This window comes from Furfurilactobacillus milii, assembly GCF_009863985.1.
Taxonomy (GTDB): domain Bacteria; phylum Bacillota; class Bacilli; order Lactobacillales; family Lactobacillaceae; genus Furfurilactobacillus; species Furfurilactobacillus milii_A.
This window is the reverse complement of the sequence record NZ_WEZT01000005.1, coordinates 452,995-504,596: the sequence shown is the minus strand read 5'-3', so window position 1 is coordinate 504,596 and position 51,602 is coordinate 452,995. Positions and strand designations below refer to the sequence as shown.

Annotated in this window: 50 protein-coding genes, 1 tRNA gene, 1 pseudogene, 1 riboswitch and 1 other annotated feature; of the genes and pseudogenes, 32 read left to right on the top strand and 20 right to left on the bottom strand. The window is 44.1% G+C overall.

Features of this window, described 5'->3' with window-relative positions:
- Positions 1-492 precede the first annotated feature (492 nt).
- Both GB992_RS05295 and GB992_RS05290 read left to right on the top strand, forming a co-directional pair.
- Positions 493-1,734, top strand: coding sequence for an aminoacyltransferase (locus GB992_RS05295; RefSeq protein ID WP_161001515.1), 1,242 nt, complete (start codon positions 493-495; stop codon positions 1,732-1,734).
- 495 nt (positions 1,735-2,229) lie between these two features.
- Positions 2,230-2,964 (top strand): N-acetylmuramoyl-L-alanine amidase family protein, encoded by a 735-nt coding sequence (locus GB992_RS05290; RefSeq protein WP_161001514.1) that lies wholly within the window; start codon positions 2,230-2,232, stop codon positions 2,962-2,964.
- 116 nt (positions 2,965-3,080) lie between these two features.
- On the opposite strand, the gene GB992_RS05285 is transcribed toward GB992_RS05290, so the two are convergent.
- The 6 genes and pseudogenes from GB992_RS05285 to GB992_RS05260 form a co-directional block, all read right to left on the bottom strand.
- Entirely contained in the window at positions 3,081-3,875 is a 795-nt protein-coding gene (locus GB992_RS05285) for an energy-coupling factor transporter transmembrane component T family protein (RefSeq protein WP_161001513.1), read from the bottom strand.
- A 39-nt stretch (positions 3,876-3,914) separates the two neighbouring features.
- Positions 3,915-4,892, bottom strand: a complete 978-nt coding sequence (locus GB992_RS05280) for a polyprenyl synthetase family protein (protein ID WP_161001512.1) — start codon at positions 4,890-4,892, stop codon at positions 3,915-3,917.
- Positions 4,889-5,449: a Gx transporter family protein gene (locus GB992_RS05275; RefSeq protein ID WP_161001511.1), complete on the bottom strand. Its 561-nt coding sequence runs from the start codon at positions 5,447-5,449 to the stop codon at positions 4,889-4,891. Before GB992_RS05275 ends, GB992_RS05280 begins: the two co-directional genes overlap by 4 nt.
- Positions 5,446-5,910, bottom strand: a complete 465-nt coding sequence (locus tag GB992_RS05270; RefSeq protein WP_017261605.1) for a NusG domain II-containing protein — start codon at positions 5,908-5,910, stop codon at positions 5,446-5,448. The genes GB992_RS05275 and GB992_RS05270 overlap by 4 nt, the downstream gene beginning before the upstream one ends.
- Before the next feature lie 420 nt (positions 5,911-6,330).
- Positions 6,331-8,250, bottom strand: a complete 1,920-nt coding sequence (locus GB992_RS05265) for an NAD(P)/FAD-dependent oxidoreductase (protein WP_161001510.1) — start codon at positions 8,248-8,250, stop codon at positions 6,331-6,333.
- A gap of 129 nt (positions 8,251-8,379) precedes the next feature.
- A pseudogene (locus GB992_RS05260) lies at positions 8,380-8,514 on the bottom strand (helix-turn-helix domain-containing protein); the annotation flags it as partial.
- Between the two features lie 559 nt (positions 8,515-9,073).
- Here GB992_RS05260 and GB992_RS05255 point away from each other — a divergent pair.
- Positions 9,074-10,072, top strand: a complete 999-nt coding sequence (locus GB992_RS05255) for a UbiA prenyltransferase family protein (RefSeq protein ID WP_161001509.1) — start codon at positions 9,074-9,076, stop codon at positions 10,070-10,072.
- The gene (locus tag GB992_RS05250) at positions 10,073-11,047 is read left to right on the top strand and encodes a UbiA family prenyltransferase (RefSeq protein WP_161001508.1); all 975 of its coding nucleotides are present in this window, start codon (positions 10,073-10,075) and stop codon (positions 11,045-11,047) included.
- Positions 11,048-11,185: 138 nt separating this feature from the next.
- Here the strand turns inward: GB992_RS05250 and GB992_RS05245 are convergent, their stop codons facing one another.
- The 4 genes from GB992_RS05245 to GB992_RS05230 form a co-directional block, all read right to left on the bottom strand.
- The gene (locus GB992_RS05245) at positions 11,186-12,088 is read right to left on the bottom strand and encodes a D-alanyl-D-alanine carboxypeptidase family protein (RefSeq protein ID WP_161001507.1); all 903 of its coding nucleotides are present in this window, start codon (positions 12,086-12,088) and stop codon (positions 11,186-11,188) included.
- Positions 12,085-12,327, bottom strand: a complete 243-nt coding sequence (locus GB992_RS05240; protein ID WP_161001506.1) for a hypothetical protein — start codon at positions 12,325-12,327, stop codon at positions 12,085-12,087. Before GB992_RS05240 ends, GB992_RS05245 begins: the two co-directional genes overlap by 4 nt.
- Before the next feature lie 7 nt (positions 12,328-12,334).
- A complete protein-coding gene (locus tag GB992_RS05235) occupies positions 12,335-12,937 on the bottom strand; it encodes a L,D-transpeptidase (RefSeq protein WP_161001505.1) in 603 nt (200 codons plus the stop codon).
- A gap of 237 nt (positions 12,938-13,174) precedes the next feature.
- The gene (locus tag GB992_RS05230) at positions 13,175-13,348 is read right to left on the bottom strand and encodes a hypothetical protein (RefSeq protein WP_161001504.1); all 174 of its coding nucleotides are present in this window, start codon (positions 13,346-13,348) and stop codon (positions 13,175-13,177) included.
- A gap of 239 nt (positions 13,349-13,587) precedes the next feature.
- Between GB992_RS05230 and GB992_RS05225 the strand changes: the two genes are divergently transcribed.
- Entirely contained in the window at positions 13,588-14,139 is a 552-nt protein-coding gene (locus GB992_RS05225) for a DNA-3-methyladenine glycosylase I (RefSeq protein ID WP_161001503.1), read from the top strand.
- Positions 14,140-14,210: 71 nt separating this feature from the next.
- Complete coding sequence (locus tag GB992_RS05220; protein WP_161001502.1) at positions 14,211-16,733, top strand: excinuclease ABC subunit UvrA; 2,523 nt, start codon at positions 14,211-14,213, stop codon at positions 16,731-16,733.
- Positions 16,734-17,162: 429 nt separating this feature from the next.
- Here GB992_RS05220 and GB992_RS05215 read toward each other — a convergent pair whose 3' ends face one another.
- Positions 17,163-17,912, bottom strand: a complete 750-nt coding sequence (locus GB992_RS05215) for a hypothetical protein (protein WP_161001501.1) — start codon at positions 17,910-17,912, stop codon at positions 17,163-17,165.
- 109 nt (positions 17,913-18,021) lie between these two features.
- Positions 18,022-18,149, top strand: a riboswitch (SMK box riboswitch).
- Between GB992_RS05215 and metK the strand changes: the two genes are divergently transcribed.
- The 3 genes from metK (at position 18,147) to GB992_RS05200 (ending at position 21,542) form a co-directional block, all read left to right on the top strand.
- Positions 18,147-19,364 carry a methionine adenosyltransferase gene (gene metK, locus GB992_RS05210; RefSeq protein WP_161001500.1) on the top strand — a complete coding sequence of 406 codons (1,218 nt, stop codon included), beginning with the start codon at positions 18,147-18,149 and terminating at the stop codon, positions 19,362-19,364. It overlaps the preceding riboswitch by 3 nt.
- A 104-nt stretch (positions 19,365-19,468) precedes the next feature.
- A complete protein-coding gene (locus GB992_RS05205) occupies positions 19,469-20,932 on the top strand; it encodes an MDR family MFS transporter (protein WP_161001499.1) in 1,464 nt (487 codons plus the stop codon).
- A 79-nt stretch (positions 20,933-21,011) separates the two neighbouring features.
- A complete protein-coding gene (locus tag GB992_RS05200) occupies positions 21,012-21,542 on the top strand; it encodes a MarR family winged helix-turn-helix transcriptional regulator (protein WP_017261616.1) in 531 nt (176 codons plus the stop codon).
- Between the two features lie 65 nt (positions 21,543-21,607).
- Here GB992_RS05200 and GB992_RS05195 read toward each other — a convergent pair whose 3' ends face one another.
- Positions 21,608-22,258, bottom strand: coding sequence for a phosphatase PAP2 family protein (locus GB992_RS05195; protein WP_161001498.1), 651 nt, complete (start codon positions 22,256-22,258; stop codon positions 21,608-21,610).
- 115 nt (positions 22,259-22,373) lie between these two features.
- Positions 22,374-22,599: a binding site (T-box leader), on the top strand.
- Between the two features lie 82 nt (positions 22,600-22,681).
- On the opposite strand from GB992_RS05195, the gene leuS reads away from it, so the two are divergent.
- The 3 genes from leuS (at position 22,682) to GB992_RS05180 (ending at position 28,507) form a co-directional block, all read left to right on the top strand.
- The gene (leuS, locus tag GB992_RS05190) at positions 22,682-25,102 is read left to right on the top strand and encodes a leucine--tRNA ligase (protein WP_161001497.1); all 2,421 of its coding nucleotides are present in this window, start codon (positions 22,682-22,684) and stop codon (positions 25,100-25,102) included.
- Between the two features lie 370 nt (positions 25,103-25,472).
- On the top strand, positions 25,473-27,734 hold the full coding sequence (locus GB992_RS05185; RefSeq protein ID WP_238331034.1) for a putative polysaccharide biosynthesis protein: 2,262 nt from the start codon (positions 25,473-25,475) through the stop codon (positions 27,732-27,734).
- Positions 27,735-27,769: 35 nt separating this feature from the next.
- Positions 27,770-28,507 carry a pseudouridine synthase gene (locus GB992_RS05180; RefSeq protein ID WP_161001539.1) on the top strand — a complete coding sequence of 246 codons (738 nt, stop codon included), beginning with the start codon at positions 27,770-27,772 and terminating at the stop codon, positions 28,505-28,507.
- 64 nt (positions 28,508-28,571) lie between these two features.
- Here the strand turns inward: GB992_RS05180 and GB992_RS05175 are convergent, their stop codons facing one another.
- Entirely contained in the window at positions 28,572-29,414 is an 843-nt protein-coding gene (locus GB992_RS05175; protein WP_161001538.1) for an NAD(P)H-hydrate dehydratase, read from the bottom strand.
- A 145-nt stretch (positions 29,415-29,559) separates the two neighbouring features.
- Here GB992_RS05175 and pepV point away from each other — a divergent pair, with 145 nt between their 5' ends.
- Positions 29,560-30,975, top strand: a complete 1,416-nt coding sequence (pepV, locus tag GB992_RS05170; RefSeq protein ID WP_161001496.1) for a dipeptidase PepV — start codon at positions 29,560-29,562, stop codon at positions 30,973-30,975.
- Between the two features lie 73 nt (positions 30,976-31,048).
- On the opposite strand, the gene GB992_RS05165 is transcribed toward pepV, so the two are convergent.
- The 3 genes from GB992_RS05165 to GB992_RS05155 all read right to left on the bottom strand — a co-directional run bounded on the left by GB992_RS05165 (position 31,049) and on the right by GB992_RS05155 (position 33,309).
- A complete protein-coding gene (locus tag GB992_RS05165) occupies positions 31,049-31,684 on the bottom strand; it encodes a deoxynucleoside kinase (protein WP_017261623.1) in 636 nt (211 codons plus the stop codon).
- Positions 31,685-31,826: 142 nt separating this feature from the next.
- On the bottom strand, positions 31,827-32,216 hold the full coding sequence (gene mscL, locus GB992_RS05160) for a large-conductance mechanosensitive channel protein MscL (protein ID WP_017261624.1): 390 nt from the start codon (positions 32,214-32,216) through the stop codon (positions 31,827-31,829).
- A gap of 130 nt (positions 32,217-32,346) precedes the next feature.
- Positions 32,347-33,309: an NAD(P)-dependent oxidoreductase gene (locus tag GB992_RS05155; RefSeq protein WP_161001495.1), complete on the bottom strand. Its 963-nt coding sequence runs from the start codon at positions 33,307-33,309 to the stop codon at positions 32,347-32,349.
- Positions 33,310-33,547: 238 nt separating this feature from the next.
- Between GB992_RS05155 and GB992_RS05150 the strand changes: the two genes are divergently transcribed.
- The 10 genes from GB992_RS05150 (at position 33,548) to GB992_RS05105 (ending at position 40,101) form a co-directional block, all read left to right on the top strand.
- Positions 33,548-34,372, top strand: coding sequence for a Cof-type HAD-IIB family hydrolase (locus GB992_RS05150; protein ID WP_161001494.1), 825 nt, complete (start codon positions 33,548-33,550; stop codon positions 34,370-34,372).
- A 5-nt stretch (positions 34,373-34,377) separates the two neighbouring features.
- Positions 34,378-34,986, top strand: coding sequence for a hypothetical protein (locus tag GB992_RS05145; protein ID WP_161001493.1), 609 nt, complete (start codon positions 34,378-34,380; stop codon positions 34,984-34,986).
- Between the two features lie 219 nt (positions 34,987-35,205).
- Positions 35,206-36,375, top strand: coding sequence for an N-acetylmuramoyl-L-alanine amidase family protein (locus GB992_RS11910; protein WP_186337563.1), 1,170 nt, complete (start codon positions 35,206-35,208; stop codon positions 36,373-36,375).
- A gap of 10 nt (positions 36,376-36,385) precedes the next feature.
- Positions 36,386-36,586, top strand: coding sequence for a hypothetical protein (locus GB992_RS05135; protein ID WP_161001492.1), 201 nt, complete (start codon positions 36,386-36,388; stop codon positions 36,584-36,586).
- Between the two features lie 118 nt (positions 36,587-36,704).
- Positions 36,705-36,788, top strand: a tRNA-Leu gene (locus GB992_RS05130).
- Between the two features lie 90 nt (positions 36,789-36,878).
- The gene (locus tag GB992_RS05125; RefSeq protein ID WP_161001491.1) at positions 36,879-37,631 is read left to right on the top strand and encodes an ion transporter; all 753 of its coding nucleotides are present in this window, start codon (positions 36,879-36,881) and stop codon (positions 37,629-37,631) included.
- Positions 37,632-37,863: 232 nt separating this feature from the next.
- A complete protein-coding gene (locus tag GB992_RS05120; RefSeq protein ID WP_017261629.1) occupies positions 37,864-38,214 on the top strand; it encodes a PadR family transcriptional regulator in 351 nt (116 codons plus the stop codon).
- The gene (locus GB992_RS05115; RefSeq protein WP_161001490.1) at positions 38,204-38,839 is read left to right on the top strand and encodes a DUF1700 domain-containing protein; all 636 of its coding nucleotides are present in this window, start codon (positions 38,204-38,206) and stop codon (positions 38,837-38,839) included. The genes GB992_RS05120 and GB992_RS05115 overlap by 11 nt, the downstream gene beginning before the upstream one ends.
- Before the next feature lie 2 nt (positions 38,840-38,841).
- A complete protein-coding gene (locus GB992_RS05110; protein ID WP_161001489.1) occupies positions 38,842-39,762 on the top strand; it encodes a DUF4097 family beta strand repeat-containing protein in 921 nt (306 codons plus the stop codon).
- A 42-nt stretch (positions 39,763-39,804) separates the two neighbouring features.
- Positions 39,805-40,101: a PspC domain-containing protein gene (locus GB992_RS05105; protein ID WP_161001488.1), complete on the top strand. Its 297-nt coding sequence runs from the start codon at positions 39,805-39,807 to the stop codon at positions 40,099-40,101.
- 79 nt (positions 40,102-40,180) lie between these two features.
- Here GB992_RS05105 and GB992_RS05100 read toward each other — a convergent pair whose 3' ends face one another.
- From GB992_RS05100 to GB992_RS05090, 3 genes are all read right to left on the bottom strand, one after another.
- On the bottom strand, positions 40,181-40,876 hold the full coding sequence (locus GB992_RS05100) for a CPBP family intramembrane glutamic endopeptidase (protein WP_017261633.1): 696 nt from the start codon (positions 40,874-40,876) through the stop codon (positions 40,181-40,183).
- A complete protein-coding gene (locus GB992_RS05095; protein WP_017261634.1) occupies positions 40,863-41,078 on the bottom strand; it encodes a hypothetical protein in 216 nt (71 codons plus the stop codon). Before GB992_RS05095 ends, GB992_RS05100 begins: the two co-directional genes overlap by 14 nt.
- 863 nt (positions 41,079-41,941) lie before the next feature.
- A complete protein-coding gene (locus GB992_RS05090) occupies positions 41,942-42,145 on the bottom strand; it encodes a hypothetical protein (RefSeq protein WP_161001487.1) in 204 nt (67 codons plus the stop codon).
- A 380-nt stretch (positions 42,146-42,525) separates the two neighbouring features.
- Here GB992_RS05090 and folB point away from each other — a divergent pair, with 380 nt between their 5' ends.
- From folB to GB992_RS05055, 7 genes are all read left to right on the top strand, one after another.
- Positions 42,526-42,891: a dihydroneopterin aldolase gene (gene folB / locus GB992_RS05085; RefSeq protein ID WP_161001486.1), complete on the top strand. Its 366-nt coding sequence runs from the start codon at positions 42,526-42,528 to the stop codon at positions 42,889-42,891.
- A gap of 2 nt (positions 42,892-42,893) precedes the next feature.
- Positions 42,894-43,367 carry a 2-amino-4-hydroxy-6-hydroxymethyldihydropteridine diphosphokinase gene (gene folK, locus GB992_RS05080; RefSeq protein ID WP_238331051.1) on the top strand — a complete coding sequence of 158 codons (474 nt, stop codon included), beginning with the start codon at positions 42,894-42,896 and terminating at the stop codon, positions 43,365-43,367.
- Between the two features lie 91 nt (positions 43,368-43,458).
- The gene (gene folE, locus GB992_RS05075) at positions 43,459-44,040 is read left to right on the top strand and encodes a GTP cyclohydrolase I FolE (RefSeq protein WP_161001484.1); all 582 of its coding nucleotides are present in this window, start codon (positions 43,459-43,461) and stop codon (positions 44,038-44,040) included.
- A complete protein-coding gene (locus GB992_RS05070; RefSeq protein ID WP_161001483.1) occupies positions 44,021-45,358 on the top strand; it encodes a bifunctional folylpolyglutamate synthase/dihydrofolate synthase in 1,338 nt (445 codons plus the stop codon). The genes folE and GB992_RS05070 overlap by 20 nt, the downstream gene beginning before the upstream one ends.
- Entirely contained in the window at positions 45,351-45,944 is a 594-nt protein-coding gene (locus GB992_RS05065; RefSeq protein ID WP_161001482.1) for a non-canonical purine NTP pyrophosphatase, read from the top strand. The genes GB992_RS05070 and GB992_RS05065 overlap by 8 nt, the downstream gene beginning before the upstream one ends.
- Positions 45,945-45,958: 14 nt before the next feature.
- Positions 45,959-47,119, top strand: coding sequence for a dihydropteroate synthase (gene folP, locus GB992_RS05060; RefSeq protein WP_161001481.1), 1,161 nt, complete (start codon positions 45,959-45,961; stop codon positions 47,117-47,119).
- Positions 47,120-47,268: 149 nt separating this feature from the next.
- On the top strand, positions 47,269-48,816 hold the full coding sequence (locus GB992_RS05055; RefSeq protein WP_161001480.1) for a UDP-N-acetylmuramoyl-L-alanyl-D-glutamate--2,6-diaminopimelate ligase: 1,548 nt from the start codon (positions 47,269-47,271) through the stop codon (positions 48,814-48,816).
- A gap of 179 nt (positions 48,817-48,995) precedes the next feature.
- Here GB992_RS05055 and GB992_RS05050 read toward each other — a convergent pair whose 3' ends face one another.
- Complete coding sequence (locus GB992_RS05050; RefSeq protein WP_161001479.1) at positions 48,996-49,349, bottom strand: DUF1516 family protein; 354 nt, start codon at positions 49,347-49,349, stop codon at positions 48,996-48,998.
- Positions 49,350-49,516: 167 nt separating this feature from the next.
- Here GB992_RS05050 and GB992_RS05045 point away from each other — a divergent pair, with 167 nt between their 5' ends.
- Positions 49,517-50,992, top strand: a complete 1,476-nt coding sequence (locus GB992_RS05045) for an MATE family efflux transporter (protein WP_161001478.1) — start codon at positions 49,517-49,519, stop codon at positions 50,990-50,992.
- Positions 50,993-51,120: 128 nt separating this feature from the next.
- Positions 51,121-51,390, top strand: coding sequence for a hypothetical protein (locus GB992_RS05040; protein WP_017261645.1), 270 nt, complete (start codon positions 51,121-51,123; stop codon positions 51,388-51,390).
- The last annotated feature ends 212 nt before the right edge of the window (positions 51,391-51,602 follow it).

The window sequence follows — 51,602 nt, the reverse complement described above, 5'->3', positions numbered from 1 at the left end:
AAGCTCAAAGTAATTCTCCTCACAATGTTAGTATTCGACCACTACCATTGTAAGCAATCACTTTGAGTTTTTTGTTCGAATTAATTATAGAATTTGCCATTTGAAATTAGGAAAAAGTTTATGGCAGTGCTTTTTTGAAAAAAGTTTTGAACTGCTCATAACAAACATATTGAAGGAAATATACTGCTGGTCTATAACATGCTCAGGAGCAGTATATAAATAATTTCATGATAATTTAATTAAAACGGTCTGGTTCCGAGTATCTAATTGTATTCGAACTCAGGCCGTTTGTGTATTCTTAATCGATTGGTATTGCGGCATTTAATCGAGTGCTACTAAATAATTGGTTTGAATAATTTTGAATAAAAGTGATAAAAATCAAAATAAGTTGCTATAATCTCTTGTTTTTATGGCTCTGAAAACATTACCATCTAGTATAGAGGGTAAATGCAATTACTAAATACTTTTTAAAGCGAGGATTCTATTTTGATTATGAACTTTAAAGAATTAGATCGGGACTCTTATTACGCTTTTGAACAACAGCATCCACAAGGCAGTTATACGCAAACGCCAGAACAAAAAGAAGTGCTGAGTCGGCGCAATGTCGACGCGGCATATGTTGGGGTAACCAACGAACACGGGCAGGTGATTGCGGCAGCCTTATTGACGTCTGAAAAATTACGGATGGGTTATTTGTTTGAAGTCAACGGCGGGCCAATGATGGATTATGGCAACGCAGAGCTGGTTAAAGTAATGACAGACGGGATGGTCAGTTATGCCAAGCAACACCATGGTTTGGTATTGCGTTGGTTGCCAAACGTGATCAGTCGTGAATTTGATGATGATGGCAAGGTTATTGCTACACCTAATAAGGATGCCATTGCAAACTTAACGGCGGCTGGCTTTAGTCACTCAGCCGTTAAACCCGGTTATTCCACGATCGAACTGGGTTATCAGTTTGTTAAAAAGATGAGTGGGATTACGGCGGATAATGTGGTGGCAAGTTATCAAAAAGATGCCCAGTATGCGTTGAAGAAAACGAAACAATTTGGCATTAAATTGCGTCAGTTGAATTATGATGAGCTGCCACAATTTAAAAAATATACCGAGGCTACGGCAGAACGGTTGAACTTTAACGATAAAACATTGGACTATTATCAGGCGACCTATAAAGCATATGGCGACAAAGTTCAGTTTATCGTGGCTGAATTGAACTTCGACACGTATATTGCTAATCAGCAGAAACAAGCCGACAAGTTACAAGAACGGGTTGACGGCTTGGATGCTAAATTAAAGGACAAGCCAAATAACAAGCATATCAAGAGCCAGCGGCGTGAATTGAGTGACCAAATTAGTCAGCATGAAAAGCGGATTAAAGAGGCTGAAGGCTTTAAACGTGAGGATGGTCAGTCGACCATTCTGTCTGGGGGAATGTTCTTTATCCAGCCGCAGGAAATTGCCTACATGTTCAGTTTCACGAATGAAGAATTTAAGAACTTCTACGCGCCTTACATGGTCCAGAATCATATGATTCATGTTGCAATTGAAAATCATGTACCTTTATATAATTTCTACGGTGTGTCTGGCATGTTTGATGGATCCGATGGTGTGCTTGGGTTCAAACAGTCATTTACTGGTGTGACACAGGAGATGCTGGGTGCGTTTACCAAACCGGTAAAACCGTTCCAATATCGACTATACGAATGGTTGAAGAAAGTCACCGGTCGAGAATAAAAATAATGACGAGCATGACTTTTTGCGAAAGCTTTCTCTTTAGTATCAGATGGTTTATTTTATTCCATTGCCGAAGAGGATGATTCTGCAATTGGTGTGCTCGTTTTTTTGTTATTTTGATATATAAATGCCAGTATTGTCATCTGTGAGTCGATTTCGAAAAGAGTTGATGTTTTTTGCATATTGATCATCTTTTGGCAAAGTGGCATTTTCTAATTGGGTACAAAATAACCAAGAAGGAGCAATAGTTATGCAGAAGTAATCAACCGGATTTCAAGTGTTCAATTTTTGAATAACATGGTTACGGAATTGATTTTGAATAATTACTGTCTAACGTCAATTTGCGGTCAAAGCGTGCGTTTCTAAATTGGTAACCGGTACTATGATAATTGGATTAATGGCTATGCGTCAAAAATTGTCTACAGTCATATTGTTGCGAATTATTTCAGAGTTTATTATTTAGAAGTATAAGAATACGTCTATGGGGGAGTATATATGAAAATCTTCAAAAAACTAGCTGTGCTTGGAGTAACGCTTGCAATGAGTGTTGGCATCGGCCTGTCGGCAACAAGTTCGGTCCATGCCTCGGCTCACGATACGGACGACTGGTATCAATATCCATCGGGGTGGTATCTGTATGGTAGGTATACACATCAGTGGCTTTACGGATGGCAAAGTGTGACGACAGAGTATAATAGTCCTAGCAATCGTGAGGTGAATGCATACAGCTATATTGATCAAAATCATGGCGCATTATTTGGATGGCAGTATATTGATTCAAACTGGTACTACTTAGGTAATAATGGCTATTTTTATTCCAATACCAATGGTTCCGGTCACTGGCAAGTTATTGATGGTGGCTGGTATTATTTCCGTGGTATAGATGACGGGAACAGGTGGTTTGGAGAATCCAATGGTGAAGGATCAATGGTTGCCGGTTGGCTTCCTCATAATGGGTCCTGGTATTTATTAAGCAGTAGTGGTGCTATGTTAACTGGTTGGCAATGGGCAAACGGAAACTGGTACTTTTTGAATGATAGCGGCTCAATGAGTACAGGCTGGATAGCTCATAATGGTTCGTGGTACTACACAAATAATAGCGGTGCGATGCAAACAGGATGGCAGTGGATCAATGGAAATTGGTATTACTTTGATGCCAGTGGTGCAATGTTGACGTCAGGGAACGTCGGCGGTTGGACAATAACTGGTTCGGGTGCAGCATTTAATTAATTTGTTTATTTGTAAATGATTGATTGTTGTTAAAGTAAAGGCAGTCCTAAAAATAAAATCGACTCGATAGCAAATACAAAGTTTGTTATCGAGTCGATTTTATTTTTTTAACACGGTTATCGTACTTTTGCTAAACAAATAGTCAAAATGACTAGAATTGCAACAATTTCACCATCTCTAATGTGTAGGTGATTTACTCGAAACTTGGTTCGGTTGGCTGTTCCAGAGTAACCACGGGCTTCCATCGCGGTGCCTAACTCGTCCGCTCGTCGAAAACTAGTCACCAATTGGGGAATTAACAGAGGGATGAGCGCCTGCATTTGTTGAAAGACATTGCCCTCGCCAAATTCGACGCCGCGTGAACGTTGAGCGGCCATTAATTGACTGGTTTCATCCATGAGGTTGGGCACAAACCTGAGTGCCAAAGCAAGCATGAGTGCCACTTCGTCTACTGGAAAATGAAACCAGCGCAAGGGGCGCAACAATGATGCTACGGCATCTGCCAGTGCTAATGGGGCAGTGGTCAGCGTCAGCAGTGTTGAGACAAACACAATAAAGACGAAACGAAGGAACACGTAAAGCCCATTTTGAAGTCCAGTTTGTGAAATGATCAGCCAGCCCCATTGCCAATAAACAGTGCCGCCATGAGTAAATAGTAGCTGCATGGCGACTGTAAAGATGATGAGCCATAACATTGGCCTCAGACCGCCGAGAAAGAAGCGCAGGCTAAGTCGGGCGCACAATACACCAATCAGAACAAAACCGTATAGCAATAAATTTGTTTGCCAATTGTCGGCCAGAAAGATGATTAAGATCAGATATAACGTTGTTAATAGTTTGACTCGTGGATCTAGTCGATGAATGATGCTGGTTCCGGGAATGAAACGACCTAACAGAAGGGCGTTACTCATGTATCGTGCGCCTCCCTTCATCAGAAAGTAACAATTCTGCTAGGATTGACGATTTAACAATGAACTGGTGAGCTGTGACAAGACGGCGCGAACGGGCATGTCCGGTAATTTCTCAATAGCAGTTAATGCAGTGTCGGTGTAATCTTTGGCGAGCTCTTGTGCCTTAACAACACCACCGTGGTCACGAACGAGTTGATCAACTGCTTTAGCATCATCGTCCGTCATTTTTAGCCGTTTGCTAAGGTACGGTGCAAAGGCCTCGGGCGCCTCACGCAAGGCGAGAATCAGGGGTGCTGAGTAAACACCTTGGCGCATGTCTTCCTGGACAGGTTTGCCAAACTGACTGCTGCTGGCAGTGTAATCGAGGATGTCGTCCAACAACTGGAAAGCAACTCCAATATTGAGACCAATCGTTTGAGCATTGCGAGCAAAGCGTAGACTGTTGCCAGATTCATACGCACCGAGAAAGGTACTGAGCGCGAATAACTGGCCTGTCTTGCCGGAAACTTGGTTCAGGTATTGGTCGATGGTGATAGCCATGTTATATCGCGTGGACATCTGTGCTAACTCACCATTTAGAATGGCTTCCATATGTTTGCCATCCTGTTGCACGCTGCGCAAATCACTGGCATAACCGGCCAGCAGTTTGAAACAGACGGTAAAAAGGTAGTCACCCGCATAGACGGCGGTGTCTTTACCAAACGTTGCTTGAATAGACGGCAGGCCACGACGCATGTCAGATTCATCGATGATATCGTCGTGAATTAACGTTGCAGTGTGTAAGGTTTCGACAGCAGCGGCCAATGCAATTATCTTGTGACGATCCGTTTGCTTAAATTGTGAAAATAAGAGGCAGTACGCCGGCCGTAACATTTTGCCGCCGGCGTTAATCATGTCTAAAATAGCGTCTCTTACCGGGACGTTATTGGTGGTAATGTTCTGATCAATTAAAGTTAGCACCTGTTCAAGTTCCGTTTGGAGAGCCGGGTACTCACGCCACATTGGGTGAATTTTCATGATTGGTTCCTCTCTGGTGAGTGTTGATGGTCGTACCGAAGTCGACTCAGTGTGTCGACGTGTTCAAACAAAAAATTTGCAGTAATGCCAATCCCAATTCCGGCAAGAATACCGATAACCGCTAGAATGGGCAGATAGAGCATAACGGTCCAGCTTTGTGCGACCAAACTGGCAACAGCTAGCTGACCGACATTAAATAAAATTCCGCCACTGGCCGAAATGCCAATCATGCTGACCCGTTTCTCACCGAGCTGTTTGATTAACAGCATTCCCAGCCAGGATAGGAGGGCACCAGCTGCACTATACATAAAGGTGGCCACGGTACCACCAAGCAAGGTCGTCAGTAACAAACGCATACTCATGAGTAAAAAGCTGTCGCCAACAGGCATTGTGAATAATGAAACCAGGGTAATAATGTTTGAAAGGCCTAATTTTGCGCCTGGTGCGAATGCAAACGGAAACGGGATCATTCGTTCAAGTAAACCGATAATCACGCCCTGAGCGCATAAGAGGGCAATGTAGATGTACTGTCGTGTTCTTGATGACTGAACATTCATGGTTTAACAAGTCCTCCCGTAGAGTTGCTGTGTGTGGCACCGTTTGAACTCTTCACTTCTACCAATACTTTGTGCGGTAGACAAACGATGGTTTGACCTGGCTTGCTGATGGCCGAGTGGTGAACACAAATTTGATCGGGACAGTTGGCATCACTGATTTGAATACGATTGTCAGTCACCAACGTGTCGTTATAGGCACCGTGACCCATTGTGAAATGATAACGTGTTTTACCTTGATGCCCAGTTAACCGGATCCGTTTAAGTACGTGACCATTGTGGGAAACCACAGCGGTATACACTTCATGACTTTTGGCCGTTGTTTGAGCGGCTGCCTGGTGATGTTGGCTAGTGGTGAAGACCATCAGGGGGATGAAAGATCCGATAATCAGTAGAGTCACGATGATGATGTCAAACGGTCGGATCATTTTCAAATACCGTTTGACTGTGGGAGAAAGCTTCACGTAATCACACTTTCTTTCATTATTAAAACCGTTACATATTTACCTATAGAGTTGGACGCCTGCCGTTACTTCGGTCAGAGATGCCGTTCCATGGGACCGGTTTGAGCCCTGAAAAGCGGTCTCGCACCTCGACTTTGAGCCGCCAAACCGGTCTCAAAGCTCGTCCAGCACCACTGAGTAGCCTAAAGCGCTACTCAGTGGTGCTATCACGGAACTCTATCTCTGACCGAATCCACTACCTTGAGGCATATCAATTAATCAGTAACATCAAACCGAAAACGGGGTTAGTGGTACCAATAAGTAGGGACATATTTTTCAAAATGCTCTCAAGTTGGGCTACGGCATCACTCTGTTCCAAAAAAGAGCCCTAGGGCAAGTCTACCCTAGAACTCTACCACTGACAATATAAGCTATGAATGATTACTTCATGACATCGCTGCCATACAAGGCTTTCGGAGTTCCATATCGCCACTTGCCGAAGACCCGTTGTAGGTAAGGCACTACCCACTTGTCGAGACCAAATGCACGACCAGAACCGTTCATGCAGGCAATTGCGACGAAGAAGATCCACATGTTAACCCAGTAAAACATCCCACTGAGACTAAAGACGACAACCATGGCTGCTGAAGCAGCTGACATCACCCAAGTGAACAAACCGAGAACCAAACAAACTCCAATAAAGATTTCAATAATGGTCATAAACTTTTGCATGAAGAAGGCAGTTTGTTGGTTTGGAACAAATACTTGAGTTACGGCTTGGAACCAGTGTGGCATCTTGGAGAAGACCATCTGTGGATCATGACCGTAATCGTAGGAAAGGGAGAACATTGTTGGATTTGCAGTAGCTGTGGTACTTGCTGCGCCACTTGCACCGCTAGCTGCACTGGTAGTGGCAGCACCGCCACCGCCAGCTCCGGCAGCACTAGCACCGCTTGTTGTTGCTGGCTTTAACCATGCGAATGGTAATCGCAGCTTAGGTAAGAACCATGAGCCTTTACCTTGAATCTTTGGCCAAATATCAACCAACCACATCATGCCTAGGAAAATCCGTGCAGGGACAGTCCATAGTACGTTACCTTGACGAGAAATGTGACCGCGGAAGAGGTTCCGGTTATGACGGGTCCGGAAGAACTCATGCATGCAGTACTGGAAGAGGTAGTAGGCTGAGTAAACTTGAATGAAGTAGAGGATATTAACCAAATGCTTCATTAAAATGGCCCAGAAATTGGATAGGTGAATCTTACCCATCAAATTAGCGACACCATATTGGGAACCCAAGGAAACCATGAATCCTGAATAGTTTGGCTTGAATTCAACTAACGGTTTGCCGTCCTCTGTGTTAATGATGTTGGAAACGGCCGCTTGAGCTGTTTCTTCAGCACCTTGGACAATTTGAGGTTGACCTTTACCGGAACCGTCTTCGTCAAGTAAGGACACGTCACCAACAACGAAGATGTTTGGATCTTCTGATTGAGTGTACTTATTAACCTTGATTCGGCCGGCACGACCTTGTTCCAAACCGAAGTTGGCGGCTTGATCGGTTGCTTTAACCCCGGCAGTCCAGATTAACGTGCAAGTTGGGAAAGTGGAGCCGTCTTTGAGGTCAACGTGATCTTCATGGACACCGACAACACCGGTGTTCTTCATGATCTTGATACCACGTTTGGTCATGTAACGTTCCGCTTTATCTGCATCGCGGCGATCCAACATGTTCATGATGGTTGGCGCCATTTCCATCAAGGTAAACTTGATTTCAGTTGGCTCAAGTTTGTTATCCTTGGCCAATTGGTCACGCCAGTCGCGCATTTCACCAATGGTTTCAGTACCGGTGAAACCAGAACCAACGACAACAAATGAAAGCAATGCTTTACGTTTGTCTGGATCTGTTTCGATAGCACCCGCCCGAACAGATTTTTCAATGTGTTCTTTAAGGGCAACGGCCTGTTCCCAAGAACCGAGGGTGAAACCGTGTTCCTTAACGCCAGGTGTGCCGAAGTCGTTAGGCTGTGAGCCAATGCCTAAAATGACATAGTCATAGTCAAACGAACCGTGTTCCGTAACGACCTTTTTATCGGTTCGGTTAATTGACTTAACCGTATCCGTCACTAACTTAACGTTCTTACGACGGCAGAACAAACGTTGTAAATCATACTGAATGGCAGTTGCATCCACCCGGTTGGCGGCAATTTCATGTAGCTCCGTCATGTAGGTGAAGTACGAGTGCTTATCGATCAGTGTGATCTTAACGTTGGAATCTTTTTTGAAATGCTTGGCCAGATGCTTGGTGGCGTAAACGCCAGCGAAGCCGGCACCGACGACAACAATATTCTTTTGGGCCATTTCCAACAACTCCTCTGAGATAATATAAAAGTTGGCAAATTACAAGTTTAATCCGAACAAGCCCGGAAACTTTCAATGGCAGTCTGTTGATGATGGATTTTTAATGGTCGTTGATTAATAAGCTCAAGTGCGATCTAATTCATAGCTAATAGTTGATTTGGCAACGCCTAAGGCGTCAGCCATATCTTGGTAAGTATGATGGCCTTCACTGACCAGTTGAGCTAGCGCATCACGTTGAAAACGTGATAAAGTAGAAGTACCCAAAGTAATCACTCCTTATAGCTGGTTGGAATTAACTACTACCATTGTAAGAGCTTGCTTTGGGCCTTTTTTTATTTTTGTTCGGATTAATTATAGAATTTGCCAGTTATAAATAAGTGCATTAACTATGAAACAATTATAGCGTTTACATTCGTCGATTGTCTAGACCTTCAGGAATATATTCACAAAAAGAAGTCATTTATTGTACACAATTATGTTGAACGCCGAAACCGTTTCCAAAATTGATAAACAAGGGGTGAAATAAAACTTATTGTTTATTATTTGTTTTAATGAATTGAGAAAGGTTGCATTTTACGTAACACGTTTCACAAACTAATTGTTTGCTGTTAAATTGTGCGAACTTTGATGAAACCAGTGTACTCGCCAAGTAACCAGTAGCTTAAGGCAGTGCATGACTAATGAATATGATTTTCAGCCGCTATTGGTAAAGCATTCAAGTTTTCGATATCATGAGAGTAAGTAGTTGTGATTGTTGCAAGAGGGTAAAATTAGATGAAAGAACGTTTTGATTATGTAACGGGGCAAAGTTGAGGGGGAAGCTATGAGATTATCATCTTTCGGTGAATTAGTGGCGCTGCGAACAAAACTCGCCAGTATTTTTCCGTTTCTAGTGGGGGTCTTTTTTGCAATTGATTTTGGATATGATGTAAATTGGGCTAATACAATTGTGTTGTTTATCGTGACATTGACGCTCGCAATGGCGACTACTGGCATCAGCAACTTAGTGGCCTACAATAAGTCACAAGGATCAGTGAACGCACAGTCACAAACGGTTATTGGCAAACGTCAGCTGCCGTTGTTATTGGTTCAACTTATGCTCGTGGTGATGCTGACGTTGGCCACCTGCCTTGGTATTTGGCTAGTTTGGCGCACCAACTTAATGCTTTTACTATTGGGAATTATTGGGTTTGGCATCGCCATCTTTTATACGATTGGTCCTGTGCCATTGTCACGTTTGCCGCTGGGCGAAGTACTCGTAGGCGGTTCATTGGGATTATTGCTACCGTTCACTGCTTTTTATGTAAACGTACCATCACAAAAACTGATCGGCATTATTTTGCACTGGCCGGGGATGCTTGTTATGGGCAATTTGTGGTCGTTAATTGCTGTTGTGTTGCTTTGTTTACCATTAATGGCGACGACCGCAAATTTAATGTTCGCGGAAAACATTATTGGGTTACGTGATCAGACGATTGATGAAGATAAACACACCTTGCCTGAGTATTTAGGGCAGCGGTGGAGTTTAATCGTTTACCGTAGTTTCCTCGTTATTGGTTTTCTCGGTATTATCATCGGTATGGCGACAGGAATGTTATCTTGGTGGTTAGCGGTCATGATGGTAGCAGTGCCAGCTGTTGTACTCAACGACCGTCATTTTAAACAAATGGTTGCGGGAAAAACAACATCGACTGCTGATGAAATAACGACATCGGCACATAGCGGTTTGTTTCAAAAAGAGTTATGGCCAGCAATCAGTAATATTCTTTGGGTCAATGGATCATTATTACTGGGATTGATCTTGGAAATGGTGGTGCAATAAATGAAAACAGATTATAAACCGTTAACGTGGCCACTGTTTTTGGAGCTTATTCGTTTGCCAGCCAAAACAGCCAGTTTGTTACCATTTTTATTGGGGACAGTGTACGCATATTACGCTTATGGTCAGTTTAACTGGCTGAATACATTGATTTATTTTATTGGCCAAATGAGTATTGCATTCTTCGTGACAGGTTTTAACAATGTTCAGGATTACTACAAAGCCAAGGATTTAGCCTACCGTGGCCGGGATAATATTTTAGGCCGGGAACATTTGAACCCGCATCACATGATGGCATTAATGTTGGTGTTTTTAATCATTGCATGTAGCATGGGAATCCTGCTGATAATCCGGACAAACTTGGTGTTGCTCTTTATCGGTGGCTTAGCCATTTTGATTGCAATCACATACACGGCAGGGCCAGTGCCGTTATCGCGAATGCCATTAGGAGAAATATTAAGTGGTTTATGTGAAGGGTTTGGTACAATCTTTATTGCAGCTTACGTGAACATGCCTAAACAACTGCCGATAGCGATGTATTTTGATGGTTGGCATTTTGTCATTACCGCTAATCTGGCCGTGATTCTGACATTATTTGTGATTGCATTGCCCATTGTGATTTTAGACGGTGGGGTTATGTATGCCGATAATATTTGTGACCTGCAACAAGATATGAAAAATCAACGTTTTACGTTACCTTATTATCTGGGAAAGCAACGGGCGGTAAAGCTTTATCCGTTTGTGCCCGGAATGGCATTTGTCTTTGTGCTTATTGGAATCTTGCTTGGCTGGTTACCATGGTTAATGATCATTGTGTTCGGTTTGATTCCAGTTGTGATTCGGAATACGAAGGCCTTTCTCGCGGTTCAGGATAAAGGTAAAACGTTTATTACTGCAATTCAGAATTTGTTAAGCGTTGCTTCTTTGGAAGCCGCTGTATTAGTAGCAATGGATATAATCAGATTATTAAAGTCCTAATCAACTAATTGGCATTGCCAAAAAAACATTTTTCAGTAAAAATGCTCTTAAAAAACACGTCCGCTTTTCAACGCTTGCAACCAAGGCTTGAAAAGCGGACGTGTTTTAATTGTATGTGTTAATTGATACTAAGCAATGTTACTGGGTGATTTTTTGAAATGATGTCGTGAATAACTGATGCGTAATTTGAAAGACCTGATCCTTGTTAGCATAATCGGCACCCAACACAACGGTGATCACTCGATGGTGGTGCTTTTTGGCTGTGTCAACAAAACAGTTCCCCGCGCCTTCCGAAGAACCAGTTTTTAATCCATCAACAGGTGTGTCGTTAAAATGATCCGGTTGCGTGGGCAACATTCGATTCTCGGTTGGAAAGGAGCCTGATAGATCGAAATTTACGCGTGGTTCACTTGCAATACTCAATAACTGATCACCATAGTAACTCAAAGTCTTTCTAGCGACTGTCGCAACGTCTTTGGCACTCATCTTATTTTCCGCATCTTCAGGTGTACCAGGGACGCGTAAGTCGCCAATCAAGTAATTGTTTAGACCGGTCACGTTAACAAGTTGGTAATGTTTCAGGTGCCACACGTGTGCCTGATGGTTAATTTGCTTAACAGCTTTTTCTTGGCTCCCAAACATTTTTTGAGCCAGTAACAATACAGAACTATTGGCCGAATGAATGAGTGATGTGTATAACAAGTCGCGAACCGAATACTTCTTGCCAGCTTGGAGTGGCACATTGGCGAGTCTTGAATCTTGGGATAGGCTGGCAATGTTTGCTGGTGCTGTAACAGTATCCGTTAGCTTAAGTTTTCCCTGGTGGATCTTTTGCAAGGCAAAATAAACGGTGAAAAGTTTAGAAATGGACGCAATTGGGCGAACAGTTGACGCATTCTCTTCTTGGTATACATGACCAGTTTTAGCATCAAGGGCCAGTTGGGATACTGGCATTGCATCTGCCTGGACTGGCGTTGTTGGAGAGACAATTACGCCGCTCAACCCCGACAGACATAGTAGTATTAGCAAACAGCGTTTCATAATTGTTGCGACCTCCATAATTGCTGATAGCGTTGAATGACTAGAATGATGAGTGTAACGATTAACATGATTAAAATAAAGGTAGGCGAGACACTAGGCCAGTGAAAAAGGGTGGCTAACAAATCATAAAATAAGTATAGCAATAACATCATCACGAGAGAAAGCAGACAGTTATACAACCACTGATACTTTTTGGAAAAACGTTTAATTTGAAAGGCTAGTTTATCAACAAAAGTCATTATTAGATTAACTCCTTACGATTTTAACGGTCGTACCTGTTGGAATTGTTTCATAAACCCATCGTGCATCGGGGATGGAGAGATGGACACAGCCATGCGAAGATGGTCGTTTTCCTAGGTCGGCTTCTGGACCAGGAAGGATATGCTTTTGTTCATCTGTAGGCGTGGAATGAAACAAATAAACACCGTGATCTTTCCAAGATACCCAGTCGTAGGCACCTTCGTTAAATTTAGGTGCGTAGAAATAGGTACCTCGTTCCGCTTCCACGTGAAATGTACCAGTTGGCGTACTATCATGCATGCCAGTAGAAGCCAACATCGTATATAGACGTTGTTTACCATTCATAATGTAAACACGTTGATGTTTTAAAGAGACGAGAATCCAAGCTTGAGGATACTGAACAAGGTTAGGATACGGTTTGTTTGTGGTCGCAACTGTCTCTGACGATGTTTTTTTATTGTTGACAGTTTTTGACTTGGCAACTTTTTCACTTTTAAGGCTTGACTGTGGTCGAGTTGAGGCAAAACTTGCCTTTGCAAAGTTGCCAACGATTGACACTGTAAAAATAATAAACACGACGACTAACATGTGTTTCAGCTTGATTGACATAATGTAATTCCCCTCAGGTTGTTTTAAAAAAACTATTCTTTAGACTAAAATTAGTTTACTCGAACCAAATCATTAGTTTTCATACAATATATTACTAATAACATATCATTTTTCAAACAGATAAAGTGGCGTAATGTAAAAACTTTGCAAATTTAAAAACCATCAACTTTTGAGGTTGGTGGTTTGATTGAAAAGCGTTAAAGAAAGGTGCCATTATTTTTGTCCATAAAATACATTTCAGTGCAATGCAGCAATAATCAAACAGACGATGACTAACCCTAGAACAGAGTAGCCACTGTAAATACGCATTAGACGAGTGGAACGGTGTGCTAGTCGAGTTGCGACGTAACGAGCTAAGTTAAGAATCGTTAAGATGATAAAAATCCAGAACAAAATCCATAAGAATGTCATGGTGATGCCCCCTCAGCGTGGTTTGTTCCACTGGCAAAGGATTACGCCCCTTACTCAAACTGACGAGAAGCGTCGCCAATTAAAGCCAGTGGGTTCTGCACGTTTGTTATTATTCATCTTTATTGTAACCGCTTTATTTACGGATTGATAGTTTTATCACCGTTCTTTACGGGGTGAAGTTTAGATTGAAAAACGTATAATGAAAGTAAACTATCTATCAATAAGTGGGAGGTGTGCGAATGACAATTCGGTGTGCGTGGGGTCAAGAACCAGGGTTAATGCAGACTTACCATGACGTGGAATGGGGCAAGCCGCATCGTGATGATCATGCCTTGTTTGAATTAATGTGTATGGAAATGTATCAAGCTGGACTATCGTGGCGCACGGTATTAAACAAGCGGGCAGCTTTTAATGAAGATTTTGATCGTTATGACATCGAAAAGGTGGCGAACATGACCGATGCAGATTGGCAGCCGTTCTTACAGGATGCTCGAATTATTCGTAATCGGGCTAAGCTGGCCGCAACGGTAAGCAATGCGCAAGCCTTCATCAAAGTTCAAAAAGAATTTGGGAGTTTTGCAACTTATTGGTGGGCATTTGTAAACAATCAGCCACTTGTAAACAACGTGGCTACTGAAAATGATGTGCCTGCGAAGACAGCACTGTCTGTCAAAATTGCTAAGGATTTAAAGCGTCGAGGCTTTAAATTTATGGGACCCGTGGCTGTCTACGCGTTTATGCAAGCCAGCGGACTTGTAAAAGATCATCTTAATGACTGTGCGTTTAAATAGCTTGGCTTCTTGTTGTAGCGTGCAAAAAGGATGACATCAAAGCTAAGAGATAATATAGGAGGAGTGATTAAATGGCAATCCAGCATAAAGAAACGATTCCAGATAATATTGAAGTGCGTGGTGCACGAGTCAATAACCTTAAAAATGTGAATGTTGATATTCCGTTAAATGCGTTTGTCGCCATTACCGGGAGATCGGGCTCTGGGAAGTCCTCGCTGGCGATGGGGGTATTATACGCTGAAGGGGCACGGCGTTATTTAAACGCACTGTCTACATATACGCGACGGCGGATTAGTCAGGTCGGCGCGGCCAATGTTGAGTCGGTTCAATACTTGCCATCTGCATTAGCGCTGCGTCAACGACCACAGGTGCCAGGTGTTCGCTCAACAGTGGGCACAATGAGTGAGAGTCTAAATGTTTTACGATTGATGTTTTCACGATTAGGGTCCACAGTCTGCCCAAACGGTCACCGTGTGCCACCGACCATTGAAGTGGCGGAAAATGATGGTTGGATTGTCTGTCCAACATGTGGCGTTCGATATCGTGGTCGTGGTGCCGAGGATTTTGCTTTTAATGCAGGCGGCGCGTGTCCAACGTGTGGTGGGGTTGGTGAAGTTCGTCAAATTGCTGCTGACCGGCTTATTGGGGATAAAAATCTCACTATCCGTGAGGGAGCCGTTGCGTCCTGGCACTTAGCTGGTCGCAACTTTATGCCGTTGGTAGCGGAAGCGGTGGGAATCCCCATCGATGTGCCTTATAAGGACCTGTCTGATGAAGCAAAGGATTTAGTATTACATGGCAAAAAGCAGCCTTACGCCATTAACATTCCGAGTTCGAAGGGCAAGATCTTCCATATGGATAATGCAATGTACGAAAATGCCTACAATGCCGTGGAAGATTCAATGGCCAACACGACTAACGAGCGGGCGATTGAACGGCTCAACAAGTTCTATGTGTTTGATACATGTCCAACGTGTCATGGCTCTCGTTTTGATCCAGCACTGTTAAATCAGCTTGTTGTAGGACACAACATCGCGGAAATTACCAAAATGGACTTGGATCAACTAATGAAGTTTGCGGATACGATTGTTCCGTGGTTACCCAAACGCGTTCAGCATTTAGGCACGGACCTGGTCAAAGAATTTAAAGACAGTTTGACGCCACTTACGGATTTGGGACTTAATTACCTGACGTTAGATCGTGCCGGTAACACATTGTCGACGGGTGAGTTGCAACGAATCCAATTAGGACGCACATTGCGCAGTGAAACCACAGGCGTTTTGTATGTTCTTGATGAACCCTCTGTCGGTTTGCACCCGGCCAACGTTACTGGACTGATTAAAGTTTTCCATCAACTAGTTGAGCAGGGTAATTCACTGGTGGTTGTAGATCATGATGTTAGTATCATTGCGGCCGCCGACTACGTTATCGAAATTGGCCCTGGAGCGGGGAAGCAAGGCGGACAGGTTGTCAATCATGGAACTGTTGCCACGATTCGTAAACATGAGTCTTCCTTAATTGCGCCATTCTTAAACGGCACGGCACCAATTCGAGAACGGCCACAATTGACTGATAAACAGCTTTTTGCAAAGGGCAAATTATCAATTGAGGTAACCAATCGTTTTAATATTAGTGATGTTAAAGCGCAATTTCCCAAGAACCGGTTGTCTGTTGTGACGGGGATGTCTGGAGCTGGGAAAACAACGCTAGTGCTAGATAGTCTAATCCCTGGGATTCTGGCGGATGTTAAACATCAGCCACTGCCAAAACAGGTCAAACAGCTAGATCGAGCTAAGATTCATAATGTGGTCATGGTTGACTCTGTGCCAGTGGGTAAAAATGTCCGTTCAACCGTTGCGACTTACACGAGTGTGTTGGACACTGTTCGAACTTTATTTGCCAATACCAAAGATTCACAAGAAAAAGGATGGACGGCCAGTCACTTTTCTTACAATTTAAATGATGGCGCCTGCCCACTATGTCATGGTACTGGCACAATAAGTATGGATGTTCAGTACTTACCAGATGTCGAGGAAATTTGTCCTCAATGCCACGGTCAACGCTATAATCAAGAAACATTAAGTGTGAAGTGGCACGATCTTTCGATTGCTGACATTCTGGCGTTATCCGTCGATGATGCACGTAACTTGTTTGTCGATGTACCAAGCGTAGCAAATACGTTGAGTGCTCTACATGACATGGGTCTAGGTTACCTTGAACTCGGTGAAAGCACTCCAACATTGTCTGGTGGTGAAGCGCAACGTTTGAAGCTGGTATCACGACTGGGTCGTCGCCAGACCGGTACGTTATTTGTTTTTGATGAACCGTCTGTGGGGCTTCATCCATTAGATATTCAGCAGTTGCTGCGGGTGTTTGATCAACTCATTAATGAGGGCGCCACAGTTATTGTGATCGAGCATGATTTGGACGTCATGGCTAACGCTGACTACATTGTGGACATGGGTCCTGAAGGTGGTACGAAGGGTGGCCAGTTGGTCGCTGCTGGTACCCCAACCGAGGTAGCCCAAACAAAGACCAGTGTCACGGGAAAGTACCTCAAGGAAAAACTGGCTGGTGGACCTGTCACGGCTTAATTATTAGCTGCCGTTTGTGGTTGTTAACATTGGTACCGTTCTGCTTATATGGTTGCAGATTCCATTTGACACGTAACAACCTTTTTTTGTAAATAGTCGGCTAAATTGTGATAGGAGTGAAGCTGACCGGAAACAGAGTTCCATGTCGGCAACACTTGGCGGCGATAATTTGGCCGCTTAGTGCGGGATGACTTATGAGACGGGCACTTCGGCTCATAATCAAGGTTAAAGACTCCGGGTTTTAGGAGGCTGAGACCGGTCCCATGGAACGGCGTTTTCGGTCAGCGTAACGGCATTAGCATGAGACTGTTTTTCTTAGTATCATTAAACAATTACGCCCGCTTAAACTTAAGAAAGCGTAAACAAAAAAAGAGGAACTTTCCGAAAAGATGGAAGGTTCCTCTTTCAATGTAATTAGCAGTCAATAAGCTAAGCAAAGACTAAGATTAAATAGGCGAGCAGTTCGAGCACAATGTAAACTACAGCCGTATATTGTGCTTTTAGATTAGGATAGTTGATACTAAACCAGAACGTTATAATCACAACCGCCATCGCCAACACACCTAGCAAAGAAAAATGGAAGAATAAAATGGCTGCGATTAACAGCACACCGGTTACCGCAGTAGCGATGACACGTCGTTTGCCTTCAGTTTCAAAAATTGGCATCATAAAAAACAATTGGCAGGCCACCAACGGAATTAGCTGGATTAAAAAGGTCATTGAAAGAAAGCGGTTTTGAAAAAAGAAAATGGCGCTACTGATGGGAAAGGTTGACAGTAAGGCGTAAATGATGAGCCCCCAAATGTTTTGTAAGTTCAACCAGCGCATTTCGACCACTAACCAAAAGCCCGAGAACATGAGTAACATAATCAAGATTTCTAAGTTACCACGAATGATGCCAGAGAAGGCCAGAATTAGACTGATCAAAATGGGGACGTGCGCCCATAACGATTTAAAGTTGGCCTGAAACATCAAAAAAGTTGTGAGACTCATGACGATTGTATAAGCCAATAACAGTAATTGATTGCCATGAAAGGCAGCCCCTGTAAGTCGGCCGTAATGGATTGGAAAGCTCCACCAGATGATGTTTTGAGCAATTGTGAAGATAAGTAGTGGTTGCCAGGGCATATTGTCTAAAAAACTTGTGGCATGACGCTGTTTGCGAGTTTGCGTGGGCATAAGGGCCTCCCTTCTCAAAATGACATAATATGTTTCTATGCTAATCAACTTTATGAGCGGGGTCAACGAAATCACGTCTTTTTAACCGGTTAGTAACGTGTTACCATAAGTAAGTTATGAGTTTCGTTCCCGATAGGATAAACAGGGAACAGTTACGTCAAATTCTGATGATGTAACGGTTCTTTTTGTTTAGAGGCCTTGTAACCGGAATTTATTAGATGGGGGAAATCTTTTATGCAAGAACGTCATTTATTTACTTCTGAATCTGTTTCAGAAGGACATCCGGATAAAATCGCTGATCAAATTAGTGATTCAATTTTGGATGCAATTTTAGCTCAGGACCCACAAGCGCGTGTGGCCTGTGAAACGTCTGTTACTACTGGGCTCGTCCTCGTGTTTGGTGAAATTTCCACCTCCGCATACGTTGATATTCAAAAAACGGTACGGGACACGATTAAAGGGATTGGCTACACCGATGCTAAGCTTGGTTTTGATGGCGACACATGTGCCGTCCTTGTCGCAGTTGATGAACAGTCACCTGATATTGCACAGGGTGTTGACGATGCCTTAGAGCGTCGCGAAGGTGATGAAGATCCACTGGACAAGATTGGTGCTGGTGACCAAGGCATGATGTTTGGCTATGCGATTGATGAAACACCTGAATTGATGCCATTGCCAATTGCTTTGAGTCATGCGTTAATGCGTAAGATTGCGCAGTTACGTAAGGACGGTGTCATTGATTACTTACGGCCAGATGCTAAGGCACAAGTGACCGTTGAATACGATGATGATGGTAAACCAGTTCGTGTTGACACAGTGGTGCTTTCCACGCAGCACAACCCCGACGTTGAGCTGGATCAAATTCGCCATGATGTGATTGAACAGGTAATCAAGGCGGTTATTCCGGTTCGTTATCTGGATGAGAACACGAAGTACTTGGTTAACCCAACTGGTCGCTTTGTTATTGGTGGCCCTCAAGGGGACGCTGGCTTGACTGGTCGGAAAGTTATCGTGGATACGTACGGTGGTTTTGCTCGTCACGGCGGTGGTGCATTCTCTGGTAAGGACGCGACTAAAGTGGATCGGTCTGCTTCATACGCTGCGCGGTACATTGCTAAAAATATTGTTGCTGCCGGCATGGCTCATCGGGTTGAAGTTCAGTTGGCATATGCAATTGGTGTAGCGCAACCAGTTTCTATCTCTGTCGATACGTTTGGAACCGGCAATGTGTCTGAACAAACGTTGACTGCGGCAATTCGGAAAGTCTTTGACTTACGCCCTGCTGGTATCATCAAGATGCTGGATCTCCAACGGCCAATTTACAAACAAACGGCTGTTTATGGTCACTTTGGTCGTCCTGATTTGGATTTGCCATGGGAAAAGACCGATAAGATCGATGCATTGAAGCAAGCTGTTGCTGACGCAGGTGTTGTTGTCAACGAAAGCAAGTAGTTATTTAATTAACACAATAGCAAGACTCCCGGTGGACTGGATTACGATCACACAGACACCAGGAGTCTTTTTTTGTAAAAAACATAGCTAAAAAGGAATACACAATGAAAAATAATAAAACCAATGTTGTGTTGGTAACCATTGCACTGTTTGTGGCGACGTTTATGTCGGCAGTTGAGGGGACGATTGTGTCTACGGCGATGCCGACCATCGTTGGAGAACTGCACGGCGTGACCTTAATGAACTGGATTTTTTCAATTTATCTACTAACGAATTCGTTGTCTACGCCGATTTATGGCAAACTGTCTGATCGGATCGGCCGTAAACCGGTATTTTTGTTCGGGCTGGCTGTGTTTACGTTTGGTTCAATGATGAGCGGTCTTTCCAACTCTATGCTGACACTGATTTTATGGCGTGCTGTGCAAGGCATTGGGGCCGGAACGATTATGCCGGTTTCCTTTACGATCATTGCCGATATTTATCCATTTGAGAAACGGGCACAAATCATGGGACTGAATGGTTCGGCATGGGGCATTGCTTCGGTCGTCGCGCCGTTACTGGGTGGTTTTATCGTAGATCAGTTAAGTTGGCATTGGGTTTTCTTCATTAATATTCCGATTGGGCTCATTACGATGCTACTAATCGCACTGTATTTGCACGAGCCTAAACAAGCGGCAGCTTCCAGTCCGTTAGATGTTGCAGGTAGTGTCTGGCTGTCGGTTGCCTTATTGGGGCTAATGTATGGTTTTCAAGTGGTGGGCGAGCGACACAGCAACCTGTTGATTGTTGCTGGCTGTTTTATTATTGCAGCAGTTGGGTTATGGCTATTCATCCGCCAAGAACGTCGTGCCAGTGATCCGATTATCGATCTCAGTTTATTTAGCAACCGGACGTTTGTGATTCAAAATGGTGTAGCTGCACTCATTTCTGGTTTTCTGATTTGTTTTAACGTTTATATTCCAACGTGGACCCAGGGATTATTAGGACTGCAGGCCGCTCAAGCGGGGTTTGCGGTTACGCCAAGTTCAGTGATGTGGATCGTCGGTTCATTTATCGCAGGTCGGGTCATCGGCAAGTTACGGCCACAAAAAATTTTGTTTGCCAGTATTACAACCGTGTTAATTGGCGCAATTATCTTGGTTCTACTGCCAGGGCAAACACCATTCTGGGGATTTTTACTGATTTCAGCGGAACTCGGCGTTGGTTTTGGGTTAACCATCACTAGTACCACGGTGACAACACAACACTTAGTTGATCCAGCGATTATTGGGATGGCGACATCCTTCAATACCCTGGCCCGGAGCTTGGCACAAACAATTATGTTAGCCGTTTACGGTATTGTCATGAATGCAACGTTGGCTCATGGTGTGGCACAACATCACGACATCAATTTACGCATGCTTAACGCATTGATTAATCCGCACACGGCGAAAAATTTACCAGTTGCATTATTACCAACTTTGCGGCGTGTATTGGCTAATGGTGTTCATAACGTATTCTTAGTGGCATTATTGCTAGTCATTGTTGCACTACTGGTCAACGCCCTGGATCACCGAAAAATAAGATAAAAATGTTTAACAATTAAGTGTATCGATATTTATTTCTTGAAATTGCTTTTTTTTGATTACTCTATGGGAACAATATGTTATGCTTTCAACAGTTAAACGGATTGTTGAATTGGGTGGAAACATGACAGAAAAAAAGCAAGACTTAGAGTTAATGCAAGGCTACATTGAAGAATACTTGTTTGTGGGCAAGTATTTAAACGAATTTGCCTCCGGACCAGCGAGTGATTTTGGAATGTCGTTTGATCAATGGTTGATTTTGACTGAAATTGCGCAGGCAGAAACACTGTTAAGCGTAATGGATCTGGCCGACATGCACCGTGTTACTCGGAGTGCAATTTCCCGTCAAGTTGCGGGATTACTTAAACAAGACTATGTCTACGAGGAAGATGACATGGCTGACCGTCGTCACAAGACACTTCACTTAACGCCTAAGGGTAGTGAAGTTGAGACTAAATTATGGGATGTTGCACAGGACCGTTTCAAGGGTTGGCTGGACGTTTTTGGTCGCGGTAAATTCCAAGAGACACTTGATTTCATTCGTGATTTCGAAGAAAAAATCGTGCAACGTGATCGTTGGGGGTCACGAATCAAGAAGTCTCACGAAGGTTGATTGCTAAGCATTAAAATAAGGTCGTTGATGGTAACTAATGGATTAGTTATCGTCAACGACCTTATTTATCGTTTTGCATGAATCGAAGTTGTTTTGAAAAAGAGGTATCGTGACATGAGTAATTCGGACCAGGCGAGGGCGCTTCCGGCCAAAACATCACTAGGAAAATGAACACCGAGGTACACGCGACTGAGACAAATAGTAATAATGAGTAATGTTAGGAGTGTGTTAAAAGCGGCCCGTAAATGCAACCGGTCAACATACAGATTACACAGAATAATCAGTGAGCCATACATCAACGTGACATTCATTGAGTGACCACTAGGAAAACTAAATCCTCCAGCGGCCACTAAATGCGTAATGATTGGTCGTGGTCGTTCAACCAAGCTTTTAAGAATCGTATTTACAGCAAGTGCAAATACGCCAACGTTAACAAAGAAGAAAACAGCGCCTTGATATTTCTTTCGCCACCAGAGGCCGAGTGAAAAGATGACCATCACGATCATAGTAAATTTTACATTGCCGAGCCTTGTTATATTGCGAAAGAACCACGTTCGTTCCTCAGTCACTGGGTGGCGGACAATATGGGTGCCGAATTGATCGAGTTGATGCAGCCAGCTTGCATCCGTTACGACACCGGCTAATAGGATTAGAAAAATAATAAAACAAATAATGGCAACGAGATTTCTGACGCGTTGCCAGTGTGTTTGTGACAAAACAAAGATAGTGATGGCCTCCGAAGTTGTTTTAAAGCCAGTATAGCATTCTCAAGCGGATGCTGACTTGTAATGTCACGCGTATTTTGCTATGCTATGAACAATATTTTAACAAGTAAAAGTGACGGATTAGTAGTTGTGTCGTGATCTTAAGCGAGCTGACAGGTGGTGCGAGTCAGTGTTGACGACAGAATGAACTCACCGATAATCACTAAGATGGTGAACGGCGTTATCATAACGCCAGTAGCTATTTTCGTTTGTCAGCGTTACCGACCTTAAGTGTTTACCATAATTGTTGTGGTAAGAAGATAGGTGGTACCGCGATCCGCATCGTCCTATCGGTTGTCGTTATTGATGTAACAGTGACGATAATCGACAGGGCGTTTTTTATTTGTTAATTAATTTTTTCTGGGAGGGCAAAACATGCCATACGATCATACAAAAATTGAAAAAAAGTGGCAAAAATTTTGGTCAAAGAACGATACGTTTAAAACGCCAGACTTTTCCGATAAGCCAAAATATTACGCATTAGATATGTTCCCTTATCCATCCGGTCAGGGACTGCATGTTGGTCATCCAGAAGGTTACACTGCAACGGATGCCATGAGCCGAATGAAGCGGATGCAGGGATACAATGTGTTACATCCAATGGGTTGGGATGCTTTTGGACTGCCAGCGGAACAGTATGCACTGAAAACCGGTCATAATCCCAAAGGCTTTACTGACCAAAATATCGACGTCTTCCGTAAGCAGGTTAAATCGCTGGGCTTTTCTTATGACTGGGATCGCGAAGTCAACACGACAGATCCTTCGTACTACAAGTGGACACAGTGGATTTTTGAACAGCTGTACAAGCGTGGTTTAGCCTACGAAGACGAAATCATGGTTAACTGGGCCCCTGACTTTATGGGTGGCACTGTTGTTGCCAATGAGGAAGTCGTTGATGGTAAAACAGAACGTGGTGGTTATCCCGTTTACCGTGTCCCAATGCGGCAGTGGGTGTTGAAGATTACAGCTTACGCTGACCGCTTGCTGGATGACCTAGATGATCTTGACTGGCCTGAAAGCATCAAAGAACAACAGCGAAATTGGATCGGTCGTTCAGAAGGTGCCAGTGTTCAGTTTGCTGTTGACGGTCACAAGGATACAAAGATTGAAGTGTTCACTACCCGTCCTGATACGATGTTTGGTGTTTCTTACCTTGTGCTGGCACCGGAATACGACCTTGTTGATCAGATTACAACGCCTGACCAAAAAGCAGCCGTTGATGCTTATCGCAAGCAAATCGAGTCCAAGTCAGATTTGGAACGGACGGATTTGAACAAAGATAAAACTGGTGTCTTCACCGGCGCTTATGGGATTAACCCAGTTAACGGTGAACAGGTACCAATTTGGATTGCTGACTACGTGTTGGCTTCGTATGGTACTGGTGCCGTAATGGCTGTGCCAGCGCATGACCCACGTGACTACGAGTTTGCTACCAAATTCAGTTTGCCAATCAAACCTGTTATTGAAGGTGGCGACTTGGATAAGGAAGCCTTTACCGGCGATGGTACGCACATCAACTCTGGCTTCTTGAACGGGATGGATAAGAAAACGGCCATCTCAGCAGCGATTGACTGGCTAACTGAGCATGATGCCGGTGCCAAAAAGGTCAACTACCGTTTGCGGGATTGGATTTTCAGTCGCCAACGTTACTGGGGTGAACCAATTCCAGTGATTCACTGGGATGATGGTGAAACAACCTTAGTTCCAGAAGATCAGTTACCACTAACACTGCCTGACACGGACCAGCTGGAACCATCTGGAACTGGTGAAAGTCCACTTGCTAACATTGACGATTGGGTCAACGTTACGGATGAAAATGGCCGGCATGGTAAACGTGACACGAACACGATGCCACAGTGGGCCGGTTCATCATGGTATTTCTTGCGTTATATCGATCCACATAATGACAAGGCTTTGGCAGACCCTGAAAAATTGAAGTACTGGTTGCCTGTTGATTTGTACATCGGCGGTGCGGAACATGCCGTGCTTCACTTGCTGTATGCCCGTTTCTGGCACAAGGTTCTTTATGATCTCGGTGTTGTGCCAACAAAGGAACCATTCCATAAGTTGGTTAACCAGGGGATGATTCTTGGTGACAATCACGAAAAAATGTCGAAATCTAAAGGGAACGTTATTAATCCTGATGAAATCGTTGAAAAATACGGTGCTGATACGCTTCGTTTGTACGAAATGTTCATGGGACCTTTGGAAGAATCCAAGCCATGGAGTGAAGACGGCATCAATGGTTCATACAAGTGGATTCAACGCGTTTGGCGTTTGCTGATTGATGAAAACAATCATCTGCGTGATCGTGTAACAACGATCAATGATGGCAAACTGGACAAGGTGTACAACGAAACGGTCAAGAAGGTCACGGAAGACTACAGCCGGATGCACTTTAACACAGCCATTTCTCAAATGATGGTCTTTGTTAATGAAGCCCACAAGGTTGATGATCTACCAGTTGAGTACATGGAAGGCTTCATCAAGATGTTGTCGCCATTGGTTCCTCACGTTGCTGAAGAATTGTGGAGCTACTTCCATGAATCTGACACCATCAGTTACCAGCCTTGGCCAACTTATGATGCTAGCAAACTAGTAGAGGCCACGATTGAAGTGGTTCTGCAGGTTAATGGTAAAGTTAAGAGTCATGCCACAGTTGATAAAGATATCAGCAAGGATGATTTGGAAAAGATCGCGATGGCTGACGAGCACATGCAAAAGGCCATTGATGGCAAAACGGTTCGTAAAACGATCGTTGTGCCAGGCAAGTTGGTTAACGTGGTTGCTAATTAGCGTCGTCTTAATGTAAATAATGTGTCACTAATTGTTTTTTGGTGTTAAGCCAACAATTAGTGACATTTTTTGTTGAATTAGATGCGACAATCTCGGTATAATCAATGGTATTACTGCGTTTTACGTGGCTTTAGTGTTGGCCTCGAAGTAACAAGTATCAGGCAATTCAGTTACTGAGTGGCACTAGTCAATAGTATGTCGGCATGTTAGGTTTTCAATTTTCGACCATTAACTAAGGTTCATTAAAGCTTGGTTTAATAATGGCATTTAAGGTGTTTGAAATTGCTACAACGCGGTACACTAATAGTTTAAGAAAACAATTTACGCATGTTGGAAACTATCCAAATCGAAAAAAGAATTGAGAGTTTTTATGTCAAAGGAAGATCCACAAAACGAAAATAGTCAGGCAATTCCGACCAGAAAGCAGTATCGGCGGCGCCAACGTCGTGAAGCATTACTAAGCAAACTGCATTTGCAGGGGGGCCAATCGGAAGTTTCTTCAATGGCCGATTCAACAGCAACAGTTAGCCCTCAGAATGAATCAGTTACTGCATCCACGAGTCACATTTCCGACAGTGATATGGTTGCTGATTCGACTGCTGCAGTATCGAATCTTACACAGTTGAAGTCGAGCGCACAGGACAAACATGTTGCTGACAGTGCTCAATCTGAAATTGTTGAAGAAAACACAAGTGCAGCATCTGATGTGAAAGCCGAATTGCAATCAAAGGCTCAATCAGAGACTGAACTCGAACGTGAGGTTGAGAAAGAAGAAAAGCCACTTCACTTAGTTTCGAGTCGTTGGACGGCTTATCCTGATTCATCAGCAGAGTCGGCGATGGCTAATACTGATGGGGATACGCGTAATGCTGAGGGTTCCCAAGCGGTTCCTTTAGAACGGACCATTCCTGTTGTCCATGAAGAAACAACATCTGCTCAAACGAAAGACGATAGTAGCGACAGCGAAGATCTCGGTGAGATTGTTGAACGACCGGGATTTGAATCGGGAGCCGTATCTGACCAAGAGCAGATTCTGCGTGGTACAGGATGGATGACGGCAGCCAGTATCACATCGCGAGTATTAGGCGCGCTGTACATTATTCCGTGGGTTGCTTGGTTTGGCACATTTTACAATCAGGCCAACGCGCTGTTTTCAAAGGGATATAACGTATACTCCATTGTCTTAATGATTTCTACTGCTGGGATTCCAGCAGCCATTTCTAAGTTGATTGCCCACTATAATGCTTTGAATGAGTATGGGGTCGGCTACCGTTTGTTCAAACGTGGCTTATTACTATCACTGGTTACGGGATTAGTGGCTGCTGCGTTGCTGTGGTTTATGGCACCAACGCAATCACTAACTACTGGTGATCCAAACGTCATCCCAGTATTACGGTCATTGACCCTTGCGGTGTTTGTTTTCCCAACATTATCGATGATGCGGGGGATGTTCCAGGGATATCACATGATGGCACCGAGCGCGATTTCTCAGTTTGTGGAACAAGTCGTGCGAGTCATTTATATGTTATTAACGGCCTATCTGATTATGCAGGTTGGGTCGGCACCAGCACACAATTGGCCACGTGCTGTTGTCCAGTCGACATTTGCGGCAGGGCTGGGGGCTGTTGCTGGTATTGCCGTATTAATTTATGAAATGTGGCGTCATCGTCAGTATTTCCATAAAAAGATTGAAAACGCCAAGGGCGGCTTGGTCATTACAACTGGTCAACTGCTAAAACAGATTATCTGGCAGGCAATTCCGTTTACCATTGTGCCAAGTGCCATTGCTATTTATCAGTTATTTGATCAGGGCACGTTCTTTAGAATCATGCACGTGACTTCAAACTTAAGCTATGCCGTTCAAAACACGCTGTATGCTTACTTTGATTTCAATGCCAACAAAATCATTATGATTACAGTATCGTTAGCCTCCGCGTTAGCGGCCACTGCAATCCCGATGTTAACTGAAGCGCATACGCTAAAGGATAGTGCTTCGACTAGTCGGCAGATCAACTTTACGTTAGAACTATTCAGCTTCATCATGATCCCATCTGCCTTGGGGATGGCTGCTATTTCTGTGCCACTCTACACATTCTTTTACCATTACTCACTGGCCGGTTCATTAATTCTTGAATTTTCATCGTATTTATCTGTTTTGTTTGGTTTATTTACAGTGTTGTCGACAATTATGCAAGGCGTTGATCAAAATAAGGCAGTTATCTGGTATATGGTGGTTGGTTTGATTGTCAAAATGGTACTTCAATTTCCAATGGTGGCATTGGCACAACCATTAGGACCGTTGGCTGCAACGTTGATTGGTTTCACTGTTTCCAGTGTACTAATCTTACGTAATTTGAACCGGCATTTTGATATCGACTGGGATGGTCTTTTACATCGACTCAATCAAATTATTGTGTTCTCGTTAGTTACGTATATTGTGGCCCGATTATCTGTTTGGGGTATCGATCACGTTATGAACACGCAGTTCAAAGTAACGGCGTTCATTGAATTGTTGATTTCTGTTGTTCTCGGTGGTGGTGCATATGCTTACCTTAGTTTGCGGTTTAGACTGGCAGATAAAATGCTTGGTAGCCGGGTGGAACGGATTCGCACACGTCTTCACATTAAATAATTGATAGTTTCGGAGGTAACATTGTGTCCAAAGGCATTCGCTTAGATAAATACTTGAAAGAAATGCGGGTGGCAACGCGTAGTGAAGCGCACACGCTTATCCGTGATGGACACGTTGAAGTTAATGGCAATGTTGCTAAACAAGCACGTCAATCGATTGATCCGAATCATGATACTGTTTTAGTCGGTGGTCAACGTGTTGTCTACCAACGTTATTTTTACTTTTTGTTGAATAAACCTGTCGCAGTGGTGACGGCGACTACAGATAAGGCAGCACAAACAGTAATGGATCTGTTTAATAAAGCTGACTATCGTGATGATTTGTTCCCGGTCGGACGTTTGGATAAAGATACAACTGGGGCATTGTTGATTACGAATAATGGTGAGTTAGGGCATCGGTTGACCAATCCTAAACATCACGTGACGAAAGTTTATCAGGCCATTGTGACTGGAACGCTGACTGAAGATGATGTTGCCCAAGTTGCAGCAGGCGTTACGTTAAAAGACGGTACAGTGCTGAAACCGGCTGATATGAAATTGGGCGCATATGACTCAGTATTGGATCAAACAACGATTCAGCTTACCTTGACAGAAGGTAAGTACCATCAGGTCAAACGGATGATTGGTAGCTTTGGACAACGGGTCGTGCGGCTGGAACGCTTATCATTTGGGCCGCTTAAACTGTCCACGGGATTGTTGCCGGGTCATTATCGGGCACTATCAGAGGATGAAGTTAACGCGCTTAAGGCAGCGGCTGACCTCACTCAGGATTAAATCAATAAAAAAATGAGCATCACTTTGACCTGCCAAGAATTGGCGGTTGAGTGATGCTCATTTTTTATATTTTAGTAGATTGGGGTAACGAGTATTGTTTCATATACCAAGGAATTTCTTCGCTGATTTGTGTCGGTAGAACAACGTAGGCATTGTGCGCCAAGTCGTCAGCAATCTGGCTATGAATATAAACGGCTGACAAGACGGCATTGAGTTGGTCCGCAAATTGAGCAGCGAAGCCACCAACCATGCCAGCCAGAGTGTCACCCATTCCGCCAGTGGCCATTGCAGGTGTGCCACCAGGATTCTCAAAAATTTGGTGGCCTGCGTAGACTTGAGTATGATGTTTTTTAAGGACAACAATGCCACCAAGTTTTGCGACAGCTTGTTGATTATTGTCTGGGGTTTGATCCTTGATTGTGATGCCGGATAACCGTTGCCATTCCATTTCGTGAGGTGTGAACACAAGTTTAGCGTTTGGCAATGGCAGATCGTGTTTGGCCACTAAATCGATGGCAGAACCGTCAATTGTGAGTGATTGTTGTGGTTGAACGGTCGCAAACACGCGTCTAAGGGCAGTTAACCCCGCTTCATCTGAACCGAGTCCAGGGCCGACAACGATACTGTTGGCGTTACTGATCAATTCGGTTAGGGTTGTCTCATCGTGAAAATCGGTCACCATTGCTTCCGGCATACGGGCGTGTAACGCTGTGATATTAACGGGATCGGTCAGTGTTGTGGTCAAGCCAGCGCCGGAATAGATGCCAGCAGTTGTTGCCATGATGATGGCGCCGCCAAATTGAGCATTACCGCCGACTAAAGTTAACCTGCCGTATGTGCCCTTATGGCTATTTTCAGGACGTGGCTGAATTGTTTGACGTAAAATTGTTTCTGTTATTGGTTGAATGGACATAAGCAACCTCCTTGGTCCGCTTTCATAAAGTATAGCATGTCCTGGCAAAACAGCGGGCTAAAACAGGAGCCGTGAGAGGGTGGATATGCTAGACTATAACTAGTGCTTCAACCTTAATGAAGAAACGGAGAGACGATGCATGACTGATTGGAAAGCAGAAGTTGATAAACGAAAAGCGGATCTAATGACGGATCTGCAAACGATGTTGGAGGTGCCCAGTGTTCGTGATGACAGCAAAGCCACCGATGATGCACCTTTAGGCCCTGGTCCTAAGGCTGGCTTGGAAACGTTCTTGGGCATTGCTAAACGTGACGGCTTCCGCGTTAAAAATATTGATAACGTTGTTGGTTACGTTGAACTAGGTGATCCTGATGCAAAAGAAACATTGGCCGTTTTAGCACACGTGGACGAAATGCCCGCTGGAACAGGTTGGGATACCGATCCATTTACACCAACCATAAAAGACGGTAAGTTGTTCGCCCGTGGTGCGTCTGACGACAAGGGACCTGGGATGGCTGCTTACTATGGCCTGAAGATTGTTTCTGAATTAGGTTTGCCACTCAAACGTAAAATCCGTTTCATTGTCGGCACAGACGAAGAATCAGATTGGACGGGGATGACCCGTTACTTTGAAGTTGAACCAGCGCCAACACTTGGTTTTTCTCCGGATGCAGAATTCCCAATTATCAACGGTGAAAAAGGGAATATCACATTAAAGGCTAGTTTCGATGGTGATCAAAATGCGGATACAGTGAACACGTTAGTTTCGTTTGCCTCTGGTGAACGTGATAACATGGTGCCTGCTGAAGCTGATGCTGTTGTGACCAGCAGTGACAATGAAGCATTTGTTGCTGCTTTCACTGCCTTTTTGGATAAAGCACCAGTTACCGGCGAAGTCACCACTGATGGCGATGGCATTCATTTGCATGTTGATGGGAAAGCCTCACATGGCGCATGGCCTGAAAACGGAATCAATGCTGGAACTTATCTAGGCGCCTTCTTAGCGACGCAAACATTTGATGGTGCGGCAGCTAACTTTGTTCAATTTATTGCAGATGATGTTCACGACGACACTGTTGGCGCCCATTTAGGCGTTAAGATTACTGATGACGTGATGGGTGCGTTATCGATGAATATTGGGATTATGAACTTTAAGGATAATCATGGTGAAGTAACCTTGAACTTCCGTTATCCAAAGAACACGTCTGCAGAAGAAATCACAGCTGCTGTTGTCAAAGGTGCCGAAATGCATCATGGAACAGCGGTTGCCGGACGCGCGATGGAACCACATTACGTTTCTCCAGAAGATCCCATTGTAAAGACGTTGCTCAATGTTTACCATGATCAAACCGGTTTGCCAGCTAAAGAAGAAGTTGTGGGCGGTGGCACTTACGGCCGTTTGATGAAACGTGGGGTAGCATTTGGGGCAATGTTCCCTGGCGTTCAAGACACGATGCATCAGCCAAACGAATTTATTCCAGTTGATGATATCTATCGTGCTTCAGCGATTTACGCGCAATCAATTGCTGAATTGGCCGCCCAAACGGATGACTAGTTAGCGTTTCGCACAACATAAGTAATAAAAATACCGACCAGAAAGTTGAAATCTTTCTGGTCGGTATTTTGGTTTAATTGCGGATACTCTTCAAATGTTCGTCGATTTCACCAAGAACTTCGGTGACGTTTTTAGGATCTTCAAGATTGTATTTTTGTAAGTCAACTTTCATTTTTGGAGAGGCATCGTAATCGCGATACCATTCCTTGTAAGCTGACCACATTTTATAGTAGTAGTCACGCAGGGCAGGGTCATTGTCGAATTGTTCATAGTCACGACCACGTTTTTTGATTCGGTACAGGATGGTCTCAAAATCGGTTTCTGAGTAGACCATCAAATCAGGCGCTTTTTTAGGCAATTCCTGAAGTTCATTCATCATGTTGTCTAAAAGGTTGAGGTACACTTCGAGTTCAGTATCTGAAATGTTACCTTCCTTGTTATTTTCTTTGGTGAACAAGGCATCTTCATAAATCGAGCGATCCAGCACATTGTTATCATCTGCCAATGCTTTCTTGATCATTGAAAAACGTTTGTTCAAAAAGAAAATCTGTAATAGGAACCCGTATTGTTTAGGATCCTTGTAGTAAAGCGGCAACACTGGGTTGTTACCAACGGGTTCAAAGAACGCCTTGGTATGTAAGTGGTCTGCAATTAAGCCTGTAAGAGTTGTTTTACCAACCCCAATCATTCCTGCGGTAATTATCACCATGGATATCTCCTCGCTCAAGTTTTTTAGCGCTACAACATATGGTACAACATTTTGGCTTGTCATACTGCATCTATTGCAAACAACTTAGTCAATTGTAACCATCAAAAAGCGCCGAGCTGTGAACTCGACGCCATAAAAAAATTTAGGCTTGCGGTCCTTCGTCATGATTGTTGGATGCCTTAAGCTCATCACGAATTTCCATCAGTAGGTGTTCAGTTTTGGTTTCTTTCGGTGTAACTTCCTTCCTTGGCATGATCTTATTAATTGCTTTAACCAATAAGAACACGACAAACGCGGTGATTAAGAAGGAAATAACCGAATTAATGAAACTGCCATACTTGAACTTGGCGGAGCCAACCGTGTAGGCCATTTTTGAAAAATCGATGCCGCCAATGAAAATCCCGATCAACGGATTGATTAAGGTGCTAACCAGTGATTTAACAATCGCTGTAAAAGCAGATCCGATAATAACCCCAACAGCTAAATCAATCACGTTCCCACGGGTGATAAATGCTTTAAACTCTTTCCACATGTGTCTCTTCCTCCGTATATGTAAATTGCAATAACAAACGCTAATTCATATTTTAGCGAACATTTTGCGTGCATAAAAGGGGCGTTGCCACATACGATAAAATAAATTTTAGAAAATTAATTGTGTAAACTCAAGCGTTGACGATGTGCTTAGGCTGCTCACCGTGTTCGACTGCAATGACGTTTTCTGCCACAATGGTTGCCATAGCATCCCGGGCTTCAACCGTTGCGTTACCAATATGTGGCGTCAAAGTGACATTTTCCAGTGCTTTATAACCCTCAGCAACCTTAGGTTCATTTTCGTAGACGTCCAGAGCAGCTCCGGCAATTTGGTGTTGTTGTAATCCTTTAAGCAGGGCGGTCTCGTCGATGATGGGACCCCGAGCAGCGTTAATGAGAACGGCGCTAGGCTTCATTTGCGAAATGGCAGTCGCATCAATAAGGTGATGTGTATTGTCGGTCAATGGTGCATGGATGGTGACGACATCCGATTGGCTCAACAATTCTGGCATAGTCACGTAGGTTGCGTTTAAGGCCAGTTCCTGGCCATTCGCCAACGGGTGGCGCTGTGTGTAAATAATGTGCATGCCAAATGCATTTAAACGTGTTGCGACAGCTTGACCAATGCCACCCATCCCGATAATACCAACGGTCTTTTGATTGAGTTCGTGGCCAAGGAAAAAGCGTGGTGCCCAGCCAGAGAAACCAGTTGTCCGCATCAAACGATCACCCTCAGCGACGCGACGTAGGGTGCTTAGAATCAGGGCAACCGTCAATTCTGCCGTTGAAACGGTTGAGACAACTGGGGTATTGGTGACAGGAATACGACGCTGTTTTGCCGCCTGAACATCGATGTTGTTGAAACCGGCACCGTAGTTAGCAATTAATTTTAGTTTGGGAGCCGCCTGGATTAAATCAGCATCGACCATTGTAGACAGCGAGGTAATTAAGTAATCTGCTGTTTCGAGGTTCTTTGCTAGTGCTTTGCGATCAACGAGTCCTTTGCCGTCATAACTGTTAACGGTTAAACCAGCCTCAGTCAACATTTGCTGGGCCTTGTCAGGAAATTGAGCTGATAAATAAACGTTTGCCATGTCATAGACTTCCTTCTATACAAATATAGTGAATCATACTAACTTCATCTTACACCGTTTAGAAATCGTTTACATGATTGTCAAACCGCCTTTTTTTCGGTATGGTAGTGACAGAAGTAATGCTCGCCGCCAACCGTCATTTTAGCTTATGACAGTAGCGGGTGGGTGTACGTTTAAGAAGAGTGATGGGGCAGACTTGGCATATTAAAGTGATGACCCATCTGATGGGAGACATACTGTGATTAAAATCATTGCGAGTGATTTGGATGAAACATTATTGGATACGGATGGTTCATTAAATCAGAAAAACATTGACGCCATCAAAGCTGCTACTAAGGCGGGCGTTTATTTTGTACCAAATTCAGGTCGCGGTTATGAATCCTTTGAGGATAATTTAGTTGATCTCGGACTAGCACAACAGCCGCACCAATATAAAATTTCTTATAATGGAGCCGCTATTTTGGAAAATGCACATGACCGTGTGATTGCGACTAATGGCATTCCCTTTAACTTAGCAAAAGGCGTATTTGATGCCGGGCGGACGTTTGATCACGTCAGTTGTCATGTTTACTTATTGGATCAGCTCTATATTTATCACCAAACACCAACGGATGCCGCTTATATGGCGTCTCGCCAGGTTCCGTTTACCAAATTAGAAGAGCCGGACATTGATTTTTTGAAGAATCGCCCAATTATGAAGGTGATTTTCGAAACACCGGATGTTAAGCGTCAGCACGAACTGGCAGACCACGTTATGGCCACTTATGGTGATGGCGTGGACGTGACCTTTTCATCCGGTCGTTACATTGAGTTCAACAAGAAGGGCGTGAACAAGGGCCGCGCCTTGTTGCAACTAGCTGATTTACTGGGTGTAGATCATGAAGATACGATGGCTGTTGGCGACAACTTTAATGATTTGCCGATGATCAAGGCGGCTGGTGTTGGCGTCGCGGTGGCCAATGCTGTTCCAGAAGTTGCCAAACAGGCTGATGTACAAACTAAGGCCACCAACGATGACGGCGCGATTGCCGAATTAGTTAATGAGTATGTACTGAAGGGATAACGTGAATGACAGATATTGAGACACAACTGGCCACGGCCCAAGACCGTGGTTTATTAATTGCGATTTATAATTTTATAGATGAGGAAACCTTCTCCGTCGGTTACGTGATGGCTCAAGATGCGACTTCAGTGTGTTTGCGGGTGATTGATCCTAACGGTGCTGTAAACGGCATACAAATCATTCAGAAGGCATTTATTTCTAAGATCTTGTTACGTTCCGATTATTTGCGGAGCACGGAAGTTTGGCAACAAACGGCCATTGCTCAACATCGTGAAGACCCATGGCAGATTGCACAGTGGACAGATACATTGACGCTTAATCCCGATCATTTACTAGCCTCGGCATTGCAAACAGCGCTTACCCACAAGTGGATCATTAATCTTGGAACGTTACGTCAAATTGATGACGAGACGGCAGAGGATGCGGATTTCACTGGTTTCTTAGGTGACTTTGTTGGTGACACATTGGCCCTTAATTATTTGAACCCGTGGGATTTAAGTGACGCCTGGCAGTTGGACATGAAGCTGGATGAGATTAATTATATTCGCATTGGTGCAGGCGTCTGCGTGAATATGCAGGCACTGTTTGAAGCGTATACGGACGAGCGTTTTTAACAGATTTGTGTTAATCATGAAGGGAGAAAAATGAAGTTGAGCAAAAGGTTAAATTTGGTGGTTAAGGTATTCTTTTCATTGTTTTTGGCATCTTTACTAATAGTTATGGGTAACCTTCAGCGAGTTTATGCATCGCGTAGCTTTAGTTCAGAAGACATCTCAGAAATTAAGTCGGATTTCTTCAGAGACGTGAATTTATTGAGACAGGCGAACGGAGAAGTGAATTTAACTAACTTGGACGGCCAGAATGATACTCGTCGAATAAACGGCCTAAGTTTGTCTGAGTACACAGTGGCCGAAGTAAACAGGCAGGTTCAATATGATTCATCTGGCGCAGGTATTAGTCACATTAATACAAGCGCCTCTAAAATAAATGGGCAATATCCCACAGACGCGCAGGAAATAGGATCTGCCGGTTATTTAATGGCGGCTTCTAACATTGCTCAGCTGACTAATGTGAGCGATGGCTTATCGAATGAGCAAGTCGCACGAACTTTGCTTTTTTCCTTGTATGATGATTCCAACAATGTTGGGATTACAACTGACAAACAAAATGATTTTGGTCACAGAAAAAATTTATTGAATCCGTATGTCGATGCTTCGAGCGTTGCCGTTACAACGAATGTGAATTCGATTTTTCTTGTACAATCGTTAGTGATTTCCAAAATTAGTAGTCAGTTTACACAAACACAAATAAATGCAATTAATGATTATGCAAACTACACATCTTCATTAACAAGCGGTCCAAAAAGTGAATGGTACTATCCGTCTTGGTTGATGGCGCAGAGTGTTGAACAAATACCTAGCATGACGACGGTTAGTGAGCCAAAGTGGCCTGCTGAGCCTGCAACGGGTTGGTCAAATAACAACAATCAGTGGAAATACGTGCTTCAAAATGGTGCTACAGCGTACGGTTGGCAATGGATCAATGGTGCTTGGTATTATTTTAATGGCTCAGGTGTAATGGTTACAGGCTGGCAATGGATCAATGGTGTTTGGTACTACATGTATAACAACGGTGTAATGGCCACTGGTTGGCAGTGGATTAACGGCGCCTGGTATTATATGTATAACAACGGTGTAATGGCAACGGGCTGGCAGTGGATTAACGGTGCCTGGTATTACATGTATAGCAATGGCGTAATGGCTACCGGCTGGCAATGGATCAACGGTGCTTGGTATTACATGTATAGTAACGGTGTAATGGCTACTAGTTGGCAGTGGATTAATGGTGCCTGGTATTACATGTATAACAACGGCGTAATGGCCACTGGTTGGCAGCGGATTAACGGTGCCTGGTATTACATGTATAGTAACGGCGTAATGGCCACAGGCTGGCAACGAATCAATAATGAGTGGTATTACATGAATTACAGTGGTCTTAGGTAGCTGGTATTATATGTCCAGCAACGGTGTAATGACCACAGGTTGGCAACGAATCAATAATGAGTGGTATTACATGAATTACAGCGGTCTCATGGTTACGGGTTGGCAATGGATCGGTGGTGCTTGGTATTATATGTACGATAATGGCGTTATGGCAACTAACGGTAATGTATCCGGTTGGAATATAATAAGTTCTGGACAGGCCTATGCTTAGTTAGATTTTTTACACAGCTTTTTGTTCTCCTAAATGTGGTTTTGCATAAAAAGCGCTTGCCGTCAGAGTGGAGGTCGTGTAAACTAGTATCTTGTTGAGGGCGAATAGCCATTAACATGCCCCTGTGGCGGAATTGGCAGACGCGCAGCGTTCAGGTCGCTGTTCACCTTGGTGAGTACTGGTTCGAATCCAGCCAGGGGCATAAGAAAACATTCAGTTATAAGAAGACCGTTTCTATGTGTTAATTTATTGGCATACAGAGACGGTCTTTTTATGCAGAAAGCAGTGTGTTATGAAATCTAAAAGCAGAATTTTTAGTCAATTTTATCAGCTATTCATCATTGTTTTGGCGATTATCTCTGTGGTGCTAACGCTCTTCGATCTTACTGGTGAAATTAACTTATCTTTGGCACCATATTCAATTATTGATACTGCCATTTGGTGTATTTTTGTTGTTGATTATATCGTTGGTCTTTTCAGTGCAACATCAAAGCAGCAGTATTTCAAAGCGCATGTAATGGATCTACTTGCGATTATTCCCGTTAATGCTGTGTTTAATCTGTTTCGTTTTGCCCGTATTTTTAGGATAATTCGTTTATTACGGATATTTCGAATGGCTGGTATTATTGGCAAACTGCAGGATAAGCTTAGGAATTTCTTGCAAACAAATGGATTCATTTATTTGCTTTATGCCAGTATTGCAATTTTGCTTGTTGCTGCTTCGGTGTACGCCACTGTTGAAAAGATTTCCTTTGGCAATGCGTTATGGTGGGCGATTACGACCGCCACAACGGTAGGATACGGTGATATTTCCCCGCATACTGTCATTGGCAAAGTCGTGGCAATCACATTAATGCTGATTGAAGTCGGTTTTGTTGGCATGCTGACTAGCACGTTGACGACCTATTTTACTAAAAGGAGTCAGCGTAAAACAGCAGTCTCGAACGATGAACTGTTACGGGAAATTAAACAGTTGCACGAAGAAAACCAGTTAATGCAACAAGAAATCAGAGAATTAAATACGTTTATCAAACGTGAGGACTAATTAAGGATTACATCGATAATTGATGCAACCCTTTTTATTTTCCAAAAGAACAATCCTAAACGTTGACGATGGTGAATTCAAAACGAGTTTTTTATGCAGAAATAGTGAGAAACGATTTTTTAAACGATATTGTGTTGACTTTTATATTATACGACATATAATATAGTCACAAACAAAGTAGGAGACCAAATATGTTTAAAGCACACAACGCTTCAGTTAGGAGGCCAGGCTCATGAGCATTCAAGTTAGCACAGAGTTGCTAGATGGGATGGTGCTTGCGTTGCTGGATCGAGAAGATCTATACGGTTACGCATTAACACAACACATCCAATCATCCATCACAGTTTCTGAATCGACCATGTATCCAGTGCTCCGTCGGTTAAAAAAGGAAGCGTGGTTGACGACGTATGATCAACCATTTCAAGGCCGCAATCGACGGTACTATAAAATCACGACAACCGGCAAGAAACGGTTAAAAGAGATTCTGCATGAGTGGGATGCGTATAAAGACAGCCTAGATGGCATTTTTAATCCACCAGCGCACATGCAAAACAAAACGGAGGGGACAACTGATGACAACTGACGCCTACTTAAAAGAACTACAACGACGTTTGCACGGGTTAAGTGACAGCGAACGAGCAGACGTGATGGATTTTTATACGGAATATGTGGAAGACGCTAACCTGACATCGGGGGATGCCATCGTTAGTAAATTGGGGACACCGAAACAACTGGCTCGCAAAGTACTCGCCGACTACTCCATTAAGGAAAATGAGACAGCTGAACAAAAGGGCGAGCGACGAACACCACGTTCCAATGCCAACATGGTATGGATGATTATTTTGGCGATTCTGTCAACGCCAGTGACCATTCCGGCGGCCATTGCAATCGTTGCTGTGCTGTTCGCCGTAGTCGTCGTCATGGTTGCACTCATTGGGTCCGGGATTGTTGTAGCAGTGGCCTTGGTTGGTGGTGCTATTGCGGTCGCTGGCGTCTCACTGTACACCGGTGCCTACATGGTCTTTACAAACTTCTTTGTCGGCATTGCCTACTTGGGCGTTGGTCTGACTGGTGTTGGTGTCATCTTGATTTTGATCCCGTTATGCTATTACATCATTCGTTTCCTGATCCAGATTTCTGCAAACTTTATTCGCTTCTTGTACCGTAAATTTTCAAATCGGCGTCAACAGCCGAAGGGGGATCATTAATCATGAAGAGAACTTTAAAAATTGGCATCGCAGTGCTCATCGTTGGTTTGATCATGGTTGCTGCCGGTGCTTTTACCCACAGTTTTAAAGACGTTACGTTTAATCATCATGGACGACCAGAACTAAGAACAACGCAAACAGTCAGCAAGAAAGTGAAGGATTTTGACGCGATAAGCGTCGACTTGAAAAGCGATCAGATTCGTATCAAGGAAGGCGACACCGCTCGTGTCCAAGTTAGCAGTACTAAAAAAGCCATGCCAACAGTTAGATCGGTGGGGCACAAACTGGTTATCGAACAAAAACGTGCAGACAATTCGATGACCGGCTGGAGTTTTGGTGACAATCCTGAAGGTACGTTTGGTTTTGGAACATTCTATGAGTCTAAACACCCCGACCGGACCGTTGTTGTGACGGTTCCACGGGGCACTAAGCTCAACAACATTAGTATTAAAGAACGTCAAGGCGCCATCCGGATTACTGATGTTTCAGCAGATACAGTCAGTATCAGCGCTCATGATGACGTGATGCTGGAGCACATGACAGTCACACAGCCACTGAAAGTGAATAGTCATGACGGGAATCTTTATGTGACGGGGATGACACTAAACACACCATCCATTAAAACTGATGATGGTGCGGTTAGTCTACGAGATGTTCAATTGAACCAAGGCTCCATTCAACTGACTGACGGTACGTTCAACATGACAAATGGTGGGTTTACCGGTGCCGTTAATGTAACCAACGATGACGGCGATAATGAGATTGTTAACGCTGATCGGAATAAGGGTTATATTCTTCATGGCGACGATGAGAATAAGTTGTTTGAGCAACACAATGAAGATGGCGGCACATTGCAACAAAATGAAACGGTGCCAGACATTATGCACTTAACTACCAATGACGGTAAAAATTCCGTACAATGAAATTAACGATAATCAAACGAATAACGGGGAGGATGATTAACGATGAAAAAGAAATTAACGAAGTCTAATGATAAGGTTCTGGCGGGGGTCTTTGGTGGTATTGCGGAGTACTTTGGTTGGGACATCGCCTTGACACGGGTGATCGGCGGGATTCTGATTGCCGTTTCGTTTGGCCCTGGTATTGTTGCTTATGCGATTGCTGCGCTGGTTATGCCCGACGCTGAGGGGCACCATTTCTCAGCGGATGCATCTTATGAACGAACAGAAGACGAGCATCGCAATTCATTCGATGGCGAATTCACGGATCCAGACAGCAAACAGAAACACGACGATCAATAATTAATTGTCATCGTATAAAAAAGGCTGCTAGCGCTTGACGAACTGTCAGGTGTTAGCGGTCTTTTTTAGTAATCTGAATCTAATGCATCATGCTAAGGAGTTGCGTAATCGCAACTGCGTTAATCATGAAATGAACCATGATGGAATTAAATTGTTTGTGTGTTTTTTGGTACGTAAACGCTAAAATGGCGCCCATCATAAAGTAGAGCAGGAAACTGATTGGATTGCCGGAAATGTGGCCACTGGAGAATAACACGCCAGACAGTAACACTTTAGCCCACAGGTTATTTCGTTTGAAAAAAATGTTGGTGATGACACCGCGAAAGACGAGTTCCTCTAAAAAAGGTGTTAGCAATACGGCCGATACGCCGAAGCCAACCATGGCCACTGGACTTGTTTTCATAATGGAACTGATTGCCTGATTATTTTCAGTCGATTGTGTGTGGTACAGCACCTGTTGGAGGCGCATTAATATAGCTTCACTAAAGATGATGGCCAGATAGGCCAAGATAGCGACCCCAATGTCTCTTAGCTTAAAATCATGGAACAACCGTTCACCAGACCAATGGCGAAAGCGACGGTAGGCGATCCAAATGCAGATCAGGAAGGACCCCCAGAAAGCAGCGAGGAGAATGTACCCGCTAGCGTTGGCAAACGTCGTCTTACTGGCAAAGGCCAAGATGGTAGGAGGCAGTTGAACCATAATCCAAAGTGATGCCACTTCCAAAACGCGCGGCAACCACGAAAATAAAAACGGTCGATTATCGTTTGTCATCGGAACCTCCGTCTTTTGTTTGTTGCAAACGTAGCTGCCAAACCTTGATGAGGGTCACCAACACGGTTGTTAAGATGAATGCACCAATCCACAAGGCGAAAAGGGTGACGCCGGTTAGGTGTTGGGCTTCAGTGAGCCACACAACGCCGCCGAAAATGACAATGGCAAGTACGATAATGCTGCTGGACAGAATTCTTTGCATAGCAAACTCCTCGAATTAAGATGGTCCAATTGTATCACAGTGATGATTTGAACATCATAGGACATAGATATGATGTCACTTGTGGTTGTCAACATTTAAACGCTGCCGCCCTCCACTGACTATGTGGGCCATGTTTGTTAAATCTTTCTTACTATCAATTTTTATCAGAAAAAAGCGGGCAGCCTAATGAGTGCCAGACTGTCCGCCGAGTACGATTTGAAGGATACTGCCCGCTACTTTGCCAACCCATTGCATTGGCCTGCATCCTACCTAAGCAGGATATGAACCGTTGCGCCAGTTTAGCTTAAAACGGGTCCGCCATGTGGTGGTCGATCTTTTGTCAAACGACTCAACCGACTTTCATCACTTGGTGTTCCTTCTTGAGGTTAGTGTAATCTAATTTGGAGAAGAAGGGCGATTAATGTGCCTGTGTAATCAGGTGAATTATGAGGGAGAGGTACTGAATTGCGTGTTTGTCTACATGATGTTTTACACTTTTATATTGTTGCAAACCGGTTCATGTTTACAAACTCGTTGTCTTCCACATAGCGATAACGCGCTCCAGCCCCAGAGACCTGTGCATAACACAAAATGAGTATTGCTCGGTCTCTCCCAGGGACTTGTCATAAACGTGTTCACGCCCCACAAGCCTGTGCATAACCCAAATTGCCTGCCGTAAAGGCAAAGAGCGCCCTCACAACAGGCAATTTATGTTATTGCTCGACTTGCAATCGGGGGCGTTCACACTCTCACAAAAAAAGCCACCACAACTTTCGCTGTGGCGGCACGGAAGGACAAATCCTGATCAGCAAGTGGTTTTGCCGCCCACTGATGAACGAACGTGTTTTAACATCGTGAGAGCCTCAGCGACCTTCACCATGGCTCATTAGCAGTGGCCTTTCAGCACGATGGTTGTCAACGACGTGAACCGTGCGCCGATTCACGTGACGTTTGAAACCCTTGACCATCACAGCAGGGATAGGGACAACAATCGGATTAACCGTTTGATTTGGACAACGAGCACGTTCCAGGACTGCGACCAACCAAGCTCGTTCAACACGAGGCACTGTTGATCTGCGCTAACTTCCGCTCAGGATGGCGGTATCAACGATTGTGATGTGAAACATCGCCGTTGACGGTCGGAATTAAAGATTACGACATGACCGCTGCTCCTCTGTGAAAGCCTTGTTCCTTCTGATGGTTATAGTATATCGCCATTTAGAAAAGCACACGCAAAATAGCGATAAAATAAGGCCGGATGACGTTACTTTTGTTGGGCTCGATTGCTAACTTGTTAAACAAACAATGACGACCTAACGGCGATAAAACAAACTGCACCACACTAAGATGGTGCATGTGATAAGATGAGACTTGATATTCGCACAGACGATCGTTGGTTCATGATCATATATTGGACCACGTATTAATTAAGGACGTGACTTATTTAATGGGTAAAATTCGTATCAATAATATGCAATTTCATACGTATAATGGCGTTTTTCTGGAAGAAAAGAAACTGGGCCAGCGGCTGGAAATGGACGTTGAACTGAACTATCCACTTGAGACAAAAGTGCATGATGATGACCTAACAACGACCATTCATTACGGGCATGTTTATGATGATATTGAGTCGTTCGTTTCAAATCATTCCTACGACTTAATTGAATCGTTGGCTAACAACACGTTGACGATGCTTCAGGAAAAATATCCTGAAGCTACCGGTGTTACACTCCGCGTGCGCAAATATTCGGTCCCAATTGCCGGAATCTTTGATAACGTTGAAATTGAAGTGGCTGGTGGTGATGCGCAGTGACTATGGCTTATTTAAGTTTGGGATCAAACGTTGGTAATCGCCGCAAACACTTATTGTATGCGTTAGCGCAATTGCGCGCGGATCACTCGACTGTCTCAATGAAAACGGCTCATTTTTATATCACTGAACCCGTTGGTGGCGTAGTTCAAGACAACTTCCTGAATACTGCGGTTGCCATTGATACCAAACGGTCGGCAGAATCTTTGCTGGCATTGGTTCATCAAATCGAACAAGCACAGCACCGTCATCGTTTCATCCATTGGGGACCACGCACAATGGATCTAGATATCATCTTTTATGGTGATGAACACATCAATACGAAAACGCTCACAGTGCCACATCCGGAAGCACCAAATCGGCGGTTTGTGCTCGAACCGATTTTAGAAATTAGTGGGGATGATCGCGCAATTCAGAGACAGGTCAGTGATTGGTTAGCTGAAACGGACGATCATCAACAAATCAACAAATTATCGTAACATCTTTGAATTATCAGCATTGTTAGTCATTAGGCTAACAATCTTACATAAGTTCGTTATTTAGAAATTGTTTTAAAGGAGACACGCATTAATGACAGATGAACAACAAGCCACAATTGAAGGCGCTGTCCGCCAAATTTTAACTGCAGTAGGGGAAGATCCAGACCGGGCTGGCCTTGTCGAAACGCCGGCACGGGTGGCACGTGCGTACGCAGAGATGTTTTCTTCGCTGGAACAACCGACATTTAAGGATTACAAGTTATTTCATGAAGAGGATAACGCCGACATGGTTGTCGTCGGCCAAATTCCGTTTTATTCGATGTGTGAACATCATTTACTACCATTTTTTGGCCGTGTCAGTGTTGCCTATGTGCCCACAAACGGGACTATCATCGGCCTTAGCAAGATTCCTCGGCTCGTTGATTACGTCAGCCGCCGACCAACGGTGCAAGAAAATATTACGAACCAGGTGGCTGCTGAGTTAGAAAAAATTTTGAAGCCGGCTGGAGTGGCTGTCAGCGTTGCTGCGCGACACATGTGTATGGAAATGCGCGGCGTTAACAAGACGGGTTCTGTCACGCAGACAGCGACATATTTGGGTGAGTTTAAAACAAATAACGCATTACGCCAGGAATTTTTAATGAGGGCCGAACATGGCAACATTAACGTATGAGACATTAATTAATGAAATGAATCAAGCAATGCTTGCGGGCGACGAGGATCGTGTGCCGCTGTTACGTCAGGTATTAGCAGCGGTTGGACAACCCGATACGCAGGCGCCAATTATTCACGTGGTTGGCACAAACGGCAAAGGATCAACGGTGACGTTGATGGCAGATACATTGATTGCTGCTGGTCATAAAGTCGGCGTGTTTACGAGCCCAGCCATCTCTGATCAGCGCGAGCAAATTGTGATTAACGGGCAGATGATTGACAAAGAAGTTTTTGTCCGTTTGTATCAGACAATGTTGCCGATCGTCAGAAAAATTGTGCCGGAAGACTCATCACTAACCATTTTTGAGTGGGAGGTTGTCATTGCGTTGGCGTGGTTTGCTGAACAGCACGTGGACTGGATGATTATCGAAGCTGGCCTCGGTGGTTTGATGGACGCTACTAATGCGATTACATCCCCGCGGTTCAGTGTGTTTACGCACATTGCGTTGGACCATACCCGCATCTTAGGCGACACGATTGCAAAGATTGCGCAAAATAAGGCGGGCATTATCAAACCAAACACGACGGTAGTGATGGCGCCTGGTCAAAGTGATGATGCAAAAGCGGTTATTGAACAAACTGCTAAGCGTGCTCACGTGCCAGTGATGCTAGCCAGTAAACAGCCATGGTTTGATAATCCTCAATTTGGCCTGGATGGCACAACGGTGGATGTTCACTGGTCCAGCAAGACCATTTGGCATCACGTTCATCTTAATTTGGCTGGGCAGCATCAATTAGCTAATGCGGCCACTGCACTGACGGTGCTAAAACAAGTTGCCGAACATGACAGCCACATTGATGAAGATGCCGTGCGAACGGGTTTTAATCAGGCAGCCTTGCCTGGGCGACTGACGACGCTAGCGGCGACCGATAAACATCCCCGATTGTTGGTCGATGGTGCGCATAATCCAGATGGGATTCAATCGCTGGTTCGGTTGTTAAAGCAGGTGGCGCCAACCCGTCGGTTTACGTTTGTACTTGGCTTTTTAGCGGATAAAAACGTGGCGGGAATGCTGGCAGAATTGCTGCCGTTAGCCAAGCAAGTCGTGTTAACGGTTCCAGATCAGCATCAGCGAGCACTACCGATTGATGCATTAACTGAGATGGTGGGTGACACATTGGCCAAACTACAGTTAAATGACGTAGCGGTGTTTTCAACGGCAACTGCGCGTGAGGCTTTAGCTTGTTTGCGCAAATGCAACGTTGAACCACCAGTGATTGTGACGGGGAGCTTTTACCTTATCCGGGCGTTGCGGGAGGCTGGTTTAAATGACTAATCCACTATTTGTCGCAGCAACCAACAATCGACAAAAATTTGCCGAGTTGGCACGGACGTTTGCTTTTTTTGGTCAGACGATTCGCCCTTACTGGACTTATCTTGGTCGATTACAATTTCCCAAAGAAGGGACTGCTGATTTCAAAAACAATGCTGAAGGCAAGGCAACATTTATTCAACAGCGCTTGCCAGAAGCGACCGTCGTAGCCGATGACAGTGGCCTGTTTGTCGACGCATTGCCAGACCACTTTGGGGTGACAACGATGCGCGAACTGTCTGCTCATGCGCATGATGATGCGGCCATGAATCGTTACATTCTACGTTTATTGGGCACACAAACGAATCGCCATGCGATGTTGACGACAACACTGACAGTACTTAGTCACGATGGTCAGTGGCTCACGGCGACAGGGCAGCGCCGGTTTCAGATTCCGTTTGTGCCAGTCGGCCAGTACAGTGTCGGCTTTGATCGGATTATGTGGGATTCTAAAACAGGACTGACGCTGGCTCAGCTGCCGAATCAGGCGCGCATTCCGTTTACGCCAAGGGGCATTGCGGTGCCTAAATTATTGACACAGTTGCGATAGTGGGAGGATACGACATGAAAGTTACAGAAATAAACGCTGACGACCTCAGTCAAACTAATGGTCTGGCCGAGGCTGCTTTGCTAGATGCCATCAAACATCAGCGTCAGCTGGCATTGATGTTTGAACTCGATAATGCGGATGATCGAACCAGACTGGTCAACTTGATGGGCAATCTTGATGCCGTAATCACAGTGGCTGGCAATACTGTGCAAACATTGGTTAATGAGGCCGCTTTGCCAGTTTTGGAACAACAATTAAGTCGTCAGTTTGATAATAATGTGCTGGCAAAAGGTGTTGGCACGATTCGGCAGCAACATGAAATTCATTGGCAAGCAGGGCGTTTTGATTTTAATGTGACCGCCAAACCACTGATTTACGGCATTTTAAACGTCAGTCCTGATTCATTTTACGATGGTGGCCGCTACCATGATATGGATTCCGTGTTGAAACGGGCTGGTGAGTTTGCCCAAGCAGGTGTGCCCGTGGTTGAAATTGGTGGTCAGACGACGCGACCTCACTTTACGGAGATTACGCCAGAAACTGAAATTCAACGGGTTATGCCTTATATTAAGGCCATTAAGACGCAATATCCTGATTTGGGAATCGCGGTTGATACTTATAAGTTACCGGTGATGAGGGCGGTATTGGCCGAGGGGGTTGATATCATTAACGACGTTAACGCCTTTACTGATAATCCTGACAAACTGTCGCTACTCGCCTCGAGTAATGTTGGTTTGTTAACGATGCATGAAAGTCGTGCCCGCGAATACGATAATTTAACGACGGCAATGACAGATTTCTTTAAAACGAATTTGAATGCGCTGAAACACGCTGGCATTGATGAGCAGCGGATTGCTTTGGATGAAGGAATTGGGTACGCCAAAGTGGCTGATGGCTACCAGGATTTCACCATGATGCGCAACATCAACCAGTTTTTGCCGTTTGAACGACCGATCATGATTGCCATTTCGCGAAAGGGTTTTGGTCATAAACTGTTCGGTTTGGCAAAGGAAGATCGCCTATCCGTAACGTTGATTGCAGAGGCCTATATGTATTTGCACGGTGGTCGTATTCTGCGGGTTCACGATATCGAAGAAACTAAACAGTTAGTCACGTTACTAGACACGATTGAGGGCAGTTACTGGTTCCCAGACAGAACAGAAATGCATCAGTAACTTTTTGTACGTCATCAATGTCGTAACTAGCTAAAAAGAATACTTAAGGTTTAGTCAAAGCTTTAGTTGTTAAGAAAAATGGCGGCGTTGGTTGATAGTTCTGGTGTATACTGGATATTCAAGAAAGATAAAGGGAAGTTTGGGAACGCATGGCGAAATTACAATTATCAGCATCAGAAATTTTGACGATTTTACGTGAGCACCATTTGTTGACCAACGTGATAAATGCCAATGATCAGTTAGTAGTGACCGATGTCACATACGACTCACGAACGGCAAAGCCGAATGGCTTATTCTTCTGTAAGGGTAACTTCAAGCCGGAGTATTTAACTACGGCGGTCGATGCGGGTGTCACGGCCTATGTCTCAGAAGTTGCGGCTAAAGAGTGCGAGGCCACTGGCTTTATCGTGGCGGATATTCAAAAAGCAATGTCACTGTTGAGCGCTGCTTTTTTTTGCTACCCACAAGATGATCTATTTATTGTGGCCTTCACTGGGACGAAGGGGAAAACAACCTCTGCTTACTTTACGCGAGGCATTCTGCAACAGACGACGAATAAACATACCGCATTATTTTCAACCATTGACCGGATTTTAGGACCAAAACCAGAGCAAGAATTTAAGTCTGATCTTACGACACCTGAATCACTCAATTTATTCCATGATATGCGTGAAGCCGTTGATTCTGGCATGACGACGCTGGTCATGGAAGTGTCTTCACAGGCGTACAAGAAGAACCGTGTGTATGGATTGACGTATGATGTTGGAATCTTTTTAAACATCACGCCAGATCATATCGGGCGCAACGAGCACCCAACGTTTGCTGACTATTTGCACTGTAAATTACAGCTCTTAGTCAATTCTCGCCAGTGCATTATTAATGCGGAAACGGATCACTTAGAAGATATTTATATGGCTGCTAAGGCGACGACAGAACCTGAGGATATCTATCTGTATGCTCGTGATGGCTACAAGCCAAGTATTGATGTGCCAATCGACTTCCGCTATCACAGCAATGAAGATACCCTGAAGGATGCTAAATTTACGGTGTCGCATACGGATCTAACGCCAGCCAAACTGAATTTGGATGGCGAGTATCAATTGGCATTGCCTGGTGATTACAATGAAAATAACGCGGTGGCATCAATCATTGCCGCTGGTCTAGCTGGAGCGACAGCTACCGAAGCCCAGCAAACATTACCGGATATCACGGTACCCGGTCGGTTTGAATCAGTTGCCACCAAGAATCACGGGATGGTGTTCGTTGATTATGCCCACAATTACGCATCCGTCAAAGCTTTGCTGTCGTTCTTACGGAAGCAGTATGCTGATAGCCGGATCATTGTGGTGGTTGGTAGCCCTGGTGATAAGGGTATTTCGCGTCGAGAAGGGTTTGGTAAAGCGTTGAACGAAGAGGCCGACGTAGCTTACTTAACCGCTGATGATCCTGGTTTCGAAAATCCTGCTGACATTGCCCAACAGATTGATGAACATATTGATCACAACCGGGTTGATGTTCACGTTCAGATTGATCGACCAACTGCCATCCGTGAAGCTATTAGTGATAGTCGTGCTGATGATGTGGTTGTGTTGGCAGCAAAGGGTGAGGATCCTTATCAAAAGATTCGCGGAGTAGACACACCATACCCGACTGACATGGCTGTTGCCAAACAAGTAATTGCGGACATTGAAGCGTAATATTATCTCGTTTGTAAGATTAGCATTGCTAAAGCTTGGACCATTGTTGTCCAAGTAAGCTAATAAGATAGCGACAAAAAAGACAGCTCACTTCAAAAATGTGAGCTGTCTTTATGTGCCATGACAAATGAAAACGAGCTTTCCATTTGTCACGGTACGGATTGTTTGTGTTCTGATGATTAGGCAGTCAAACTGTAAATGGTGTAGCCGAGGATAATGGTAGCGGCAAACAGCAAGCCGAGGACGACATACAGCCATGGAGTGACGTGGGTTTCTTGCTTTCTAGCGAAGACGATTTCAACGACACCAATGAGCAGAATTGCCAACGCACCTTTTAAAATCGTGAGAATGGGAACCGTTGACCAGGTCTTGGTTGCAGCAATGAAACCAGTGATAATCATCACCATGTAGAGTAGCCTGCTCCACATTAGCCACCATTTGACGCGCTTTTCTGTTTTACTGAACACGCCAGCGAGAACTGTCAGAACTAATAAAATGGCAATCCAAAAATGACTGGCAATTAAAAAATTCATATTTTTTCCTTTCTGAATCAAGTTTTTTGAGTGAATCAACTTGACATGAAACTGAAGCTATCTTAGCATTGTTAAACCGTGTCGTTAAGCGGTACAATCAATGTTTATACAGGCCTTGACATGCATCACAAAAATGAGCGGGTCTGACAATTTTAAGGAGGGGTCACGTGCACGATTTAACTGAGGGGAATCCAATCAAATTAATATTTTTGTTCACGATGCCCCTACTTATTGGGAATTTATTTCAGCAATTATACAACATTTCAGATACGTTGGTCGTTGGTCAAACATTGGGCGTCAACGCATTGGCCGCAGTTGGTTCAACCGGATCCATTAGTTTTCTAATTATCGGGTTTGCCCAAGGACTGACGGCCGGTCTCTCGATTGTGACGGCACAGCGGTTTGGCGCACGAGACTTGAAAGGTGTTCGTGAAAGTTTTGCGGCGAGCATCTGGATTAGTTTGTTTGTAACCGTTGTTCTGACAGTACTCTCGTTGGCGTTTGTTCATCCCATTTTACATTTGATGCAGACACCAGCAGCAATTTATCACGATGCTCTAATTTTTATCTCCATTATTTTTGCTGGTATCTTTGCCTCCGTTGCTTTCAACCTGTTATCAAACATGATCCGTGGACTGGGTGATTCACGGACTCCGCTATACTTTTTGATCGTTGGGACAGTCGTCAACGTTGTGTTGGAATTAGCGTTTATTCTGATTTTTCATATGGGCGTTGCTGGTGCGGGATTGGCCACCGTTATTTCTCAGGTTATTTCGGCCGGTTTATGTTTGATTTACATCTGGCGCCACGTACCATTGCTGCGGATCAACCGTCAGGACATGCGTGCAGGGGCTGGTCAGTTGTGGGAACATTTCGCAACGGGGTTACCGATGGGCTTTCAGATGTCAATAATCGCGATTGGTGCCATTGTTATGCAGGCTGCTTTAAACAGTTTAGGAACCGCTTCGGTTGCTTCTTCAACAGCGGCCAGCAAGATTGACCAAATTGCCACAATGCCGATGTCTTCGTTTGGCGTAACCATGGCGACGTTTGCGGCCCAAAATATTGGGGCTGGTAAGTATAACCGTATTATTAAAGGTGTTCGTCAGACGCTGATTTTATCCAGCTCATTCGCGATTGTGATTGGTGCGTTGGAAATTATCTTCGGTAAGGCGTTAGTGAGCCTCTTTATTAGTGGACATGACCCAGCTGTCATGAGGTTGTCGCAAACCTACTTCAACGTGATTGCCAGTTCATACGTGTTACTGGCCGTACTGTTCATTATTCGTAACACGTTACAGGGTGTTGGTCAGCAAGCAATGCCGACCTTTGCCGGCATTGCGGAACTCGTTATGCGTTCTTTCACGGCCTTTTTCCTAGTTGGCCCCTTAGGCTATGCCGGAGCTGTATCAGCGGAGCCATTGGCTTGGCTAGGATCCTGTATCGTTTTGATTCCGTCTTACCTGCGTGCTATTCGACAGTTGCATAATTTACAATACATGCATGATCAAAATGAGCAGGCTAAACAAGTGACGGCGGAATCCGGGACGGGTGATCACACAGAAATTAGTGTCCCAAATTCGACACAAGCCCCGCACGGGTTAAGTCGAGCTGGCCAACACAGTACGAAGCAGGATAATTAAAGTTCGAAACATAAGACTTGAAATCCAGTTGTTTTTTTGATAATATACAAACTCGTATGCGTTGGGCATAAGACCAGAATAACCCGTTTACCTTCTTGCCGAAGAGAACGGGAATTGAGGTGAAATTAATGGCTGAATTACATGTTGGTGATGTTGTCACTGCGAAAAAGTTTGGACCGTTTGAACACAATTTCGGTGGCGAATTAGAAAAAGTTTATGAAAATTCGGCACTTGTATTGATTGATGATTACAATGACGCTGACAGCATGACTGTCAGTGAAATGAATCGTCGTGCCGTCGTTAAGAACGGTGATATTAAGGTCATTAAAGCTGCACCAGTACCAGAACCGGATCCGGATGAAGAAAATGCCGATGATGCGGAAGATGAGAAAAAATAATAACTGCTAGTTCGTGAGTTCTGTTAGCAGATAATTCAAAGTGATTCCTGTGGTGTATAATCCGCAGGAATCTTTTTTATAACCGGGATCAAATATGAAAGTTTATTTTGAAGGGCAAATTCTATAATTAATCCGAACAAAAAAAAAAAAAGGCCCAAAGCAATCTCTTACAATGATAGTAGTTAATCCCAACCAGCTATAAGGAGTGATTA

Coding starts and splice junctions, on each gene's coding strand:
- GB992_RS05255 (WP_161001509.1), top strand. CDS start 9,074: ATGAGATTATCATCTTTCGGTGAATTAGTGGCGCTGCGAACAAAACTC.
- GB992_RS05145 (WP_161001493.1), top strand. CDS start 34,378: ATGACAGATATTGAGACACAACTGGCCACGGCCCAAGACCGTGGTTTA.
- GB992_RS05105 (WP_161001488.1), top strand. CDS start 39,805: ATGAAAAAGAAATTAACGAAGTCTAATGATAAGGTTCTGGCGGGGGTC.
- GB992_RS05055 (WP_161001480.1), top strand. CDS start 47,269: ATGGCGAAATTACAATTATCAGCATCAGAAATTTTGACGATTTTACGT.
- folB (WP_161001486.1), top strand. CDS start 42,526: ATGGGTAAAATTCGTATCAATAATATGCAATTTCATACGTATAATGGC.
- GB992_RS05245 (WP_161001507.1), bottom strand. CDS start 12,088: ATGAAACGCTGTTTGCTAATACTACTATGTCTGTCGGGGTTGAGCGGC.
- folK (WP_238331051.1), top strand. CDS start 42,894: ATGGCTTATTTAAGTTTGGGATCAAACGTTGGTAATCGCCGCAAACAC.
- GB992_RS05200 (WP_017261616.1), top strand. CDS start 21,012: ATGCTTTCAACAGTTAAACGGATTGTTGAATTGGGTGGAAACATGACA.
- GB992_RS05205 (WP_161001499.1), top strand. CDS start 19,469: ATGAAAAATAATAAAACCAATGTTGTGTTGGTAACCATTGCACTGTTT.
- GB992_RS05095 (WP_017261634.1), bottom strand. CDS start 41,078: ATGCAAAGAATTCTGTCCAGCAGCATTATCGTACTTGCCATTGTCATT.
- GB992_RS05275 (WP_161001511.1), bottom strand. CDS start 5,449: ATGAATGTTCAGTCATCAAGAACACGACAGTACATCTACATTGCCCTC.
- GB992_RS05220 (WP_161001502.1), top strand. CDS start 14,211: ATGGCAATCCAGCATAAAGAAACGATTCCAGATAATATTGAAGTGCGT.
- GB992_RS05280 (WP_161001512.1), bottom strand. CDS start 4,892: ATGAAAATTCACCCAATGTGGCGTGAGTACCCGGCTCTCCAAACGGAA.
- mscL (WP_017261624.1), bottom strand. CDS start 32,216: ATGTGGAAAGAGTTTAAAGCATTTATCACCCGTGGGAACGTGATTGAT.
- GB992_RS05125 (WP_161001491.1), top strand. CDS start 36,879: ATGAAATCTAAAAGCAGAATTTTTAGTCAATTTTATCAGCTATTCATC.
- GB992_RS05185 (WP_238331034.1), top strand. CDS start 25,473: ATGTCAAAGGAAGATCCACAAAACGAAAATAGTCAGGCAATTCCGACC.
- folP (WP_161001481.1), top strand. CDS start 45,959: ATGAAAGTTACAGAAATAAACGCTGACGACCTCAGTCAAACTAATGGT.
- leuS (WP_161001497.1), top strand. CDS start 22,682: ATGCCATACGATCATACAAAAATTGAAAAAAAGTGGCAAAAATTTTGG.
- GB992_RS05050 (WP_161001479.1), bottom strand. CDS start 49,349: ATGAATTTTTTAATTGCCAGTCATTTTTGGATTGCCATTTTATTAGTT.
- GB992_RS05285 (WP_161001513.1), bottom strand. CDS start 3,875: ATGAGTAACGCCCTTCTGTTAGGTCGTTTCATTCCCGGAACCAGCATC.
- metK (WP_161001500.1), top strand. CDS start 18,147: ATGCAAGAACGTCATTTATTTACTTCTGAATCTGTTTCAGAAGGACAT.
- GB992_RS05040 (WP_017261645.1), top strand. CDS start 51,121: ATGGCTGAATTACATGTTGGTGATGTTGTCACTGCGAAAAAGTTTGGA.
- folE (WP_161001484.1), top strand. CDS start 43,459: ATGACAGATGAACAACAAGCCACAATTGAAGGCGCTGTCCGCCAAATT.
- GB992_RS05155 (WP_161001495.1), bottom strand. CDS start 33,309: ATGGCAAACGTTTATTTATCAGCTCAATTTCCTGACAAGGCCCAGCAA.
- GB992_RS05235 (WP_161001505.1), bottom strand. CDS start 12,937: ATGTCAATCAAGCTGAAACACATGTTAGTCGTCGTGTTTATTATTTTT.
- GB992_RS05110 (WP_161001489.1), top strand. CDS start 38,842: ATGAAGAGAACTTTAAAAATTGGCATCGCAGTGCTCATCGTTGGTTTG.
- GB992_RS05215 (WP_161001501.1), bottom strand. CDS start 17,912: ATGCCCACGCAAACTCGCAAACAGCGTCATGCCACAAGTTTTTTAGAC.
- GB992_RS05100 (WP_017261633.1), bottom strand. CDS start 40,876: ATGACAAACGATAATCGACCGTTTTTATTTTCGTGGTTGCCGCGCGTT.
- GB992_RS05065 (WP_161001482.1), top strand. CDS start 45,351: ATGACTAATCCACTATTTGTCGCAGCAACCAACAATCGACAAAAATTT.
- GB992_RS05070 (WP_161001483.1), top strand. CDS start 44,021: ATGGCAACATTAACGTATGAGACATTAATTAATGAAATGAATCAAGCA.
- GB992_RS05295 (WP_161001515.1), top strand. CDS start 493: ATGAACTTTAAAGAATTAGATCGGGACTCTTATTACGCTTTTGAACAA.
- GB992_RS05230 (WP_161001504.1), bottom strand. CDS start 13,348: ATGACATTCTTATGGATTTTGTTCTGGATTTTTATCATCTTAACGATT.
- GB992_RS05135 (WP_161001492.1), top strand. CDS start 36,386: ATGTCCAGCAACGGTGTAATGACCACAGGTTGGCAACGAATCAATAAT.
- GB992_RS05265 (WP_161001510.1), bottom strand. CDS start 8,250: ATGGCCCAAAAGAATATTGTTGTCGTCGGTGCCGGCTTCGCTGGCGTT.
- GB992_RS05290 (WP_161001514.1), top strand. CDS start 2,230: ATGAAAATCTTCAAAAAACTAGCTGTGCTTGGAGTAACGCTTGCAATG.
- GB992_RS05165 (WP_017261623.1), bottom strand. CDS start 31,684: ATGGTGATAATTACCGCAGGAATGATTGGGGTTGGTAAAACAACTCTT.
- GB992_RS05250 (WP_161001508.1), top strand. CDS start 10,073: ATGAAAACAGATTATAAACCGTTAACGTGGCCACTGTTTTTGGAGCTT.
- GB992_RS05115 (WP_161001490.1), top strand. CDS start 38,204: ATGACAACTGACGCCTACTTAAAAGAACTACAACGACGTTTGCACGGG.
- pepV (WP_161001496.1), top strand. CDS start 29,560: ATGACTGATTGGAAAGCAGAAGTTGATAAACGAAAAGCGGATCTAATG.
- GB992_RS05240 (WP_161001506.1), bottom strand. CDS start 12,327: ATGACTTTTGTTGATAAACTAGCCTTTCAAATTAAACGTTTTTCCAAA.
- GB992_RS05120 (WP_017261629.1), top strand. CDS start 37,864: ATGAGCATTCAAGTTAGCACAGAGTTGCTAGATGGGATGGTGCTTGCG.
- GB992_RS05225 (WP_161001503.1), top strand. CDS start 13,588: ATGACAATTCGGTGTGCGTGGGGTCAAGAACCAGGGTTAATGCAGACT.